At 45.4% G+C, this 57,671-nt stretch carries 55 protein-coding genes (2 of these 55 only partly in view); 27 read left to right on the top strand and 28 right to left on the bottom strand.

Annotated features, from left to right (window positions below; all coding sequences use genetic code 11):
- On the bottom strand, positions 1–446 hold the 5' portion of the coding sequence (locus QUE61_RS03020; RefSeq protein WP_286307535.1) for a recombinase family protein. 211 nt of this gene lie to the left of the window's left edge; 446 of the gene's 657 nt are visible here — the first part of the coding sequence; it begins with the start codon at positions 444–446; its stop codon lies off the left edge, out of view.
- Between the two features lie 205 nt (positions 447–651).
- Here QUE61_RS03020 and QUE61_RS03015 point away from each other — a divergent pair, with 205 nt between their 5' ends.
- The 4 genes from QUE61_RS03015 to QUE61_RS03000 are packed head-to-tail and all read left to right on the top strand — an operon-like array spanning position 652 to position 8,355.
- The gene (locus QUE61_RS03015; protein ID WP_286307534.1) at positions 652–2,283 is read left to right on the top strand and encodes an RNA-binding domain-containing protein; all 1,632 of its coding nucleotides are present in this window, start codon (positions 652–654) and stop codon (positions 2,281–2,283) included.
- On the top strand, positions 2,280–4,019 hold the full coding sequence (locus QUE61_RS03010) for a type I restriction-modification system subunit M (RefSeq protein ID WP_286307533.1): 1,740 nt from the start codon (positions 2,280–2,282) through the stop codon (positions 4,017–4,019). Before QUE61_RS03015 ends, QUE61_RS03010 begins: the two co-directional genes overlap by 4 nt.
- The gene (locus tag QUE61_RS03005; RefSeq protein WP_286307532.1) at positions 4,016–5,314 is read left to right on the top strand and encodes a restriction endonuclease subunit S; all 1,299 of its coding nucleotides are present in this window, start codon (positions 4,016–4,018) and stop codon (positions 5,312–5,314) included. Before QUE61_RS03010 ends, QUE61_RS03005 begins: the two co-directional genes overlap by 4 nt.
- On the top strand, positions 5,311–8,355 hold the full coding sequence (locus QUE61_RS03000) for a type I restriction endonuclease subunit R (protein WP_286307531.1): 3,045 nt from the start codon (positions 5,311–5,313) through the stop codon (positions 8,353–8,355). The genes QUE61_RS03005 and QUE61_RS03000 overlap by 4 nt, the downstream gene beginning before the upstream one ends.
- A gap of 58 nt (positions 8,356–8,413) precedes the next feature.
- Here QUE61_RS03000 and QUE61_RS02995 read toward each other — a convergent pair whose 3' ends face one another.
- Positions 8,414–9,133 carry a hypothetical protein gene (locus QUE61_RS02995; protein WP_286307530.1) on the bottom strand — a complete coding sequence of 240 codons (720 nt, stop codon included), beginning with the start codon at positions 9,131–9,133 and terminating at the stop codon, positions 8,414–8,416.
- A gap of 276 nt (positions 9,134–9,409) precedes the next feature.
- Between QUE61_RS02995 and QUE61_RS02990 the strand changes: the two genes are divergently transcribed.
- A complete protein-coding gene (locus QUE61_RS02990) occupies positions 9,410–9,739 on the top strand; it encodes a hypothetical protein (RefSeq protein WP_286307529.1) in 330 nt (109 codons plus the stop codon).
- 10 nt (positions 9,740–9,749) lie between these two features.
- Positions 9,750–10,358, top strand: a complete 609-nt coding sequence (locus QUE61_RS02985) for a hypothetical protein (protein ID WP_286307528.1) — start codon at positions 9,750–9,752, stop codon at positions 10,356–10,358.
- 559 nt (positions 10,359–10,917) lie between these two features.
- Here the strand turns inward: QUE61_RS02985 and QUE61_RS02980 are convergent.
- Positions 10,918–11,466: a hypothetical protein gene (locus tag QUE61_RS02980; protein WP_286307526.1), complete on the bottom strand. Its 549-nt coding sequence runs from the start codon at positions 11,464–11,466 to the stop codon at positions 10,918–10,920.
- 282 nt (positions 11,467–11,748) lie between these two features.
- On the opposite strand from QUE61_RS02980, the gene QUE61_RS02975 reads away from it, so the two are divergent.
- A complete protein-coding gene (locus tag QUE61_RS02975) occupies positions 11,749–11,934 on the top strand; it encodes a hypothetical protein (protein ID WP_286307523.1) in 186 nt (61 codons plus the stop codon).
- Between the two features lie 30 nt (positions 11,935–11,964).
- Here QUE61_RS02975 and QUE61_RS02970 read toward each other — a convergent pair whose 3' ends face one another.
- Positions 11,965–12,222 carry a hypothetical protein gene (locus tag QUE61_RS02970; protein WP_286307522.1) on the bottom strand — a complete coding sequence of 86 codons (258 nt, stop codon included), beginning with the start codon at positions 12,220–12,222 and terminating at the stop codon, positions 11,965–11,967.
- 99 nt (positions 12,223–12,321) lie between these two features.
- Here QUE61_RS02970 and QUE61_RS02965 point away from each other — a divergent pair, with 99 nt between their 5' ends.
- From QUE61_RS02965 to QUE61_RS02955, 3 genes are read left to right on the top strand one after another with little or no spacing between them, the layout of a single operon-like run.
- A complete protein-coding gene (locus QUE61_RS02965) occupies positions 12,322–12,651 on the top strand; it encodes a hypothetical protein (RefSeq protein ID WP_286307520.1) in 330 nt (109 codons plus the stop codon).
- 3 nt (positions 12,652–12,654) lie between these two features.
- Positions 12,655–12,864: a hypothetical protein gene (locus tag QUE61_RS02960; protein WP_286307518.1), complete on the top strand. Its 210-nt coding sequence runs from the start codon at positions 12,655–12,657 to the stop codon at positions 12,862–12,864.
- Positions 12,851–13,516, top strand: coding sequence for a hypothetical protein (locus QUE61_RS02955; RefSeq protein ID WP_286307516.1), 666 nt, complete (start codon positions 12,851–12,853; stop codon positions 13,514–13,516). The genes QUE61_RS02960 and QUE61_RS02955 overlap by 14 nt, the downstream gene beginning before the upstream one ends.
- Before the next feature lie 35 nt (positions 13,517–13,551).
- Here the strand turns inward: QUE61_RS02955 and QUE61_RS02950 are convergent, their stop codons facing one another.
- The gene (locus QUE61_RS02950) at positions 13,552–14,895 is read right to left on the bottom strand and encodes a hypothetical protein (RefSeq protein WP_286307515.1); all 1,344 of its coding nucleotides are present in this window, start codon (positions 14,893–14,895) and stop codon (positions 13,552–13,554) included.
- 211 nt (positions 14,896–15,106) lie between these two features.
- Between QUE61_RS02950 and QUE61_RS02945 the strand changes: the two genes are divergently transcribed.
- A complete protein-coding gene (locus QUE61_RS02945) occupies positions 15,107–16,519 on the top strand; it encodes a carbohydrate porin (protein ID WP_286307513.1) in 1,413 nt (470 codons plus the stop codon).
- A gap of 233 nt (positions 16,520–16,752) precedes the next feature.
- Here the strand turns inward: QUE61_RS02945 and QUE61_RS02940 are convergent, their stop codons facing one another.
- The 4 genes from QUE61_RS02940 to QUE61_RS02925 are packed head-to-tail and all read right to left on the bottom strand — an operon-like array spanning position 16,753 to position 21,965.
- A complete protein-coding gene (locus tag QUE61_RS02940; protein ID WP_286307511.1) occupies positions 16,753–19,203 on the bottom strand; it encodes a DNA internalization-related competence protein ComEC/Rec2 in 2,451 nt (816 codons plus the stop codon).
- A 1-nt stretch (position 19,204) separates the two neighbouring features.
- Positions 19,205–20,017, bottom strand: a complete 813-nt coding sequence (locus QUE61_RS02935; protein WP_286307509.1) for a TatD family hydrolase — start codon at positions 20,015–20,017, stop codon at positions 19,205–19,207.
- A gap of 6 nt (positions 20,018–20,023) precedes the next feature.
- Positions 20,024–20,710: an ABC transporter ATP-binding protein gene (locus QUE61_RS02930; RefSeq protein WP_286307507.1), complete on the bottom strand. Its 687-nt coding sequence runs from the start codon at positions 20,708–20,710 to the stop codon at positions 20,024–20,026.
- On the bottom strand, positions 20,703–21,965 hold the full coding sequence (locus tag QUE61_RS02925; protein WP_286307505.1) for a lipoprotein-releasing ABC transporter permease subunit: 1,263 nt from the start codon (positions 21,963–21,965) through the stop codon (positions 20,703–20,705). The genes QUE61_RS02930 and QUE61_RS02925 overlap by 8 nt, the downstream gene beginning before the upstream one ends.
- Positions 21,966–22,033: 68 nt before the next feature.
- On the opposite strand from QUE61_RS02925, the gene QUE61_RS02920 reads away from it, so the two are divergent.
- The 4 genes from QUE61_RS02920 (at position 22,034) to lysS (ending at position 27,357) form a co-directional block, all read left to right on the top strand.
- Positions 22,034–22,936: a hypothetical protein gene (locus tag QUE61_RS02920; protein WP_286307501.1), complete on the top strand. Its 903-nt coding sequence runs from the start codon at positions 22,034–22,036 to the stop codon at positions 22,934–22,936.
- A complete protein-coding gene (gene recJ / locus QUE61_RS02915; RefSeq protein WP_286307499.1) occupies positions 22,933–24,675 on the top strand; it encodes a single-stranded-DNA-specific exonuclease RecJ in 1,743 nt (580 codons plus the stop codon). Before QUE61_RS02920 ends, recJ begins: the two co-directional genes overlap by 4 nt.
- Before the next feature lie 23 nt (positions 24,676–24,698).
- Positions 24,699–25,803, top strand: a protein-coding gene (gene prfB / locus QUE61_RS02910; protein ID WP_286307498.1) for a peptide chain release factor 2 whose coding sequence is annotated in 2 segments (ribosomal slippage) — positions 24,699–24,770 and positions 24,772–25,803 — 1,104 coding nt in all. Because the reading frame shifts where the segments join, the coding sequence is not laid out codon by codon here.
- Positions 25,804–25,812: 9 nt separating this feature from the next.
- Positions 25,813–27,357, top strand: a complete 1,545-nt coding sequence (lysS, locus tag QUE61_RS02905) for a lysine--tRNA ligase (protein WP_286307496.1) — start codon at positions 25,813–25,815, stop codon at positions 27,355–27,357.
- Positions 27,358–27,359: 2 nt separating this feature from the next.
- On the opposite strand, the gene QUE61_RS02900 is transcribed toward lysS, so the two are convergent.
- The 9 genes from QUE61_RS02900 to uvrB form a co-directional block, all read right to left on the bottom strand.
- Positions 27,360–27,707 carry an HNH endonuclease gene (locus tag QUE61_RS02900; protein WP_286307494.1) on the bottom strand — a complete coding sequence of 116 codons (348 nt, stop codon included), beginning with the start codon at positions 27,705–27,707 and terminating at the stop codon, positions 27,360–27,362.
- Positions 27,708–27,718: 11 nt separating this feature from the next.
- Complete coding sequence (fdx, locus tag QUE61_RS02895) at positions 27,719–28,057, bottom strand: ISC system 2Fe-2S type ferredoxin (protein ID WP_108508053.1); 339 nt, start codon at positions 28,055–28,057, stop codon at positions 27,719–27,721.
- Positions 28,058–28,074: 17 nt separating this feature from the next.
- Positions 28,075–29,937 (bottom strand): Fe-S protein assembly chaperone HscA, encoded by a 1,863-nt coding sequence (gene hscA / locus QUE61_RS02890; RefSeq protein ID WP_286307491.1) that lies wholly within the window; start codon positions 29,935–29,937, stop codon positions 28,075–28,077.
- A gap of 11 nt (positions 29,938–29,948) precedes the next feature.
- Positions 29,949–30,485, bottom strand: a complete 537-nt coding sequence (hscB, locus tag QUE61_RS02885) for a Fe-S protein assembly co-chaperone HscB (RefSeq protein ID WP_286307489.1) — start codon at positions 30,483–30,485, stop codon at positions 29,949–29,951.
- A complete protein-coding gene (gene iscA / locus QUE61_RS02880) occupies positions 30,451–30,774 on the bottom strand; it encodes an iron-sulfur cluster assembly protein IscA (RefSeq protein ID WP_286225825.1) in 324 nt (107 codons plus the stop codon). The genes hscB and iscA overlap by 35 nt, the downstream gene beginning before the upstream one ends.
- A gap of 8 nt (positions 30,775–30,782) precedes the next feature.
- The gene (gene iscU, locus QUE61_RS02875) at positions 30,783–31,169 is read right to left on the bottom strand and encodes a Fe-S cluster assembly scaffold IscU (RefSeq protein WP_215371770.1); all 387 of its coding nucleotides are present in this window, start codon (positions 31,167–31,169) and stop codon (positions 30,783–30,785) included.
- A gap of 33 nt (positions 31,170–31,202) precedes the next feature.
- Positions 31,203–32,462 (bottom strand): IscS subfamily cysteine desulfurase, encoded by a 1,260-nt coding sequence (locus tag QUE61_RS02870; RefSeq protein WP_286307487.1) that lies wholly within the window; start codon positions 32,460–32,462, stop codon positions 31,203–31,205.
- A gap of 2 nt (positions 32,463–32,464) precedes the next feature.
- Positions 32,465–33,034: a Fe-S cluster assembly transcriptional regulator IscR gene (iscR, locus tag QUE61_RS02865; RefSeq protein ID WP_286307485.1), complete on the bottom strand. Its 570-nt coding sequence runs from the start codon at positions 33,032–33,034 to the stop codon at positions 32,465–32,467.
- 149 nt (positions 33,035–33,183) lie between these two features.
- Positions 33,184–35,346: an excinuclease ABC subunit UvrB gene (gene uvrB / locus QUE61_RS02860; protein ID WP_286307483.1), complete on the bottom strand. Its 2,163-nt coding sequence runs from the start codon at positions 35,344–35,346 to the stop codon at positions 33,184–33,186.
- 133 nt (positions 35,347–35,479) lie between these two features.
- On the opposite strand from uvrB, the gene QUE61_RS02855 reads away from it, so the two are divergent.
- From QUE61_RS02855 to QUE61_RS02830, 6 genes are read left to right on the top strand one after another with little or no spacing between them, the layout of a single operon-like run.
- On the top strand, positions 35,480–36,685 hold the full coding sequence (locus QUE61_RS02855; protein ID WP_286307482.1) for an amino acid aminotransferase: 1,206 nt from the start codon (positions 35,480–35,482) through the stop codon (positions 36,683–36,685).
- A gap of 28 nt (positions 36,686–36,713) precedes the next feature.
- On the top strand, positions 36,714–37,985 hold the full coding sequence (locus QUE61_RS02850) for a polyhydroxyalkanoate depolymerase (RefSeq protein ID WP_286307480.1): 1,272 nt from the start codon (positions 36,714–36,716) through the stop codon (positions 37,983–37,985).
- A gap of 21 nt (positions 37,986–38,006) precedes the next feature.
- On the top strand, positions 38,007–38,687 hold the full coding sequence (rsxB, locus tag QUE61_RS02845) for an electron transport complex subunit RsxB (protein WP_286307479.1): 681 nt from the start codon (positions 38,007–38,009) through the stop codon (positions 38,685–38,687).
- Complete coding sequence (nth, locus tag QUE61_RS02840) at positions 38,684–39,352, top strand: endonuclease III (RefSeq protein ID WP_286307476.1); 669 nt, start codon at positions 38,684–38,686, stop codon at positions 39,350–39,352. Before rsxB ends, nth begins: the two co-directional genes overlap by 4 nt.
- A complete protein-coding gene (locus tag QUE61_RS02835) occupies positions 39,333–39,755 on the top strand; it encodes a DUF1841 family protein (RefSeq protein WP_286308255.1) in 423 nt (140 codons plus the stop codon). The genes nth and QUE61_RS02835 overlap by 20 nt, the downstream gene beginning before the upstream one ends.
- An 8-nt stretch (positions 39,756–39,763) precedes the next feature.
- On the top strand, positions 39,764–40,474 hold the full coding sequence (locus QUE61_RS02830; protein ID WP_286307474.1) for a class I SAM-dependent methyltransferase: 711 nt from the start codon (positions 39,764–39,766) through the stop codon (positions 40,472–40,474).
- Here QUE61_RS02830 and QUE61_RS02825 read toward each other — a convergent pair.
- Both QUE61_RS02825 and aceA read right to left on the bottom strand, forming a co-directional pair.
- Positions 40,466–40,894 (bottom strand): HIT family protein, encoded by a 429-nt coding sequence (locus tag QUE61_RS02825; RefSeq protein WP_286307473.1) that lies wholly within the window; start codon positions 40,892–40,894, stop codon positions 40,466–40,468. The genes QUE61_RS02830 and QUE61_RS02825 overlap by 9 nt on opposite strands.
- Before the next feature lie 99 nt (positions 40,895–40,993).
- Positions 40,994–42,292, bottom strand: coding sequence for an isocitrate lyase (gene aceA / locus QUE61_RS02820; protein ID WP_108508039.1), 1,299 nt, complete (start codon positions 42,290–42,292; stop codon positions 40,994–40,996).
- A 329-nt stretch (positions 42,293–42,621) separates the two neighbouring features.
- Here aceA and QUE61_RS02815 point away from each other — a divergent pair, with 329 nt between their 5' ends.
- Complete coding sequence (locus QUE61_RS02815; RefSeq protein WP_286307472.1) at positions 42,622–43,464, top strand: hypothetical protein; 843 nt, start codon at positions 42,622–42,624, stop codon at positions 43,462–43,464.
- Here the strand turns inward: QUE61_RS02815 and QUE61_RS02810 are convergent.
- Together QUE61_RS02810 and clpB are read right to left on the bottom strand one after the other, a co-directional pair.
- Positions 43,457–44,704, bottom strand: coding sequence for an MFS transporter (locus tag QUE61_RS02810; protein ID WP_286307470.1), 1,248 nt, complete (start codon positions 44,702–44,704; stop codon positions 43,457–43,459). The genes QUE61_RS02815 and QUE61_RS02810 overlap by 8 nt on opposite strands.
- 40 nt (positions 44,705–44,744) lie before the next feature.
- Positions 44,745–47,348: an ATP-dependent chaperone ClpB gene (gene clpB / locus QUE61_RS02805; RefSeq protein ID WP_286307468.1), complete on the bottom strand. Its 2,604-nt coding sequence runs from the start codon at positions 47,346–47,348 to the stop codon at positions 44,745–44,747.
- A gap of 94 nt (positions 47,349–47,442) precedes the next feature.
- On the opposite strand from clpB, the gene QUE61_RS02800 reads away from it, so the two are divergent.
- Positions 47,443–47,691, top strand: a complete 249-nt coding sequence (locus tag QUE61_RS02800; RefSeq protein ID WP_286307463.1) for a GIY-YIG nuclease family protein — start codon at positions 47,443–47,445, stop codon at positions 47,689–47,691.
- Here the strand turns inward: QUE61_RS02800 and moaE are convergent.
- Genes moaE through QUE61_RS02770 form a run of 6 tightly spaced genes read right to left on the bottom strand, consistent with a single transcriptional unit; the run spans position 47,688 to position 53,701 of the window.
- Positions 47,688–48,143 (bottom strand): molybdopterin synthase catalytic subunit MoaE, encoded by a 456-nt coding sequence (gene moaE, locus QUE61_RS02795; RefSeq protein ID WP_286307461.1) that lies wholly within the window; start codon positions 48,141–48,143, stop codon positions 47,688–47,690. The genes QUE61_RS02800 and moaE overlap by 4 nt on opposite strands.
- Before the next feature lies 1 nt (position 48,144).
- Complete coding sequence (moaD, locus tag QUE61_RS02790) at positions 48,145–48,402, bottom strand: molybdopterin converting factor subunit 1 (protein ID WP_286307459.1); 258 nt, start codon at positions 48,400–48,402, stop codon at positions 48,145–48,147.
- A 9-nt stretch (positions 48,403–48,411) separates the two neighbouring features.
- Positions 48,412–49,674, bottom strand: a complete 1,263-nt coding sequence (locus QUE61_RS02785; protein WP_286307457.1) for a molybdopterin molybdotransferase MoeA — start codon at positions 49,672–49,674, stop codon at positions 48,412–48,414.
- 2 nt (positions 49,675–49,676) lie between these two features.
- Complete coding sequence (gene thrC / locus QUE61_RS02780; protein WP_286307455.1) at positions 49,677–51,119, bottom strand: threonine synthase; 1,443 nt, start codon at positions 51,117–51,119, stop codon at positions 49,677–49,679.
- A 15-nt stretch (positions 51,120–51,134) separates the two neighbouring features.
- The gene (locus QUE61_RS02775) at positions 51,135–52,445 is read right to left on the bottom strand and encodes a homoserine dehydrogenase (protein WP_286308253.1); all 1,311 of its coding nucleotides are present in this window, start codon (positions 52,443–52,445) and stop codon (positions 51,135–51,137) included.
- On the bottom strand, positions 52,445–53,701 hold the full coding sequence (locus QUE61_RS02770; RefSeq protein ID WP_286307453.1) for a pyridoxal phosphate-dependent aminotransferase: 1,257 nt from the start codon (positions 53,699–53,701) through the stop codon (positions 52,445–52,447). Before QUE61_RS02770 ends, QUE61_RS02775 begins: the two co-directional genes overlap by 1 nt.
- A gap of 84 nt (positions 53,702–53,785) precedes the next feature.
- On the opposite strand from QUE61_RS02770, the gene QUE61_RS02765 reads away from it, so the two are divergent.
- The 4 genes in view from QUE61_RS02765 to QUE61_RS02750 are tightly spaced (at most 28 nt apart) and all read left to right on the top strand, a layout consistent with a single transcriptional unit that may run on beyond the window.
- On the top strand, positions 53,786–54,163 hold the full coding sequence (locus QUE61_RS02765; protein ID WP_286307452.1) for an Mth938-like domain-containing protein: 378 nt from the start codon (positions 53,786–53,788) through the stop codon (positions 54,161–54,163).
- A 4-nt stretch (positions 54,164–54,167) separates the two neighbouring features.
- Positions 54,168–55,862, top strand: a complete 1,695-nt coding sequence (locus tag QUE61_RS02760; protein ID WP_286307450.1) for a glycosyltransferase family 39 protein — start codon at positions 54,168–54,170, stop codon at positions 55,860–55,862.
- 4 nt (positions 55,863–55,866) lie between these two features.
- Positions 55,867–57,024, top strand: a complete 1,158-nt coding sequence (locus tag QUE61_RS02755) for a DegT/DnrJ/EryC1/StrS family aminotransferase (protein WP_286307448.1) — start codon at positions 55,867–55,869, stop codon at positions 57,022–57,024.
- A 28-nt stretch (positions 57,025–57,052) separates the two neighbouring features.
- Positions 57,053–57,671 carry the 5' portion of a glycosyltransferase gene (locus tag QUE61_RS02750; protein WP_286307446.1) on the top strand. It continues 344 nt past the right edge of the window, so only the first 619 of its 963 coding nucleotides appear in the window; it begins with the start codon at positions 57,053–57,055; its stop codon lies off the right edge, out of view.

Raw genomic sequence — 57,671 nt, 5'->3', positions numbered from 1 at the left:
TTTTGAACCTGTTTCACCTCTCGGATTCGAGTTGCGATACGCTCACGCTCAAACGTCGCAAACGCACTCAGGATAGTAAAAATTACTGACCCAATTCCATCGTTAGTAACATCTCCACCAAGATCGATAAAGTGAACCGATACTCCACGCTCTTTTAAGTCGTGGAGGGTATTTAAAGCGTTTCTAGTATTTCTAAAGGCTCGGTCCAACTTCGAAAAGATAAGAATGTCGCCACCAGAGAGTCGTTCGATGAGCCTTGAACCCTCTGGACGCTTTTCAAACTCCATACTTCCGCTCACCCCACGCTCTGTTATGAAGTTTTCAGGAGGAATTTCATACCCTTTAAGGCTGGAATAGGAGGTAATCTGCTTTAACTGGGTCTCTAGACTCTCCCCTTCATTCGCCTGCTGAAGGGTGCTCACCCTCACATAACCAAAAATCGCCATAAAAAACCTCCTAAGTCCATGATTTATATGATAATTTTACCTTTAAACTGAATTAAGGTAAAGAAAATCAAGGACTTAACTTGTTTTTTGGAAGGTTCGCTATTGGGCGGTTTTTACGCCCGTTCGACTCGCTGTAGCAAGTTTTACAAACTTAATAACTATATTATTTACTATGAGCCAAATGAAACTATCAAGGTAAATAAAAATGATCGAAATAAATGAAGAAAAAAAAGTGATCATCAACACTTTCATAAATTCGCTTATCGAGAACTTAAAAGCCAAAAACGTCCTAATATTGAATCACTCACAATTTAATATTTTTAATTCAATAGTATGTGAAAAGAAAAAAGTATTGAATTATTCGGAAAGCATCAACGTTTCAGAAAAATGGGATTTAATACTCGCCGATTTACCAATAGGTATGAAGGTCGAGTTTGATGGTAAGTCAAGCTCATATATTACAAAAACAATACTAGAAAGTATTAACTTGCTAAATGAGAGTGGACTAATGTTTTCAATTGGTGAAAACATATTAATTCAAAATACCAAAAGAGGAATAAGATCATTATTAAATAATCAAGCTGAGCTTTTGGCGATTATTGATTCACCGGAAGGCTTATTTAAGCCCTACACAAACCTAAGAATTCCATTTTTTTTAGTCAAAAAAGGTTTAATCGCACAAGAAATTATTTGTGAATTAAAAGACCAGGATCAAGCAGATCATTTAGCAAAAAAAATAGTAAACGAGAGTTTGGGAAATAACTTAGAAGAAGGTATTTTTATCAAACCCGGTGAGTTTCAAGGATTTTCAAGATGGAAAATACACCAACACATTCAAGCATTGGAAACTGAATATAAGCAATTTGGTACAAAAAAATTGAGTGATCTATTTAGATCTATAAATTCAGTTAAACCAAAATCAAATTTTGATAATTTATCCAACAGTTTGTACATACATAAGGTTGGAACTAAGCCTGTAACGTCTAACATTGAAAATCTTAGCTCTAACCACAGTAACTTTTACCAATGTGTATGTAATCATGAACTCGTTGATGCGAAATATTTAGAGTCATTTTTTTGCTCAAGACTAGGAAAACTAATTTTAAATTCATTAAATTCGGGGTCTTTCATTCCGAACATTACGCTTCAGAATTTAAATGATGCTGAAGTTTCTATACCACCGCTGAAAGAGCAGTTAGAAATTATCAATTCAATTTCAAAATTAAAAAAAGTTAAAGATGTAATTAGTCAATTTGAAGATGATTTAGCTGTAAACCCCATTAGCTCAGATACTACTTTGAAACAGATTGACATCATGTTGGAAGTAGTGGGCGGTCTAGCTGATTCCGATAAGGTTATGTCTCTTATTCGTAGCGGCGAATCCAAGCAAACGGAATTTAAAGAGACGCTTACCCTCGATGTAAAAAAACAATCAAGAGAAAAATATATTGAACTTTCGGTGGTCAAAACAATAGCCGCATTTATGAATAGTTCTGGGGGAACACTTGTCATTGGTGTAAACGATTCTGGTGAAATTAGTGGAGTTGACTATGAAGTCGCAAAGTTTTACAAAACACATGATGACTATCTACTAAAATTTCGGAATTTAATAAAAGAACGAATTGGTGGTCAAGTCTACGACTTTATAGACTACAGATTAATTAAAATCTTTAATAAGCATGTTCTTCTAGTTGAATGTAAAGAATCGCCTATTCCAATTTATGTCGACGATAACGACTTCTATGTTCGTACAAACCCCGCAACAGATAAGTTAGATGGTCCCAAGATGGTGACATACATAACAAATCATTTCAGCAAGAAGTCACAAAGCCTATGAGCAACGCATCCAATCTATCATCATTCATCTGGTCTGTAGCTGATCTTCTAAGAGGAAGCTATAGACAGTCAGACTATGGAAAAGTCATTCTTCCCTTTACCGTTCTCAGACGTCTAGACTGTATTCTCAAACCAACTAAAGATAAGGTTCTTGAAGAATTTAAAAAAAGGACTGCTGAAGGCGTAGACCCAACGCCCTTCTTAACCAGAATTGCTAAACAAAGTTTTTATAACTCATCCCCATTAGATCTTAATAAGGCTCTTGCGCAGCCTACGCAAATAAAGGCTAACCTCTTAAGCTATATCAATGGATTCTCAAGCAATGTTGGCGATATTTTTGAAAAGTATGAATTCGATGACCAGATTGATAAGTTAGCAAATGCTGATCTCTTGTTTCTCGTAGCTAAAAAATTCTCAGAAATCGATCTTCACCCCAATCAAGTTAGCAACGCTGATATGGGTCTTATATTCGAGGAGTTAATTCGAAAGTTTGCTGAACTCTCAAATGAGACAGCTGGTGAGCACTTTACGCCAAGAGAAGTTATTCGATTGATGGTGGACTTATTGTTTCATGGAGATAGCGAAGCATTATCAAAACCTGGAGTAATAAGAACACTTTATGACCCAACAGCTGGTACAGGTGGAATGTTGTCTATTGCTGAAGAATACTTAACTGGACCCAATGGTTTAAATCCTGACGCAACCCTAATTGTCAGCGGACAAGAATTAAATCCAGAGTCATACGCCATCTGTAAAGGCGACATGCTAATAAAAGGTCAGGATATAAGCAATATTAAATTTGGAGATACATTAAAAAATGATGGTCATGCGGGAGTAAAGTTTGACTATGGACTTTCTAACCCTCCTTTTGGTGTTGAGTGGAAGAAAGCAGAAAAGGAAGTCAAGGATGAGTATGAACGCTTAGGTTTCGCTGGGCGCTTTGGTCCAGGTCTTCCACGCATCTCAGATGGAAGTTTGCTCTTCTTGCTTCACTTAATCAGTAAGATGCGAGAGCCTGAAAAAGGCGGTGGGCGTATCGCAATCGTTTTAAATGGATCTCCGTTGTTCACTGGCGGAGCTGGCTCAGGAGAAAGTGAAATTCGCAAGTGGGTTATTGAGCAAGACCTACTAGAGACGATAATTGGATTACCTACTGACATGTTTTACAACACGGGTATATCAACCTACATCTGGGTATTGTCAAATCACAAAGCTAAAGAACGAAAAGGAAAAATTCAGCTTATCAACGCTAGTGAATTTTTCCAAAAAATGCGTAAAAGTCTTGGCTCGAAACGTAAAGAATTAGGAGAGACTGACATTGAGCGAATCATCAAACTCTATGGAGAGTTTGATGAAAATGAAAACTCTAAGATTTTTGATGCGCAAGATTTCGGATATACAACAATTACAGTAGAACGACCTTTGTTAGATGAAGAAGGAAAAATTGTAATATCAACTAAGGGAAAGACAAAAGGAAATCCGCAAGCAGATAGCAACTTGCGAGATACAGAAAACGTTCCACTGAAAGAAAATATCGAAGAATATTTCAAGCGGGAGGTGCTACCCCATGCGCCAGACGCATGGATAGATAAGGAGAAAACTAAAGTGGGGTATGAAATACCTTTTACTCGACACTTTTATGTTTATAAGCCACCTAGAGCGTTATCTGAAATTGATACAGAATTGAAAAAAACAACTGACAAAATCGTGGAAATGATTCGAGGGCTATCAGCATGACCTTTCCTCGGTATCCTGAGTATAAAAATAGTGGTGTTGAGTGGGTTGGTGAAGTTCCGGTCCATTGGAATGTTGAACGTTTAAAAGTGTCTATAAAAACATGTAGAAATGGTATATGGGGAAACGATGCGAATGGAAATGAGTATGACATCCCATGCGTAAGAGTGGCGGACTTTAATCGTATCCGACTGGAAGTTCAGCAAGAAGTACCTACTATTCGAAACGTAACTGAAAAAGAACAGCTCAGCAGAACTTTATCAAAAGGTAATCTTTTAATAGAAAAATCTGGTGGTGGAGAGAATCAACCTGTCGGATGTGTAGTTCTTTATAAAAGTACTCATAAAGCAGTTTGCTCAAATTTTATAGCAAAGATTGAACTTGCGCCTAATATGGATCCGTCATTTTGGAGATTTGTCCATTCAGCAGCTTACTCAATAAGGCTAACGATAGGCTCCATAAATCAAACATCAGGAATACAAAACCTAGATCAAGACAGATACTTTAATGAAAGATCTGCTTATCCTCCTTTTAATGAACAAATCGCAATAGCCAAGTTTCTTGAAATTGAAACCGAAAAAATCACCATCCTTGTCGCCGAACAAGAAAAACTGATTGAACTTCTAAAAGAAAAGCATCGAGTCTTCATAACAAATGCTGTGACTAAAGGGCTTGATCGAACTGTAGAAATGAAAGAATCGGGTATCGATTGGATAGGGCTTATCCCCAAGCATTGGACTGTTCGAAAATTAAAATTTTTAGCAGAAATTCGAACAGGTGACAAAGATTCTGAAAATTCTGTTGAGGATGGAGATTATCCTTTTTTTGTTAGATCGCAAACGATTGAAAGAATTAACTCATATACATACGACTGCGAAGCAATTTTAACTGCGGGAGATGGGGCTGGAGTTGGAAAAGTATTCCACTACGTTAATGGACCGTTTGATTTTCATCAGCGTGTTTATATGTTGAATAATTTTAAAGAAGTCACCGGTAAGTATCTTTTTCATTTCTTTAAAGAAAACTTTATTAAAGTTGCTCTTGAGGGTGGCGCAAAATCTACAGTTGACTCCCTAAGACGCCCCATGCTTACGAATTTTTCAATCAGTTTTCCTGATATTGAAGAGCAAAAAAATATCGTGACTGTAATTGAAGAAAAAGCTGCCGAATTTGATCAATTAATTTTACAGGCTAGTAATGCTATTCAACTATTACAAGAACGTCGATCAGCTTTAATTTCAGCCGCAGTCACGGGTCAGATAGATGTTCGTAACTATCAGCCTAAGGAAATCGCATGATTCATAACGAATATGAATTTGAAAATGACGTCTGCGACTTTTTAAAGTCACAAGGATGGCTCTATTCCAAAAGCGATGAAGGCTATGACCCCGAGCGCGCTTTATTTCCTGAGGATTTAAAAGGCTTTATTGAGGATACACAGCCCAAATCTTGGGAGCGGCTAAAGAGCTTTCATAATGGCGCATCCACAAATACCCTTCTTGATCGTTTGGTTAAGGTTCTAGATACCGAGGGAACGCTTCACGCATTACGAAAGGGATTTAAAGCAACTGGGGCTGGGTCTACCGGATTTGAGCTCGTTCAGTTTGCGCCATCGCATGGCTTCAATGAAGAGATTAAAGAACGCTACGCCAAGAATAGATTGCGCGTTATACGCCAAGTTCACTATTCAACTAGCAACCGCAATTCAATCGACTTGGTTCTCTTTGTTAACGGCGTTCCGGTAGCAACCATCGAGCTCAAGACTGACTTTACGCAAGGTATTGACGACGCTAAAAACCAATATAAGACTGACCGTAATCCACGTGACCCTGAGACAAAGAAAGAAGAACCTCTCCTTCAATTCAAACGGGGTGCGTTAGTTCACTTTGCTGTTTCTACATCAGAAGTTTGGATGACTACCAAGTTAAATGGTATGAGCACCTTTTTTCTACCTTTTAATAAGGGCTATGAAGGTGGAAAAGGAAATCCACCTAATCCAAATGGATATCAAACAGCTTATCTTTGGGAAGAGATCTTTCAAAAAGACCGTTGGTTAAAAATTCTAGAGAGCTTTATTCAGTTGGAGGTTAAAACAACTACTGATAAATCGGGCGCAAAGAAAACTTCTGAAACTCTAATATTCCCAAGGTATCACCAGCTTGACGCAGTCACAAAGTTGATCAATGCGGTGAAGACCGAAGGGGCTGGTAAGAATTACTTGTTTCAACATTCGGCTGGCTCAGGTAAGTCTAATACGATTGGATGGAGCGCTCATCAACTATCAACCCTACATGATACTAACGATATGAAGGTATTTGATACGGTTATTGTTATTACCGACCGCACCGTTTTAGACGAGCAATTAAAGGATACGATTAGTCAGTTTTCATCAACAGCAGGTGTTGTAGTCTCTATTGACTCAGACCGCGGCTCTAAATCAGGACAGTTGGTTGAAGCTTTAACACATGGCGCAATGATTGTGATTGTGACTCTTCAAACCTTCCCTTTCATCCTCAAGGAAATTCGGGAAACCACAACACTTAAGAATAGAAACTTCGCTGTCATAGCTGACGAAGCTCATTCATCCCAAACAGGCTCATCCGCCAGCCAGCTACGAAAAGTTCTTGGCGGTGAACAACAAGTTCTTGAAGAAGATGAATCTTCTGAGGATTTTTTAATAAGGGAATCAGAGGCGCGCACTTTACCGACGAACATTAGCTTTATCGCATTTACCGCAACCCCAAAAGGAAAAACCTTGGAGCTATTTGGGCGTAAGGATGAATACGGACTTCCTCAGCCCTTTCACCTCTACACCATGAAACAAGCGATTCAAGAAGGATTCATCCTAGATGTTCTTCAGAACTTCACCCCCTACCGTGTTGCGTATAAATTAGCCCATGGCGGTAAGGACTGGGATGATAAAGACGTCGATAAATCCGAAGCCGCTAAAACGATTGCGCGCTGGGTAAGGCTTCACCCTCATAACATTTCACAAAAAGTCTCCATTATTGTTGAACATTTTCGCGCCAACGTCATGTGGCGCCTAGACGGTCAAGCAAAAGCTATGGTTGTAACCGATTCTCGTCAAGCAGCGGTTCGCTACAAAATTGAGATGGAAAAATATATTAAGTCCGAGGGCTACGACAAGGAAATGTCAATCCTTGTCGCCTTCTCAGGTGACGTGGAAGATCCCGATTACGGCGCGGAAACCTTCACTGAAAGCAATATGAATAAACAATTAAAAGGTGGTGGAATTCGGGAAGGCTTTGCGAACGAGGAAAATAAAATCCTGATCGTAGCCAATAAGTTTCAAACTGGATTTGATCAACCTCTCCTTGTCGCAATGTACGTTGATAAGCGAATTGATGGAATTACAGCGGTTCAAACCCTCTCACGCCTAAACCGTACGTACCCAGGAAAAGATATCACCTATGTTCTTGATTTTGTAAATGACGTTGAAACCATTCGCCTCTCTTTCGAACCTTATTACGAGCATTCGCAATTATTAGCAACTACGAATCCTGACATTGTTTATGACTTATCCACTAAGCTCGATCAGCAACATATTTACTCTGAGCAAGATATTCATAACTTCATTGAGGCGTATCGCAGACGAGATGCGCGCCAAAAAGATATTCAAGCAGCCTTAAGCTCCCCGGTGTCACGCTTTAATGGTCTTTTCATAGAGGCTGAAGTAAAAGAAGATAAAGAACAGATCGACCGCCTGACCATGTTTGAAAAGGATCTAGGTAGCTTCTGTCGACTTTATGAATTCTTGTCCCAGATTGTTAACTACGCCGATACAGACCTTGAGGCGAGATACTTGTTCTATCGCCATCTTGCGCCGCTCATTAGACCTGAAAACCGTAAGTTACCTTTAGATCTGGCTGGGCTAGAGATGACCCACTATAAGATTAAGAGCGGTCAAGCAGTTTCTATTAAGTTAGGCTCTCCGGACGAGGGGGAAACAGGACTCAAGGGTGTAACGAGTGCGGGAACTGGTAAAGCTAAAGATCCGGAATTAGTAAAGCTGGAAGAGCTATTAAATAAACTAAATGATCTGTTCCCTGATATAAGCGAGACTGATCGAATTAATCTTTTTAACAACGCACACAATAAGATGATGGAGAATGAAGAGCTTCAAAAACAAGCAAAAGCAAACGATGAATCTCAGTTCATTCAGTCTCCAAAGTTTGAAGAAGAAATGCTTGATTGCTTAATATCCTCCATGGATAGTCACCGGGCTATGACCACTAAGTTATTGAACGACGAAAAACTACGTCAGCGCTTTAAGGAATTGCTTGCTAAAAAGGTTTTTAGTGAAATGAGAAGTTTTTAATCAACCTTTGAAGTTATTAACTCATTTAGCTGATTAAATTTCAATAAAAGCTAGCCACTTAAGGAAACTTTCCTAAAGTAGTGTTTTGTATCGATACTTCTGCTCTCCTTAGATATCGACTCACCGTAGCAGCCAGCACATTCTTCTTATCGGCTATTTCGCTCTCTGTATCCCCTGCTTTAATTTTATTTCCCATTTGTAGCTTCGGAATTGCGTTCCCAATCTCCCAGAGTTTCATCTTGGGGTTAGCTTTTTTAAAATCATAGACCTCTAAGGCTTGCTTTATAGCTGGGATATTGGGCTGACCTTTTACTTGATATCGAGCCTTACTTCGTTTTGCTAACTGGTGACCCCTTTTTCCTTTGTGTCGTTCATCGAGTAGCTCCTTGAAGCGTCTTAGGATTAGCTTCTTCGGAAGATATAACGGTATAGAGATTGTGAATGCTTCGGCTGGGTCAATCGCACTTTGACCCTTTTCCATAACTCGTATTGAATATTCGGCTTGCGGATCGGCGAAAAGGTTTACGCCACGTCCATCCTTTGTCCACCAATTCTTAAAACTATCGCCCCGAACATCACCAAAATCTTTATAAAGATTGGCTAGGTTTCCCTTCCCTCCAGATTCACAACACTTCAAATAATCCGTATTTCGCCTCAAGTACTCCCACCACCAGTAGTAAACCGTCCCCTCCCAAGAAGATTTGGACTTAGGCTTCCCCTTTGTTCCAAAAGTTGGATGTTTGTATTGGAAGTGGCGAGGGTATCGATGTTGTTCCATTTTGAAAGATTTCCATCAACTTTTATTAACACTTTAAATATAGCATCTTTAAATAGAAATAGTGCTTATATACGTTTTCGGAAAATACTTATATATGGGAAAACATTTTTTATTAACTTATCTGAATTAGATTTTCATTAACACTTTAAATATAACACTTTTAACTAAAAATAGGATTTAAAGGGCTAAAGCACGAAAATAGAAGTATGGATAGAGCAATATTTAAATGACTTTTCCATGATTTATTTAATTAACTTAACAAAAGGAGTATTAACAATGAAAACCAAAAAAAGTGAATTACAAGTAGCAATTGATTTGGAGTTGAAAGAATTTAGAAAACTATTATTAAAAGAAATTGAACCCGCCAGAAAAGCCTATGAAAAAGAAAAGAAGCGGTATGAATTAGTAATGAAGAATTTAATTACCAAAAAAATTTCTAATCAAAAAAACTTTAAGAAAGATTTTGATTCTGCTTTTCAAGAACTTCGAGAAATTTATAGAAATGAGCGTCCTTCTGATTTTGTTAATGATTTTCGAACTTTAGAGTACATGATTGAAAGTCATGAATCTTTTCTTGAAAACTTTGACGATTTCCAGGAAGTTTAAGGATTATCAAATGAATACTCAGGAAAAATTGATGCGCATTAAATTATTGAAAACGCATCTTGAGAATGGGGGGTCAGTAGTACGACCCACTCTTCGTAGAGTGATCGGAGTTTCTGGCTTAAATGAGTTTAATAAAGCTTGGAGAGATGAAAAGCTCAGCCACAAGAATCGTCCTGAAGAAATTCTGGAGTATTCAAAACGCTTAAAAAAGGGACTTCAACTCTATTCTCGAGCTGAAAATTCATCTTTTAAACCGAATCACTACAAAAGTAAAAAGCTTATGGAGCATGCTGAGTCAGTGCTTGAAAATGCGCTGGAATATCTGCGGGATATGTGCGGGGTGACCCAGTCCTTACGTATCTATATTGACCGAGATCCGTGGGGTTCAATTGAACTGTGTCCTGAAGGTGTTCCACGTCCAATATGGTCAACCAGCGCGTATAAACAGCCTTGTTTCAACTTAAAGAACTCTAAACAAGTAATTGCTTTAGAAATTCTTGAAAAGTACCAAAACAGGCTAAAAAAGCGATTAGGTGTGACCGAAGAAATAGCCCTTCCAACGACGATAAAAAATCGTAAAAAACTTGCTTTAACTGATTTTTCTGACTTTAAGTTTTAAGAGAATCTAACATCATGTTCAAAAGCCACCCTTAGGGTGGCTTTTTTTACTTTCATGTTTTAGTAAATTTTTTAAAATTTCGTATTGTAAAAAAGGTCAAAAATAACGTAAAACTAACGTTTTGCGCGACTAAATAGTTAGGTGGAAATTACTATGGTCGTGAACGACCCACCAACCACCTCCTCGGGACGGCTGGCGCTGGTGGCTGATTATGAGATTTAAAAGACTTTTTCAAAGTCATGATGAGAGCTCTATACGACGATAACTCTCAAGTTTTTTGGTGTCGCTTTGCTAGGCTACAAAAGACTACCGTTGGTACGTAAGACAGGACACAAAGGGAGAAAGGCTAACCACCCCTACCATTCATGGTGATCCTTAGCAAAGTGTAGATGGGGAGTGCTATGCGCAAAACATGAACAACTTACCTCGGATAGGTAAGTTGTATCTAAAAAATGCTGTCGCAATAAAGATCTACTTAAATTCAGACATCAATCCTCAACTCAAGACCTACGAGCGCAGCGAGTCACGAGCGTTAGCGAGTGTCTAGAATTAATTAAAGTCATAAAAGATCTATTCGCTCTCCATCCGACTTAAATACATATAAAGATACATCCTCTGGGGTACTTTCTTGAAACTGAAGATCTTCATCGCCGTAAGTTATATTCAATACCCGTTTTTTAGATCCATTAGGAAGGTCCTGTTCCTCTATTCCAAGCTGTAGATTACTCAGATCAATGTCGACGTCTAAGGAGTGAATGAACTTTCCGTTAGAAAACCATTCTTCATAAATTAGATAATGCGAGTTCGGCTCAAGAATGAATTTCGACTTTTTAAGAGCGACTGGATGGTTATCTAAGACTGATTTCAGCTCTAACGAGAACTCTTGATTACCAACAAATACTCGAAGTTCAGAAGCCCGACGTCTCACTAAGAACCCACTAATCACAGCTCCGCCAGATAACTCCTCTTCAAACTCTTCTAGACCTGTCCAGAAGTCTTCTTCGCGATCTCTGGCTTTTACTAAGCGTTCAATATTTCCATCCGAAACAGTCAAAATGCTTAACGCATATAAATCACCCTCTATTGAAATTATTCTTTGTTTATTCATGGTTCCTCCCTCACCTATTTATTACGTTACTTAAAACAAACGTAAAAAATTACCTAAATAGAAAAACGACTAAAAAAGGAGTGTTGCGTTATGAAGAGTGTCGCCCGTAATCAAATCCTAGGAGTTCGATCGACTAAGGACTTTATTTCCAAGTTCGATGAGTTATGTGATCGCCTTGGGTATAACCGATCTGAAGTCATTCGATATTGTTTAAAAAGGTTCCTAAACGAGAACTGGAATAGCTCCGAGAATTTTCAAAGAGCTAGAAAGGAGATGTTTTAAATGCTAAGTTTCAAAGAATGGCTAACCCACCACAAAATCAACCCAATCAAAAGAAAGAAGAAAAAGAATGAGTTCCCATTTGATCAAGGAGCTGGAGAGATCTGGTCTGTCGATAAGCAAGGAGAAGCTACTCGAGCTCATCAAAAAGTCCAATCAAGCAACGTTCATGTGTTCCCAGAAGCTTAATAACAAAGAGATCATTGTTTCGATTCATTGCTAATTAGTATTAACGTAGTTATGAATAAACGCTTTACGAGGGTGAATGGAGTAGACGACCATTCCCACCTGAAATTCATTGATATGGACTGATTTAAACATCGCCTTGTCCATATCCTTCATGCGAGGTAGTCCGATAATCCTTGCGCTATCAATGACAGCCTGAACAATGGGTGTCGGTGAAATGTTCCAAGCAGAACTAGTTGGATGAACCTGAAGCGGTACTACGAGGCTCGTAAAGATAGTACTCAATAACATTGAATTCTCCCTTATATTGAATAGAGCCAGTATCGTGAGTCTCTAGCTCACTATTTGAGCTAGTCAACCCCTATAGTGACTAAAACACAAGGAGGTTCTATGCGTAAAACACTTATTCACTTCGGCTTAGGTTTGGGTTTTGTTGTGGGTTTTTTACTCTGTAATATCGCCCTAGCTCAAGCCGTTTATAACTTCAACAACTCCCCCAATAATTGGACGAATAGCCCCAACAACTGGGATAACAGCCCGAATAACTTCAATAATTCTCCCAATAACTTCAACAACTCACCGAATAACTTCAGCGCAACCAATGGAGTCTATGACAACCGTGGTAACCGTATTGGGTATGAAGTTCAAGCTCCCAGTGGCGTGATCAACTACTTCGATAACAGCGGGAATCGGATTGGTTACAAACCGACTGGTAAATAAGCCATGAGTAATGTTGAAATCTTAGGTCGACCGAAATACCGTCCGATCAAGAGTATCTTTCATGAAGATCCTGCGAAGTTCTATGCGGCGGCTCAATCCGAACTTATTAAAGGAAAGCTGAGAAACTTTACTGATTTAGAAGATCTGGTTTACGATCGTACTGAGTATGTTGTTGAAAATATGACAGAAGAGAACTGGATTGGAAAAACCTAAGCGTGTGTTCAAGAAGAACTACCTCGTTGTAGTTATGGATATGTACAACTATGGCGAGTCTTACGACCATAGCGACTATTACACGGCTGAAGAAGCACTCTGTGTTGTGAAAGAAATCATCCTCAGCTCCTTTAAAAAGCGGGGAAAAGAGGGTTACGATGAATGGATGATGTTTGGTGAGGACGCCTATATTGCTCCGATTAATGGCGCTCCTGATATTCCAAAATTCGACTCCCAGAAATTCGTCAAAGAAATCTGCGGTTATCCAATTTACGACTATGACTTTACTGATTTAAATGATGAAAAGATCAAACACCCCGACTTTCCTGACTATCAACCTACCGATGGGGATTTGGTAGTTATTCGGATGTTTAAGAGAAAAAACAAAATGAAACGCCTTCGCGCGTTGCTCGACCCGGAAGTGAAGCATCTTGAATTCATAGACGTTGAAGGGGTCGCCGTTACGCTTACTAAGAACGGTGAAAGCTCCAAATTATCAAGAATTTGCTTAGCGTGGAATCGTGATGGTGGAAGAGCATTTCCGCCAGACTCCGCAAGGCGAAACGGCGCACCAATTAATTATGAAAAGTTCTTAAAGATGTTTGAAGATGACCTTGGTACGGAAACTCAAAAAAGTTGGCTTAAGGATTAGCCCAGAAGAGTTATTACCTTTCTCTTACTGATGTATTAGGGCTCACCCACTTTCACCTTACGCACATTGGGTCGATCCACAAAGCTATGAAGCTGCTTTCGACCCTGATCAGTCGTAAGGTGCGCTCCGTAGAACTGCTCGATGACGCCTTGCGAGGTTCTAGCGTTCTTCGCCAGTAATAGCGTATCGACGTTCCCGAACATTAAACGGTACATGATTGACGTATGACGCAGACTATAGAGCTGAAGGTTTTTCCCTGTCTTTGTTTCGAGCTGCGACTCTTCAATCACCTTACGAAATAACCTCCCCCACGTTCCCATCATGGTTGTACGGTTCTTGTAGTTTGGGAAAAATACATAATCATCAGGATCCAGATACGGTGAGCCCTCGAGTTCTGCGAGAGCCTTGGTGCGTTTATCTTTCCCATACTTGTCTTTTCCAGTAATCGCTTGCGCAGCTTCGAGTTTCGCTTTGTGATCGGCTTTTCTAAATTGAACTAACTCATCATAGATCTCGACTGAACTGGGCATAGCTTGAACTTCATACGCCGTTGTCTTTGTCGCTGGATGACGTAACGCTAACCAAGACACATCATCACCGTGTTCATCTTTTCCGTTTTTCTTGGTGATGTGTTTGTGCTTGAGTACCTTAATATCGGTTGGGCGTAAGAAGGAATTGACCATGAACTTATTGAGTAAGCGCATCTCTTCAGTGATCGGAACACCCCTCACCTTCACGCCTTCTTTCGCCAGTCGATCGCACACCTTGTTAAGACTCGTGTATTCGCCTTTGGTGAAGTAATCCCGCTTTTCTTTCGTCTTTAGGCGACCTGTGATCTTTGGAAACTGAGGAATGACCTTTAAGACGCCTTCTTGAACGGCGTACTTGAAGATCTTGCTCATGAGGGAGAGGTAGTGTTTCTTGGTAGCGGGAGCGAGATCCTTTTTATTTAACTCCTCCATCATCTCGACCAGATCACCATACTCAATTTCATCGATGTTCTTGACCCCGAAATGCGGGATTAAGAACCCCTCCACTTTTCCCTTGTCGTTGAGATAAAGGCTCTTTTTCGCAGTTGTCTTTTCATGGACGACTAAGGCGTTGGCTAAAACAGCGAAGGAGCGACTTTTGACCTTGGATCGGGGGTTGGCTCGAACGTTAATTAAAGCGTCCTGATAGGTCTGCTTAGCAAAGGCGTAGGCGTCCCGTTTATTCCCCTTTTTGGCGTCGATTCCAGTCGACCGAACCGTATAGCGACCATTCACGAAACACCGAGTCCACCAATACGGCGAACATTCCACCCGAAAGATCCGAACATGGCTGGGTGCGCTCGGTACCGATTCAAAGCTGTCAGGGATGGGTTTACTTTTAGAACTCACGGTAGTTAGATGGTAGCGTAATCCTTGACTCTAGCCCAGTCTTTTGTTGGACTTTTTTCGGTAAAACCTTCGGGTATTTTAGCTCTATTTTGACGTACCTCGGCTCATCACCATCCACCAAACAACACACTACCGCAGACAAAAGTACAAACAAATACATGAAACCGTAATGAAAACATCATAATGTGGCGGATTATCAAATAAACGATTTATGCGTCTTTTAGTAATAGCTCTCCTGTTGTTTACCTGTCTACCTGTTTTTGCTCAAAGGGTTGAGAGTTATCGTCCCGAGCCAGCAACGTACGAAGCACCAAAAGAAACAGCGGGACAAAAACTAATACCCACGGAGTATGAAATCTTTGGATTTCCAGTCAACGTACACGGTCAAACAACCTACATCAACCAACGCTATCCAAACTTTAATGCGCAATATAGCGGTCCGAATAGCCTAAAAAGTAATCACTCGCTAAGTTATACATGGTCTGGAACGCTATTTTTAGGCGCCAGAATAGCTCCAAACACTGATGTTTACTTCAACCCGGAGGTGATCTCAGGCGTACCATTTTCAGGCTTGGTGGGTTTGGGTGGGTTGAGTAACGGTGAAGCAAATAAAGCCACAGGGTCACAAGCGAAGTTTTATTCCGCTCGGGCTTTTTTACGATCAACCTTTAATCAAGATGGTGAAAAAATTTACCTTGAAGATGAGGCGAATCAAATTGCGCAAACGGTAAGTACTAATCGTGTTGTTATAACTGCTGGTCAATTTTCTGCTTTGGATATTTTTGACGATAGTCGATACGCTAAAGATCCGAGAACGCAGTTTATGAACTGGGGTAATTTAACTTATCTTGCTTATGACTACGCTGCGGATAGTAGAGGCTACGGTTGGGGTTTAGCTGGGGAATGGTATTTGGAAAACTGGGTTTTACGTGCGTCACGAATGACGACACCGAGAGATCCAAATGGTTTACCGATCGACTGGAACATCATGAAGCACTACGGCGATCAAATTGAAGTAGAGCGCGGACATTCAATTAGCAATTTACCTGGGAAAGTTAGCGTCTTAGCGTATCGTAACAAAATGGTACTGGCTCGCTTTGCTGATGCGACAAATTACGTTATTCAAAATAACGCTCAAGGTACTCAAGCTATTAACAATGTTCGTACTAATGAACAATTTAAGACAGGTTTTGGTCTTAATGCTGAACAAGCGATTACCAATGATGCTGGTGTTTATATGCGTATATTTAAATCCGACGGACAAACGGAGACAATGGCGTTTGCTGAGGCTGATAATTCCATCTCTATTGGTGCTGGAATTAATGGTAATTCGTGGTCTAGACCAGCGGATACCCTCGGAATATCTTTAATGCGTAATGGATTATCAAACGCTCGTCAACAATATCTAAAGGCTGGTGGGGTGTCATTTTTCATCGGCGACTACGCAGGACCAGGACAAACAATTACCTATAAACCTGAGCAAATAGCTGAGATTTACTATAACGCCACAGTTATCAAAAGGGTCTTGGCTGGCGTGAACTTACAGCACATTCAAAATCCAGCATATAACGCTGCTCGTGGACCCGTAAATATTCTCTCCTTCAGAATTCATGCGGAATATTAACCGTCATTTTGGCTAAAAAAATGGGTATTGGACAGCTTCTTAGTTTGATGGTAAGTTTGATGGTATTTAGACTACCGACCTGTAAGCCAATATTTAAAAGGAGTTTATACCTATGTCATTCGGGATTTACGCACTCATAACCCGAAGGTCATAGGTTCAAATCCTATCCCCGCAACCAGTCTCTCAAGTTTTTCCAATCAAAATATCTATTTTTAGGTATTCATTCTTGTTGACTATTCGTGATGCCACAATCGCTTTTGCTTGGGTCTTAGGAACTCAACGGTAAGGTCGTCAGTAGTGGTGCGCCAATGCTGTGCGCCAGTATGCGTGGTTTCAAGAAACGGAATTTGATTGTCTCGATACCGTTCCTTCACAACGCTATGTGGATGACCATACCGATTTCGGTATCCGTGCTGAGAAAACGCCGCGGTTGGCTGGATGGCATCTAGCCATATCTGTGATGATGATGTTTTGCTACCGTGATGTGGGACCATGACCACCACCCTCTTGGGCTTTTGGTAACCCACATCCTCTAGACGCCGAGCGTGCTCATGCTCTCCTCGTTTTTCAATGTCGCCTGTTAACCAAAAACTTGTGTGGGAATTGCGGATCTCCAGCACACAACTATTTTCATTAGGCTTTCCTCGGTGCGTATCTGCTTTAAAGCTTACTTCCTCAGACGGATGCCAGACTTTAAAGTCCACACCATCCCATTGCCATTCTTGACCAAACTGACATGGCAGTGCTGGTATGGATGATTGTTTGAGGTCATTCATTAATGGATGATGTTCTGGCATCGTACCCAAAAATGATTGGATCTTTAGGCTCTTCATTAGTGTGCTGGCGCCAGCAATGTGATCTAAGTCTTTATGGCTAATGACTAATCGATCTAGTCGATCAATCCCCTCTCCACGAAAGTACGGTAGCAATAACCGCTCCCCAGCATTGTCATTTTTTCCGGAAAGTGGGCCAGCATCATATAAGAGCCGATGCGATTTTGTCTCAATGAGGACTGCGGTGCCCTGCCCAATATCAAATACATAGGCCCTAAATTGACCATGATTGATCGTGTGGGCCGCTTGCCAAAATAATGGGGCGCAAAGTGCAAGTCCCACAATCCGACTCATCAGATGACTTGCCATCGGACCCGGACGAATATGCCAATAGATCCCCACAGTCGATAAAGCTATAGCCCATAGGGTCGGTTGGTGGGACCAATGGACTGCCCAATCAAATTTTGCTAGCCAATTCAGGTATTTTGCGGTCCACTCCATTGCTCCATGCGCAAGCTGGAGAAGGATTGGTGCAAACCATTCGGGAAGAATCGCGCCAGCAATCGCTAAGGGGGTCACAATAAAACTAATCACCGGGATTGCTATTGCATTGGCGAATGGCGACACGATGGATACCTGGTAAAACCAATATAAAGTGCACGGTATCAACGCAATGGTCACAATCCATTGCAAGCGGCAAGATTCAAAAAAGGCTTGTTTGAGTTGTTCGAGTCGACTGCGTTCCCACTCACTCCCATTCGGGATACCAATGAGACTTGATGAGGAGCCCATGCCATACAAAATAATGGCTACCGCGCCAAACGACAACCAGAATCCTGGGGTGTAAGGAGCCATAGGATCAATTACCAGAACCAAAAAGAGGGCAATCCACCAAATATCAAAGGCGCGTGGGATTCGGGAAGTCCAGAGCGCAAAAGCCACGATCCCAACCATGTAGAGTGTTCGTTGAGCTGGTATTTGAAATCCAGCTAACCAGGCGTATAAAAACGCAGTCAACAACCCAGTGGCAGCTGCAACTTTTTGAACAGGAATGATGAGCGGCCATTCACGACGACGCCATATCCAAGCCCCCAGCATCGCACCTAATCCAGAAAGCATCGTGACATGTAAACCCGATATCGAAATTAAATGCCCGACACCAGTAGCATTAAATACCCGCCAATCGGATTGCGCGATGGCATTTTGATCGCCAATCACCAAGGCAATTAATACCCCAACATAAGGTGCAGAGGGCTCTAGAGCCGCTTTGATCTTATTGCGAAGTCGCCAACGTTGATACTCGACGGCTGTTTTTAATGAAATCCATTGAGATTCTTGAATTCGCTTACCTGACCTAACCGAGCCATGCGCTCCAAAGCCTTGATGAAACATCCATCGTTCAAAATCAAAGCCATGCTCATTCATTAAGGTGTGCGGTCTTTTAAGTTTGACAACAAATTGCCACTCTTCACCCGGAGCAATCTCTGGAATCAAACGATTTTTTTGCCACACCCCACTCCAACTTAAGTAGATTTTTCTTGGCAAGGACTCAGATTGAACATCATTCCAGTCAACTACCTCAAAGGCAAAGCGCTGATGTTGATGATCACCACTAGGTAGTTGATCGACATATCCCCGAATCGTTAACTCCTGATCTTCAAGAAAAATTGGTAAGGGCGATGCAAGTCTCTCCTTTGCATAATGAAAGTGATAGCCCCATCCCAATAATGCCAAGGCCAGTGAAACTGCGAGGGGCGAGAGAATGCGATTACGATTAAGTAAATAATAGCTAATGATCAGCAAAAAGATTCCGGAAAGAACGCTTACTTCCAGGCCATGATTCGGCAATTTGGGTAAAAAGAGAAAAGCTGTCCCTCCGGCAATCCATGCCGTAATTGCGATGCGTAGCACGTTATTGGTTCAGAAGTTGGCCCCAACGCGGTAGGGCCTGACTCATATTGTGAATGACAGCTTCTGAAAGAGAGTTTGGCTGCACGCCACGGATTTCTGCCAAGACATGGGCAATACGAGGTAAAAATGCTGGCTCATTGCGTCGCTCTTGTTCAGAGCGCAACCATGCCGGTGGAATATCTGGCGAATCGGTCTCGGTCACAATAGCATCGATCGGTAGCTCTTGAATGAGCCTACGAATTTGTAGAGCTCGCTCATAGGTCGCAGCACCCCCAAACCCCAATTTAAATCCCAGCTCAATAAATTGGTGGGCCTGCTGAAAACTGCCATTAAATGCATGGGCAATGCCGCCACTTAAATTTCGTTGGCGAAGAGCCTTCAAAATCATATCTTGCGAACGACGGACATGCAAAATCACCGGAAGTTGATGGTGTTGGGCTAGGTCCAGTTGCGCATGAAAAAAGAATGCTTGTCGATGTGGATCCAACTCTGCCACAAAATAATCTAGACCAATTTCACCAATACCCACAAAGTGAGGATCATTTTTAGCATTGACTACTGCAGTCTCTAAGGTTTTTAGATCACGTTCGCTAGCACGATCGGTATACAGGGGATGAATGCCTAGGGTGTAGACCAAATATGGAATCTCATGCTTGAACCGATGGGTAAGTTCTCGAACGCTCTCAAAATCCTGAGCTCGAACCGCAGGTAATAAGAGGCCTACTACGCCAGCGCATTTTGCACGCTCTACGATACTCCCGATATCACTCAAAAATTCTGGGGCATCGAGGTGGCAATGGGTATCAAGCCACATCGATCACTATTCCCTAAATGGCTCGAGTACACCGCGGGTCAAACGCAAAATACGATCACACCGTTTGGCCCGAACGGGATCATGGGTCACAATCAAAAATCCGGTGCCCTGCTCTTTGGCAATATCGAGCATTAAATCGAATACCCGATCAGCAGTCTCAGTATCCAAGTTACCGGTTGGCTCGTCGGCCAATACACAATCCGGTTTTCCAACCAAAGCACGCGCCACGGCAACCCGTTGACGCTCACCTCCCGATAACTCCGCCGGGGTATGATGCAGACGCTTTCCTAAGCTAACTGCATCCAATAGGATCCTTGCTGGCGCTTCTGCCTCTTCCTGACTCAAACCTCTAATGCGCAAAGGTAAGGCCACATTCTCAAGTGCTGTTAATTCGTCAAGCAGATGATGAAACTGATATACAAAGCCTAGATGTTGATTGCGAATTCGATCAAGCTCCTTCGGGCTCATCCGATTGAGTAATTGACCGGCCAATTCCACCTCACCAGCACTGGCTGTATCCAATCCCCCCAAAAGGTGAAGTAAGGTGCTCTTACCAGATCCCGATGATCCGACAATGGCCACCTTCTCGGCTGGGCTTAACTCCAAGTCAACCGATTTAAGCACCTCTACTGCATTCACACCTGTTCCATAGGTTTTAGCAAGCTGAGACGCTTTTAGTACTGGCTTACTCATAACGCAGCGCCTCAGCTGGTTTGACCTGTGCCGCCCTACGGCTTGGGTAAATCGTTGCAAGAATCGATAGAACAAACGCCATGATTCCTACCTTTAGCACGTCATCGAGACGTACATCCGATGGTAACTGACTAATGAAATAAATATCTCTGGGCAAGAACTGTACTCGGAAGAGGGTTTCGATAAACGGTACGATCACATCAATATTAAGAGCAATGAGTAATCCAAACGCCACCCCAAGCAGTGAGCCCAATAGGCCGATTGCCAAACCTTGCACTAAAAATATGCGTTGTACCAGTCCAGCACTCGCTCCCATAGTTCGCAAAATTGCAATGTCTGCCTGCTTATCCGTCACCGACATGACTAGAGTGGAAACTAAGTTGAATGCCGCTACCGCAATAATTAAGGTCAAGATAATGAACATCATTTTTTTCTCGGTTTGAACTGCAGCAAACCAATTGCGATTTGAGCGTGACCAATCACTGACCCAAAGCGCTTGCGGTACGACTTGCGCTAAGCGCACCGCAATTTCAGGGGCCTTTTGCATGTCATCGACCTTGACGCGCAAACCAGTCGGGTCGGTCATTCGCAATAAAGCAGCAGCATCTTTCCAGTGCATTACCGCCAAAGTACTATCGTATTCATAATGGCCGCTATCCACCATACCAACAACCTGAAGAGCCCTCATTCGCGGCATCATTCCTGCAGGAGTTAGGTCACCTTCTGGAACTAATAGGTTTACACGATCACCAACTCGTACACCAAGCGTGCCTGCCAGCTGCGTTCCAAGCACAACCCCAAATTGCCCGGGCTTCAGATCGCTGATTGAGCCCACGATTAATTGCTTGGGTAGATCGGACACTCGACCCTCTAAGGCTGGATCAACACCCCGCAGAACAACCCCACGCATCGATTCAGCTCGAGAGAGAAGACCCTGCGAGCTCACCATTGGGGCAACCCCTAGAACATGAGCTTGCTTTGCGAGTGTCTCGGCGATTGGCTCCCAATCCGATAAGCCATTGGGTGAGGTAATTTCAATATGGGAGAGAACGGAAAGCATGCGGTCTCGCACCTCCTTCTGAAATCCATTCATGACTGAGAGCACCACAATTAGGGCTGCAACCCCTAGTGCGATCCCAGCCATGGAGATTCCAGAAATGAAGGATAGAAACCCATCGCGCTGACCAACCGCCTTCCTACGCCGCGAGCGCGTGTACTTTAGGCCAATCTCCAGTTCAATCGGAATCTTCCACATCTTCACAGTTTAAGCAATTAGCACCACCTACTGAGCAAGTTGAGTAATTGCCACCTAAAATTAGGGTCATGAGTCGACAAATTAGCATTCTTCTATCCGGCGAGGATCAGCTCAACCACGACATTGCGTATGCACCCAAAGCCTTGCCGCATGAACGCTATTTGATTGGCGACTCCTTTGCTCTTGGCAGCGCCCTTCATGCAAACCCAAATGATCAAATTCAACTGTGCATTGAACCGGTTCATTTGCATGCGACACGCGATCATCTTGTTCTGCTTCCATTATCAGAGTTATCGATACCCACTAATGAAATCATGATCTTGATGGAAGAGGCAAATACCATTCTGAATGAAGAAGGAATTATTCCAATCTCGCGTGGTCCAAATGCTTGGATTTATGCTGCAAACGATTATGAATCACTCTACACCCACAGTGTGGCACAGGCTACAGGACGTAATATCGATTGGTGGCTTCCCAAAGACACTGTTGTGTCAGGTTTAGCTAAACGTTGGCGCCGGATTCAGAACGAAATCCAAATGCACTGGCATATTCACCCCATTAATGAAGCGCGGGAGGCGCAAGGATTAGCCCGAATTAATTCAGTATGGGTCTATGGGATTGGTAAAACAACCGATATTGCTTACTCGCCTGAATTAATGAATGCAACTCAAATGATTAGCGATCATCCCTGGATGATATCGATTGCTGCACAGCGCGGCATCCCTCTTTTGAGCTCAGAGTCTATTCAATGGGAACAACAAGCAAGCAATACCTTTGTGTGGGTAGACGATATTCATAAGCAATGGCCAGGCCTAATGCAAGCGATGCTCGAACACGATCTAGAAATCACGCTAATTGATTTTCCGCAAGGCATCCGCAAACGCACACTTCGAGCCAAAGACTATCAGGGCCCCGCATGGAAGTTTTGGCATAAAAATCAGCCACCGACCTGGGAAGAGTTACAGGCATGAGTGTTTTTAGCCAACGTACCTACCCAAATGAAGTTACTGCAAGCTTAGAAGGGCATGGCATAGACCCTCTCTTTGCCCGCTTATACGCTGCTCGAGGTATTCAGGAGTACTCCGACTTAAGTCTTGAGGCAAAGCATTTACTACCGCCCTCTTCACTGAAGGAGTGTGAGACAGCGGCCAGATTATTGGCCGATGCGATTGCCTCAAAACGATCGATGGTGATCGTCGCTGATTACGACTGTGATGGCGCAACCGCCTGTGCCGTTGGAATGCGAGGGTTACGTATGCTGGGGGCTTCAGAGGAGCAATTGGGCTACTTGGTTCCAAATCGCTTCACGATGGGGTATGGACTAACCCCAGAGGTAGTTGATATGGCGCTTGAATTCAATCCAAGACCATCGCTCTTAATTACGGTTGATAACGGGATTGCTAGCCATCAAGGAATTGACTATGCCAAGATACACGGCATCGATGTTCTGGTCACTGATCATCACCTACCCAGCGATCAGCTACCAAACGCTCTTGCAATCGTCAATCCCAATCAGCCGGAGTGTGCGTTTTCAAGCAAGGCACTCGCAGGTGTTGGGGTGATGTTTTACATTTTGATTGCCTTACGAGCCCTATTACGCGAACGTGGTGTATTTACTGTCGAGACCCAGCCAAAACTCGAGCAGCTCTTTAGCTTAGTAGCGCTTGGCACAGTGGCAGACGTTGCCCAACTCGATCGCAATAACCGCATCCTGGTCTCACAAGGTCTCAGAAAAATACGTCAGGGTCTCGCGCCAGCGGGATTACTCGCCTTATTTGAGGTGGCTGGACGAGATCCCAGAGCTGCCAGCCCCTTTGATCTAGGATTTGCCATTGGGCCTCGCCTAAATGCTGCTGGTCGCTTAGCCGATATGAGCTTAGGAATTCAATTACTGCTATGTGACGATCAGGTTCGCGCAACATCGCTTGCACAGGAACTTGATCGCATTAATCGAGAGCGGCGCGTGATCGAGTCCGGTATGCAAGAATCCGCGCTTGCGAGCCTTGCTAATTTATCCGTTAATGAACAACCAGCACTCTGCTTATGGCATCCTGATTGGCATCAGGGTGTAGTGGGCATTGTTGCCTCGCGACTAAAGGAACGCTTTAATCGCCCAACGATTGTTTTTGCACCTGCCGATGATGATTCTGGTACTCGATTGCTACGCGGTTCTGGTCGATCGATTCAGGGCTTTCATCTGCGTGATGCCCTTGACTTAGTGTCCAAAAAATACCCTGGGCTCATTTTGAAGTTTGGCGGTCATGCTATGGCTGCAGGCCTCACCATTCACCAGTCCGACTTTGATGACTTTGATAATTACTTTCGAGAAATCAGCTCAAGCCTACTCGATGATGAGATTTTGCAACGGCGCTGTATCCATGATGGCTCTTTGGGTCCAGACCAATTCACCGTTGAGGTCGCTGACCGGTTAATGCAAGAGATCTGGGGACAAGGTTTTCCGCAACCCCTCTTTTATGGTGAATTTGAGATACTCCAGCAGTCGCTGATGAAGGATAAGCACTTACGTCTTTTGCTGCGCCCGATGGTGAAGGGCGAAAGCGTTGCCCCCGTCGCTTCAGCAGTTTGGTTTAATCGCACTCAAACACTACCGCAACTTGCATTTTTGGCATTTCGTCTAGTGAGTGATCGTTTTCGTGAAGAGGCTCGGATTCAGCTAATCATTGAAGCCATTGATGATCCACTCCAATAGACGCTTAGCCGTATAATTTGCACATGGAAGCCGAACAACTCAATCAAATTACCAACGCCTTTAAAGATCTCCTTGCTCGCGAGCAAGCCCTTCGGGGGTATCTTTGACTTTGATGCCAAATCAAACCGCCTAATTGAAGTCAATCGTATTTTGGAGGATCCCAAAATTTGGGACGATCCAAAACAAGCCCAAGCCTTTGGGAAAGAAAAAAAGTTACTTGAAGGCATAGTGAGCACCCTAACTGATTTGCAGCAAAACATTATTAGCAGCATGGAGCTAATGGATCTTGCTCGCGCCGAGAATGACTTAGATACTCTGCTATCCCTTGAGGCTGATGCTGCCTCGTATGAAAAGATTATTGCTGACCTCGAATTTAGGCGGATGTTTCATAATGAAATGGATCCTTGCAATTGCTTTATTGATATTCAGGCGGGGGCTGGCGGTACCGAAGCTTGCGATTGGGCCAGTATGCTATATCGCCAATACCTCAAATACTGCGAGCGCAAAGGCTATAAAACAGAGATTTTGGAAGAGTCCGATGGTGACGTTGCCGGTATTAAAAGCGCCACGATTAAGGTTGATGGGGAATATGCGTATGGTCACCTTCGCTCCGAAACGGGTGTGCACCGCTTAGTCCGTAAATCACCATTCGACTCCTCGGGTGGTCGCCATACCTCATTTGCCAGTATTTATGTCTATCCCGAAATTGATGACTCGATCGAGATTGAGGTCAATCCCGCTGATATTCGAACCGACACGTATCGCGCATCGGGCGCTGGTGGTCAACACATTAACAAAACTGACTCTGCAGTTCGCCTCACTCATATTCCAACGGGTATTGTGGTGCAGTGTCAAAACGACCGCAGCCAGCATCGCAACCGGGCTGAGGCAATGAGCATGCTCAAATCACGTCTTTACGAGCATGAGATGCGTAAACGCCGTGCCGAGCAAGACAAGTTAGAGGCCAGCAAAACCGATGTTGGCTGGGGGCATCAAATCCGCTCTTACGTACTTGATCAAAGTCGCATTAAAGATTTACGAACCAATGTTGAGATCTCGAATACCCAGAAAGTCTTGGATGGTGATCTTGACGCATTTATTGAGGCCAGCCTTAAACAGGGCGTGTAAGATTCTGCTATGAGTAATTTAGACCAACAAGACCCATCAATTCCAGCACAGGATGAAAATCACATCATTGCCGAGCGACGTGAGAAGTTAGCAAAGCTACGCCAAGCAGGAGTTGCATACCCCAATGATTTTGTACCAACTCACCTGGCAGCTGACCTTCATCAGCATTACGACTCATTTAATAAAGAAGAATTAGCCGGCAAACGTGTTCATGTCAAAGTTGCCGGCCGGATGGTACTCAAGCGCGTCATGGGCAAGGCTAGTTTTGCGACCATTCAAGATCGTAGTGGACAAATTCAGTTTTATATCAGCGATGATGTCACTGGCAGTGATGTTCATGCGGCCTTTAAGCATTGGGATTTAGGCGACATCATTGCTGCCGAAGGCTATTTATTTAAAACCAATAAGGGCGAGTTATCGATTGAGTGTTCGACACTAAGACTTTTAAGTAAGTCCTTACGCCCACTACCCGATAAATTTCACGGGCTTGCCGATCAAGAATTAAAGTATCGGCAACGCTATGTGGATCTGATTGTGAATCCGGATAGTCGAAATACGTTCTTGGCACGCAGCAAGGTGATCACTTCACTACGTCGTCACATGACCGAAGCACAGTTCATGGAAGTCGAGACACCCATGCTCCATCCGATTCCGGGTGGTGCCGCAGCGAAACCATTTATTACTCACCACAATGCACTCGATATGCAAATGTTTTTGCGTATCGCTCCGGAGTTGTATCTAAAGCGCCTGATCGTAGGCGGCTTTGAACGCGTTTTTGAGATTAATCGTAATTTCCGTAACGAAGGTGTAAGCCCCCGCCATAACCCCGAGTTCACCATGATGGAGTTTTATGCGGCCTATACGGATTATCGGTGGCTGATGGATTTCACGGAGAATCTGATTCGCAGTGTAGCCATCGATGCCCAGGGGACTGCGACCCTCACCCACCAAGGCCGCCCACTGGATCTTGCCAAACCCTTTGACCGTCTGACCATTACCGAGGCGATCTTAAAGTACAGCCCACTTTCGAAAAAATCCTATACCGCTACTCAGCTAGAGGATCCTGAATTTATTCGTGGTGAGCTTAAGAAAGGTGGTGAAGACCTCAATGCTCCGTCACTAAAAAATGCTGGCTTAGGAGCCCTACAGCTTGCCTTATTTGAACTGGTAGCTGAAGAGCACCTTTGGGATCCGACGTACATTATTGACTACCCCATCGAAGTGAGTCCGTTGGCGCGCGAGTCTGACACTCGCAAAGGAGTAACCGAGCGTTTTGAGCTTTTTATTACAGGCCGTGAAATTGCAAATGGTTTCTCGGAACTCAATGATGCCGAGGATCAAGCCGAGCGTTTTCGAAAACAAGTGGCGCAAAAGGATGCCGGCGACGAGGAGGCCATGTATTTTGACCACGACTTCATTCGGGCGCTTGAGTACGGTATGCCCCCTACCGGAGGCTGCGGGATTGGCATTGATCGATTAGTGATGTTACTGACCGACGTACCCAATATTCGTGATGTGATCCTGTTTCCTCATTTACGTCGGGAAGACGAATAAACCTAATGCTCTTTTAAGCGAGAGCTTTTAGCAACTCGCTCATAAAAGCCATCTGGCTTATTTTTCACCCACTCAATGAAGCGTTGCATCTGCGGATGTTGGCGAATCGCTTCTGCCGAGTTCAAACGTCTTGCTAATTCGGTCTCGGTAAATAAAGCGTGGATCTGACGATGGCAGATCCGATGCAAATACTGTGTTTCCCTGCCACCCTTAGAGCGTGGAATCAGATGATGCGCATCCATTTGTGCAGAAGGAATCTCGCGCTCACAAATCGGACAAATAATCGGATTAGGGGTGACTGATGGCGCTTCGATTGAATCAATTTGCTTTTGGCGAATTCGACCCAACATAGATTTGAGAACTAATGATTTTCTTTAGCATGATTGATTGAATACTTGGGGATTTCAATCACTAAATCTGTTTTAGCAACAATGGCTTGACACGACAGACGGGACTGAGGCGACAGACCCCAGGCGCGATCGAGCATATCCTCTTCATTTTCATCAGGCTCATTAAGACTTGCAAAGCCCTCGCGCACAATGACATGACATGTGGTGCAAGCGCACACCATATCGCACGCATGTTCAATTTCAATATCATTAGCAAGCAAGGTCTCACAAATACTAGTCCCTGGCTCAGCTTCAATCACTGCACCATCGGGGCAATACTCAGAGTGTGGCAACACAACAATTTGGGTCATTACATTTATCTCGATAGTTAAATTTCAGCAACATTTTTTCCAGTCAATGCACGCTGAATACTCGCATTCATGCGCTTTTCAGCAAACGGATCGGTGGTCTTCGCAGCTTTTTCAATCGCTTTACGCAACACATCACTGCTTGTTTCCGATTCTAAAAGTGCCTGCAACTGAGCCATTTCCTTACGAATCAGGGCTCGCTCGACATCGGTTAATAGATCACCATCCTCCTGCAGTGCTGCAGTTACTGCCTCTAATAAGCGCCTTGCCTCCACCTGCTCCTCACGTAATGCGCGAGCGCGCATATCATCCCCAGCGGCCTGGAATCCATCTTGCAGCATGCGAGCAATCTCTGAATCACTGAGTCCATAGGAGGGTTTGATTTCAATGGATGCTTGAACCCCAGAACTTTGCTCGATCGCATGTACCGATAAAAGTCCATCTGCGTCGACCTGGAACGTAACACGAATCCGCGCAGCACCAGCAGCCATTGGAGGAATGCCCTTGAGCTCAAATCGCCCTAGGGATCGGCAAGCATCGACGACCTCGCGCTCCCCCTGCACAATGTGGAGAGATAGGCCGGTCTGACCATCTTTAAAAGTCGTGAAATCTTGCGCCCTAGCGACGGGAATGGGCGTATTGCGCGGAATAATTTTTTCTACGAGTCCACCCATGGTTTCCAAACCAAGGGATAGCGGGATAACATCAAGCAATAACCACTCATTATTCTTGCTTTGATTGCCTGCTAGAAGATCGGCCTGCATCGCCGCACCAAGGGCAACCACCTGATCGGGGTCAAGGTTATTTAAGGGCTGGGTCTTAAAAAATGCCCCAACCGCTACTTGGACTTGCGGCATACGCGTAGCACCGCCAACCATCACGACACCCTTCACGTCACCCACTTGGAGTTGAGCGTCACGCAGTGCTTTACGAACTGAAACCATGGTCTTATCCACCAATGGCTTTGTAAGCGATCCGAACGTATCGCGAGTCAGAATTAGGGAAATGGACTGTCCGTTCATGAGCGTGAGCTCAATAGAGGTCTCGGTCACATTACTTAACTCTTCTTTGGCGCGCTTGGCTGCGCTCAGTAGCGCCCGCTGATCCTTAGGCTCAAGGTTTATCAGCTTAGCTTCTTCAATAACCCAGTCATACACTGATCGATCAAAGTCATCACCACCCAAGGCAGAATCTCCACCGGTGGATAAAACTTCAAACACGCCCTTACTCATTCGTAGAATCGAAATATCAAAGGTTCCGCCGCCAAGATCATAGACGGCATAAATACCTTCTGAGGCATTATCTAGGCCATACGCAATCGCAGCTGCTGTAGGTTCGTTTAATAGCCGCAGGACATGGAGTCCGGCAAGCTTAGCAGCGTCTTTCGTGGCCTGACGTTGGGCATCATCAAAGTAAGCAGGCACTGTGATGACTGCGCCGACGATTTCATCTTGTACGGAATCTTCGGCTAACTGTCGTAATCGCGCCAAGATCTCTGCGCTCACCTCCACCGGGCTTTTATCCCCTGCAGCAGTTCGTAACTTAACCATGCCCGGCTCATCGATGAACGTGTAGGGGAAATCGTGACTCGAAAAATCGTTTAACCCGCGTCCCATGAAACGCTTTACCGAGACAATCGTATTTTTTGGATCCTCAATCACGTGAGTCAAAGCCTCAAATCCACCCTGCGTTCTGCCATTTGGCAAATACCGAATTACCGAGGGAAATAGAGCCTGACCAGCAGCATCCGTTAAGACTTTTGGTAAGGCATCACGAACGACCGCAACCAAGGAGTTCGTCGTTCCTAAATCGATTCCAATGGCCACCTTGCGCTCATGGGGCGCCAATGCCATTCCAGGTTCAGCAATTTGTAGTAGAGCCATATTTGTTTGTCTTAGACCAGTTGCGCGATTGCATCATCGAGCTCAGTAGCAAATTTGTTGATAAACAGTAAGCCACGCAAGATATCGACCGCTTTGGAATAAGAGGACTGCTCAAATGCATTGGTAAGCTGCCGTAATGAATCGCTACGAGAGGCTTCAACCTCAGTTGCAAGTTGCTCCAGAGCCTCCAAATCATCGGCATGGTCATCCAAAGCTTCGCGCCACTCCATTTGCTTCATGAGAAACTGGGCTGGCATTGCAGTATTAGTCTCGAGATCAGCTTCAACGCCCTGGAGCTGGCAGAGGTAGAGGCCGCGCGCGATGGGGTCTTTGAGGGTTCGATACGCGCCATTGGCATAAGTCGCCATTTGCATCGCCAAGCGTTGCTCGGCATCAGATCCCGAGGCGTGACGATCGGGGTGTACTTCTTTTTGAATTGCTAAATAGGCTTGGTCCAAAGCCGACGTATCAAATACGAATCGGGGGGTAAGGCCAAAAAAAGTGAAGTAGTTGTCAGACGCGGAAAGATTCGCCACAACCACACTCATCTTTCACATTGGGATTCTGAAACTTAAATCCTTCATTTAAGCCCTCGCGGACAAAATCAAGCTCGGTGCCGTCGATATAGGTCAGGCTCTTTGGATCAACAAAAATCTTGATGCCATGAGATTCAAATACTTGATCTTCTGGAGCGGCCTCATCAACATATTCCAATTGATAGGCAAGGCCTGAGCAGCCAGTGGTACGCACGCCCAAACGCAAACCACAGCCTTTACCGCGTTTTTGCAAACTACGGTTGACGTGGTTAGCGGCCTTTTCAGTCAGGGTAATGGGCATAGTAGTTTTTATTTAACAGGATGCTTGTCTTTGTAATCTTTTACTGCTGCCTTGATGGCATCTTCAGCTAAGATCGAACAATGAATTTTCACGGGTGGCAACGACAACTCTTGAGCAATTTGGGAATTCTTAATCTCCAAGGCTTGATCAAGCGTTTTACCTTTTACCCATTCGGTCACCAATGAGGAGGATGCAATCGCAGAACCGCAACCATAGGTCTTGAATTTCGCATCCTCAATGACACCATGATCATTCACGCGAATTTGCAATTTCATCACGTCGCCACATGCGGGCGCACCAACCATTCCGGTGCCAACCTGCTCATCACCCTTGGCAAAGGAGCCAACGTTTCGGGGATTTTCATAATGATCAATTACTTTATCGCTATATGCCATTTCAATTTACCTCGTTTAGAACAACCAACATCACTAATGAGCAGCCCATTGAATCGTATTGAGATCAATGCCGTCTTTGTACATTTCCCATAAGGGAGAAAGTTCCCGCAATTTTGCAATCTTGTCTTTGACCAAAGCAATCGTGAAGTCAACTTCTTCTTCAGTGGTAAAGCGACCAATCGTAAAACGAATCGAGCTATGGGCAAGCTCATCGTTACGCCCCAAGGCACGTAACACATAAGAAGGCTCTAGAGATGCTGAGGTGCATGCAGATCCAGAAGAGATTGCAATGTCTTTTAATGCCATCAGCATCGATTCACCTTCAACATAGTTAAAACTGATATTGAGGTTATGGGCAACACGTTGGTCCATATCGCCATTGACATAAACCTCTTCAATGTCTTTTAGACCAGCTAACAAACGATCACGCAATTTGCGAATCCGCGCGGCTTCATCAGTCATCTCAATCCGAGCAATCCGGAATGCCTCACCCATGCCAACAATTTGGTGAACAGGTAAAGTTCCCGAACGCATTCCGCGCTCGTGACCACCGCCATGAATCTGCGCTTCAATTCGCACTCGGGGCTTGCGTCGCACATATAGAGCACCAATCCCTTTGGGGCCATAGGTCTTATGTGCTGAGAAACTCATCAGATCGACTTTGAGCTTTTCTAAGTCAATCTCAACCTTGCCGGTTGCTTGCGCAGCATCCACATGAAAAATAACTCCGCGCGAGCGGCACAATTCGCCAAGTCGTGGAATGTCTTGAATCACTCCAATTTCGTTATTGACATACATCACCGATGCCAAGATGGTGTCTGGACGCATAGCGGCTTCAAACTGAGCAAAATCAATTAGGCCGTTTTCCATGACGTCGAGGTAAGTAACGTCATATCCCTCGCGCTCGAGCTCGCGGCAGGTGTCAAGCGTCGCTTTGTGCTCGGTCTTTACCGTAATGATGTGCTTGCCTTTTTCTTTATAAAAATGAGCTGCACCCTTGAGGGCCAAGTTAATGCTCTCGGTCGCACCACTCGTCCATACGATCTCACGGGGATCAGCATGAACTAATTTAGCCACCTCAACCCGCGCCTCTTCGACGGCTTCTTCAGCCGCCCATCCAAATGCGTGGCTACGGGAGGCCGCATTACCAAACTGCTCCCGCAAATATGGCAGCATTTTGTCAACCACGCGCTGATCAATCGGCGTCGTGGCCGAGTAATCCATATAGACCGGGAAATGCTTCGGGCTATAAATCGAAACGGGTTGCAATGCTGCCTTTAGTGGAGCGTTCATACTTAACCTTGTCTTGCTAAATTGAATACTGAATTAATTAAGGGCCGCTTAGGAGCCTCTTCTTTTTTAGCAACTGCAGTAACTGCGGGCTTTTTCAACTTCGCAGGCTCAACACGCACTTTTTTCTCGCGCATATCAGCAATCACCACTCCGCGGCTTTCTTGCTGCTTCACCAAATCGCGTAAGGTAACTGAATCTAAATATTCAACCATCTTGGCGTTCAAATTGGTCCATAAATCATGGGTCATACAGCGACTATGAGTGTCTTCCTCGCTATGGCAATTTCCCTTGCCACCGCACTGGGTTGCATCTAAAGGCTCATCTACAGCCACAATAATGTCGGCCACACTGACCTCCTCGGCTTTACGAGCTAAGGTATAGCCTCCGCCTGGACCGCGTGTGCTTTCAACAATGTTGAAGCGACGCAATTTTCCAAAGAGTTGCTCCAAATACGACAGAGAAATCTTCTGGCGCTGACTAATTCCAGCAAGGGTTACGGGGCCATGCGCTTCACGCAGGGCTAAATCAATCATCGCGGTTACAGCAAAACGACCTTTAGTAGTAAGTCTCATAAATCACCTTGGTTGTGGGTTGATATGGACAGCCATTGCCAGAGGGGTAATACCTGACAATTCTGGTCAAGTATAACATATTCCCGAGTATTTTTATCAGGAATAAGCCATAGGGGTCATGTGGGGATATGAAAGGGTAAGCGCTTGATTTATATTGAATCTTTTGCCAGCGCACCGAATGCCAACTCTTTAATTTTAGCAATCTGGTCTCGAGTCGCGGCAGCCTTCTCAAACTCGAGATTTTTAGCCTCAGCCATCATTTGCTTCTCAAGGCGGCTAATCTCATTTGCCAACTCACGCTCACTCATCATCTCGTATTGCGCCTTACGCTGAGCAACTTGCAACTCTACGCGCTTTTCTTGAACATCGTAGACGCCATCAATAATGTCTTTAATCCGTTTTTGTACCCCTTTCGGCTTAATACCATGCTTCAAGTTAAACGCAATTTGCTTATTTCTGCGACGCTCAGTTTCCCCCATCGCTCTTTTCATCGAGTCCGTTATTTTGTCGGCATACAAAATCGCTTTGCCATGAACATTTCGCGCCGCTCTTCCAATGGTCTGAATCAAACTCCGCTCTGCTCGTAAAAATCCCTCTTTATCCGCATCCAAGATTGCGACAAGCGATACCTCGGGGATATCAAGACCCTCGCGCAATAAATTGATACCTACTAATACATCGAAAACACCTAAACGTAAATCACGAATAATTTCGACACGCTCGACCGTATCAATATCCGAGTGAACATAGCGTACTTTGACGCCGTTATCAGCCAAATATTCTGTTAATTGCTCGGCCATGCGCTTAGTAAGCACTGTGACTAACACACGCTCACCCGCTTTCACACGCTCATGAATTTGACCCAGTAAATCATCCACCTGAGAGCTGGCAGGTAGAACCTCAATTTCAGGATCGACCAGACCTGTGGGACGCACGACTTGCTCAACGACTTGGCCCGTTTTTTGATTTTCATAATCGGCTGGGGTTGCTGAGACAAAAATTGCTTGACGCATCTTGGTCTCAAATTCTGGAAATTTCAGTGGGCGATTATCCATTGCTGATGGCAAACGAAAGCCGTACTCCACCAAGGTGTGCTTGCGAGAGCGGTCCCCGTTGTACATCCCATTGAGCTGCCCAATCAAAACATGGCTCTCATCCAAGAACATCAGTGCGTCATCAGGCAGATAATCGACTAAAGTCGGTGGCGCTTCACCCGGTTTCGCACCTGATAAATGACGTGAATAGTTTTCAATCCCTTTGCAAAACCCAAGTTCCGCGAGCATCTCAAGGTCAAATCGGGTACGCTGCTCTAAACGCTGCGCCTCGACTAATTTATTGCCTTTGACAAACTCATCTAAGCGTTCCCGTAACTCGGCTTTAATGGTTTCAATGGCTTTTAAAACCGTTTCTCTTGGGGTCACATAATGCGAACTTGGATAGACCGTAAAACGGGGTAATTTCTGCTTAATCTTTCCGGTTAAGGGGTCAAAGAAATGGAGTGATTCAACCTGGTCATCAAATAGCTCAACCCGAATCGCCAGCTCGTTATGCTCTGCTGGGAAAATATCGATCGTATCGCCGCGGACCCGAAAAATGCCTCGCTGAAAGTCCATTTCATTGCGCTCATACTGCATTGAAATGAGTCGCGTCACAATATCCCGTTGACTTAATTTATCACCAGGACGTAAGGTCAAGACCATGCTGTGATAATCGCCTGGATTACCAATGCCATAAATGGCCGATACGGTAGCCACGATCACCACATCTCGACGTTCTAATAAACTTTTCGTAGCGGATAAACGCATCTGCTCAATATGCTCATTAATCGATGAGTCTTTTTCGATAAATAAGTCGCGCTGAGGAACGTAGGCTTCGGGCTGATAGTAGTCGTAATAACTCACAAAATATTCAACCGCATTTCTGGGGAAAAATTCCCGAAACTCAGAGTACAACTGTGCTGCAAGTGTTTTATTGGGTGCAAAGATAATCGCCGGTCGCCCCATCCTCGCAATGACATTGGCCATCGTGAACGTTTTGCCCGAACCCGTAACCCCCAACAGAGTTTGAAATAACAATCCATCCTCGAGTCCTTCGCACAACTGATCAATCGCAGCCGGTTGATCACCGGCCGGAGGAAATGGTTGATAGAGTTGATATGGTGAATTGGGAAAAGAAACAAACTTCGACTCATCGAGAGTCGCTGCCTGCTCAATCTTTAGAGCAATATCCTCTGCAACTCCAGTCGAATCGGTAAAAACGACTGTATCTAGATTCTTTTTTTTGCTGGTTGATTTTGGGGTGAGCTTTGGCATCTCGGCTATCATTTACGGCTAGGGATGAACTATCTAGCAATTTATAAATAATTTTCAATTTTGCCGTTTTTATTCCATTTACACCAACCGCCTCTAAGGGCCTGATTTACAACAACTAATCGATATTTCCACCATGAATCTGTTTTCTTCCGTCCAGCTTGCTCCCAAAGATCCAATTTTTGGCCTGACCGAGGCTTATAACGCCGACCAAAGACCAAACAAAGTTAATTTAGGGGTGGGGGTTTACTACACCGATGAAGGCAAAGTTCCACTATTACGCGCTGTCCTTGAGGCCGAGAAAGAAGTCGTTGCCAAAGAAGCGCCGCGCGCCTACATTCCGATTGAAGGACCCAATCCCTACAACTCAGCAGTCCAGAACTTACTTTTTGGCAAAGACTCGGCATTGATTCAGGCTGGGCGAGTGGTCACTGCAGAGTGCCTTGGTGGCACCGGGGCCCTCCGCGTCGGTGGAGATTTTGTAAAACGTCTTGAACCTACTGCAAAAGCAGCAATTAGCTCCCCAAGCTGGGAAAACCATCGCGGTATTTTTGAGGCTGCCGGATACGACGTTTTGGAATACACCTACTTTGACCCAAAAACACGGGGCGTAGACTTTGATGGCATGGTGAAGTCGCTCGAGTCTTTTCCTGCGAAAACCCTAGTCATCCTGCACGCGTGCTGCCACAATCCAACGGGGGCAGATCTCACCAAAGATCAATGGCAAACCATTATTTCGATTTGCCAACAAAAACAGCTAATTCCATTTCTTGATATTGCCTACCAAGGTTTTGCAGACGGCATTGAGGAAGATGGCGCTGCTGTGCGCATGTTTGCTGATTCAGGAATGTCGTTCTTTGTATCAAGCTCTTTCTCCAAATCCTTCTCTTTATATGGTGAGCGCGTTGGCGCCCTGTCTATCGTGACACAAAGCAAAGAGGAATCCACCCGCGTACTTTCTCAACTCAAACGTGTGATTCGAACCAATTACTCAAACCCGCCAACCCATGGTGCTGCGATTGTGGCGACGGTTCTCAACTCTCCTAAACTGCGTCAAATGTGGGAGGATGAGCTAGCCCAGATGCGCGATCGAATTAAATCCATGCGCCAGGGTTTAAAAGGGAAGCTGGCAGCAGCTGGTGTATCGCAAGACTTTTCATTTATTGAGGCGCAGCGGGGAATGTTCTCCTACTCAGGGTTGACTTCTGACCAAGTCGCCAAACTGCAAGAACAGGATGGCATTTATGCCCTATCCACAGGACGAATTTGTGTTGCCGCCCTAAATACCAAAAATATAGATCGGGTCGCTCAGGCCATTGCCCGGGTTCTCATGTCAAAATAGAATCTTTGCGGGTTCTGGAGAGTATTCGATGCTTTATCAAATCTACGATTTCCAAAAAGCATTATTGCAACCCTTAACGGAGTGGGCAAAAACGACCGCTGAGACTTTTGTCAATCCCGCGAACCCACTCTCTTTGGTGCCAGGTGCTGAGCGTCTAGCAGCGAGTTATGAACTGTTACACCGTCTTGGCAAAGACTATAAAAAACCCGAATTTGGAATTCGCTGTGTCAAAGCACACGGCAAAGAGGTTGTTGTCCAAGAACTGACTGCTCTAGCCAAGCCCTTTTGTAATTTGGTGCGCTTTAAGCGTTTTTCAGATGATGTTGAAGTCATCTCGAAGATGAAGCAAGACCCGATCGTTTTAATTGTTGCCCCGCTCTCGGGTCATCACTCGACCTTATTGCGTGATACCGTCCGCACCATGTTACAAGATCATAAGGTCTACATTACTGATTGGATCGATGCCCGGATGGTTCCAAATGATCAGGGTGTCTTTAGTTTAGATGATTACGTTCAATACATTGAAGATTTCATTCGCCACATTGGCGCTGAAAACTTGCATGTGATATCGGTGTGCCAACCAACCGTACCAGTACTGGGTGCCGTCTCTCTGATGGCTTCGCGTGGTGAAAACACGCCCCGCTCTCTGGTCATGATGGGCGGCCCAATTGACGCCCGTAAATCACCAACCGCGGTGAACTCTCTGGCGATGAGTAAATCGATTGAGTGGTTTGAGGCGAATACGATTCACAATGTACCTCCACCCCACCCCGGAGTCGGACGACGAGTTTATCCGGGGTTCTTGCAGCACATGGGTTTTATTGCTATGAACCCAAGTAATCATCTTCAATCCCACTGGGATTATTTTCAAAACTTGGTTCGGGGCGACGAACAAGATGCACAAGCCCATATCCGCTTTTATGATGAATACAACGCAGTGCTAGATATGGATGCCCACTATTATTTAGATACTATTCGTACCGTCTTCAAAGACTATGCGCTACCCAATGGGACTTGGATGATTCGTAGTGAGCTCGTTAAGCCGCAAGATATTCAAAGATCTGCCTTGCTCACGATTGAGGGCGAGATGGATGATATTTCGGGGAGCGGTCAAACGCGTGCGGCCCATAAATTATGTAAGGGAATCGAGGAGTCGAGGAAAGAGCATTACGAAGTGAGCGGTGCTGGACATTACGGTATTTTTTCTGGAAGTCGCTGGCGTAATAAGGTCTATCCTCGTATCCAACAATTTATTCGCGCTCACCACTCATCGAACCCCAGCAATCAAGACGCGAATTAAATTGCATCGGATTTAAAGTCCATGCCCTCACCCAAGCTGGCCGACCTACTCGAAGACGCACTTCCGCAAACACAGTGTACTAAGTGCGGCTATCCCGATTGCCGCGGTTACGCAGAGGCGCTCGCTGAGGGCGAGAAACCTAATCGCTGCCCCCCGGGCGGTGTACAAGGAATCATTCGTCTTAGCCAAATCCTGAATTACCGATTAAATGAAGAAACTCGCACGATTGATCCAGAGTGCGGAGTTGAACGGCCACGTCCAGTCGCTTGGATTGATCCGCAAGCCTGCATTGGCTGCACGCTGTGTATCCAGGCATGCCCGGTCGATGCGATCGTTGGCGCGTCAAAACAAATGCATACCGTTCTTCCTGAGTGGTGTACCGGCTGTGATTTATGCGTTGCCCCCTGCCCAGTGGATTGCATTCACATGCTGAATGTAACGGGTAAGCAGACCGGCTGGAATGCCTGGTCACCCGCCCAAGCCGATCTTGCGAGAGCTCGCTATGAGTCGCATTTAAATCGATTGGAACGTGAGGAGCATGACCAACAGGAGCGATTGGCCACTAAAGCCAAAGCGAAATTGGCCGCATTGGATCAGAATCAAGCCACAAGCCAAGCGCAACTCGATGAAATCGAACGAAAACGAGCGATTATTGCTGCAGCGATTGCGCGAGTCAAGCAATCGGGCTCATCAACATCATGAATCTGGAGCAGCGCATTGCCTTTTTTGAGCAATTGAAGGCAAATAATCCCAAGCCGACTACCGAACTCGAATACAGCTCACCGTTCGAACTATTAACTGCGGTCTTACTATCTGCGCAAGCAACCGATGTGTCGGTGAATAAGGGAACTCGCCAGTTGTTCGCAGTCGCCAATACTCCCAAAGCCATCCTGGCGCTTGGTGAAGAAGGGGTGCGTCCTTACATTCAACATATTGGACTGTATCGAACAAAAGGCAAACATTTGCAGGAGACCTGCCAAATCTTACTTGAGCGCCATGGCGGTGAAGTGCCCAGAAACCGATCTGACCTTGAGGCACTTCCTGGCGTTGGACGCAAAACTGCCAATGTCATCCTCAATACGGCATTTGGCGAACCAACAATTGCAGTGGATACCCATATTTTCCGAGTATCGAATCGCACAGGTCTTGCCCCTGGTAACAATGTCCTTGAAGTTGAAAACAAACTCATGAAACGCATCCCCAAGGACTACCTCATGGATGCCCATCATTGGCTGATTTTGCATGGCCGCTATGTATGCAAAGCTCGCAATCCGGAATGTGCGCAGTGCATCGTCGAGCCTTTATGCTCCTATCGATATAAAACCAATCAAGGAAAAATACGTGGCACTGTTCAACCCAAGTCGTGATGAGGTTCGACAATTTTTTTGCGGAGCGTGGCAAAAACAGTTAACCGGGGGTGTATTAACGCCCCTTGAGATGATGGCCTGCTCATGGATCAAGCTTCACCCTGAGTATCACGCTATTTTGACAAGCAACGAAGTGCTCTCTCATGAATTCACGCCCGAACAAGGGCAAACCAACCCTTTTTTGCATTTATCCATGCACCTATCGATTAGTGAGCAAATTTCAATTGATCAGCCCCCAGGAATTAAATTAGTCGCTGAGCAACTTAGTCGTAAATTAGATTCAGAGCATGAAGCCCAGCATCAAATCATGGAATGCTTAGGGCGTGCGCTTTGGGAATCGCAGCGTAACGGTCAAGCTTTAGATGCGGTAGCATACATTGATTCCATCCGAAAATTAATCTAGCTTACGCAATGAATCAGGCAGCCGAATCCGACCCAATTACTTTATTTCGTTCCAATTGGGCAACCTATCAAAAACTACTTGAGCATAACTACATGTTTCATCACGAATTAGTTCATGCAAGTCAACAGCTAATTCAATCAATTGATCAACCACTGTCTCTAGTAGATCTTGGTTGTGGAGACGCCTCGCTCAGTCAAGCACTTTTTAAGAATAATCAAATCTCACGCTACATAGCATGCGATCTATCCCAACCAGCACTGCAGCTTGCTAAAGCTAATTTGGCGCCCTGGTCCTCGCAATTGGAATTAAATTGCTTGGATATGCTCGAGCAACTTGGGCAAATACCAGGCAGAACACTTGATCTGGTATTTTCAAGTTATGCCATTCATCATTTGACCGATCAATCCAAATTGGCTCTTTTTAAAGAATGCTTTCGGGTCTTAAAACACTCAGGGTCGTTTGTGTTGATCGATGTGATGCGTAATGATGGGCAAAGTCGAAATAATTATCTCGATCAATATTTATTCATGGTTGAAAAGGACTGGGTGGCGATCAACTCCATCGAGCGCACCCGTATTGCTGAGCATGTGCGAGGCAATGACTTTCCTTTGAGTCCCTCTGAATATCAATCGCTTGCTCGCCAAGCAGGCTTTCATCAGGAAGCTTTACTGGATGCCCACGGTTTTCATCAAGCCCGGGCCTATCAACGCTTAAGCTAAGTCGGCAATACCGGATCGGATCGCCTCGGGTATCCCCTTAGCAAGCTCACGTCGCGACTTCAGCACAGTGTCAGCCGTATCGCGTTGTCTTGGCGACCAAATTGAATCTGGAAAGTATGGGTCATCGGCAAAACGGGGAATCACATGCCAATGAAGATGCGGGACTTGATTACCCAATGATGCTAAGTTTATTTTTTGGGGCCGCATGACGCGGCGGACGGCAAACTCAACTACATCGACTAAGGCTAGCAAGATTTCACGCTCAACTCGAGATAACTCACTCATCTCAGCAACATGTCGATTCCAAATCACTCGACAAAAGCCAGGCAAATTGGGATCATCAACCAGAACAACGCGCGCATCATCGCCGCGCCACACTAGATGTCCGCCCTCGTCTTGGCAAAGAATGCAATGATTCATAGTTACTACTGTAAAACAGAAAGGCGCCTAAGTCACCCTTTTGGGATGCTTCAGGCGCCTGCCATAACTGCATTAGCCGCCGATTAGGCGGATAAATGATTAATGAAATTGCTCTTCTTCGGTCGATCCAGTCAAGGCAGTTACCGATGATTTACCCCCTTGAATCACGGTCGTAACGTCATCGAAGTAGCCAGTACCAACCTCTTGCTGATGGGAAACAAAGGTATAGCCCCGATCGCGCGCTGCAAACTCTGGCTCTTGAACCTTCTCAACATAGGCTGTCATACCGCGCTTGACGTAGTCTTGTGAAAGGTCATACATGTTGTACCACATCGAGTGGATACCGGCCAAGGTGATGAACTGGTACTTATAACCCATCGCACCTAACTCGCGCTGGAACTTAGCAATCGTTGCATCGTCTAAGTTCTTCTTCCAGTTAAAGGACGGCGAGCAGTTGTAGGCCAACATTTTTCCGGGGAACTTCTCACGAATGGCTTCAGCAAACTTCTTCGCAAAATCCAAATCCGGAGTACCAGTCTCACACCAGACCATATCGGCATATTCTGCATACGCCAAACCACGAGAAATCGCCTGTCCTAGACCTTTGCGAGTTTTATAGAAACCTTCAGGGGTTCTCTCGCCTGTTAAGAACGGTTTATCGTTTTCATCGTAATCCGAGGTTAATAGGTCAGCAGCCTCAGCATCAGTTCTCGCCAAAATTATGGTTGGCACACCCATGACATCAGCAGCTAAGCGAGCAGCAATTAATTTTTGCACAGACTCTTGAGTCGGCAATAGTACCTTGCCACCTAAATGTCCGCATTTTTTAACGGATGACAATTGATCTTCAAAGTGCACGCCGGCTGCGCCATTTTTAATTAATGCCTTACTTAATTCGTAAGCATTCAGAACCCCACCAAAGCCTGCTTCAGCATCGGCAACGATTGGTGCAAAGTAATCGATGTAGCCAGGATCGCCTGGATTGATTCCTTTAGACCACTGAATTTGGTCTGCGCGCTCAAAGGTATTATTAATCCGCTCAACCACCTTAGGTACTGAATCCACTGGATAGAGGGATTGATCAGGATACATTGCTGCATAGGTATTGTTATCAGCAGCTACTTGCCAGCCTGACAAATAGATTGCTTTAACGCCTGCCTTCACTTGCTGCATGGCTTGACCACCGGTCAATGCCCCCAAGCAATTTACATAGGCTTCGTTATTCACTAAATTCCATAATTTCTCGGCACCCTGTTTCGCCAAGGTGTACTCCGGGCGAACAGAACCACGAAGACGAACGACATCTTCTGCGGTGTAGCCACGCTTTACCCCTTGCCAACGTGGATTGGTATCCCAATCTTTCTGAATAATTGCTGCTTCTGCTTTACGAGTCACCATATTGCTCTCCTTCATTCACGATAAAAATAGATATCGACGAGGGCCTGATAAGCCAAAACTCTTATGTCTTATACAAGAGTTTAGAAAGTAACTTATCAATAATGGCAAAAATGACTTTGATTCAACAAATAAATTAAATCAATTTATTCAATTACTTATAGGTAAATTTTTATCATACGAAACGTTGAATTAGAAAATGAAATTTTTAGGGTTCCAACTTAAGTTCTATTTTTTATCATATGAAAGATTGATTTCATAATACGAAAATAATAAACCACCCCTTATTGCGTATTAAGATCCTTCTATCAATTCACTTCGCAAGAAACACAATGTTCCGTGCCCTATTGATTGCTCTACTTTTACTCTCAAACACGAGTAACGCACAACAGCTGCCTAATGCATCAGACGGTTTACAAGAAGAACTAATCACAGTTGACCTGGATAAGGATGCAAAACAAACCGGATTATTTTCAATTAAAAGCGGTTCTAAAAATCACCCGAGATTGGCTGTATTGATACCGGGCTATCCCTCCGTCTTTAGGCCAGTTGTTGAAAATGGAGTAATGATCAGCACAAAACTCAGTGGAAATTTTTTAATTCGATCAAGACGTCATCTTGCTGATGAATCAATCGCAATTCTCACTATTGATTGCCAATCTGAAAGTGGTGATGTCTGTTCAAGTAGCTATCAGGCAAGTAATGAGCGTCAAGCACATGTCCAAAAATTAATAAATGAGGTTAAAAAAAGGTATCCAACCATTCAAGAGGTGTGGCTAGTTGGCACTAGTATGGGAACCATATCATCATCTTTTATGCCAACATATGCTCCAAGAGCATACACTGGCGCAATTCATACGGCAGCGATTACGGAACCTTATGCGAGAAATTCGTATCGCGAATTAATTAATTTTGACTATAAAAAATCAGGGGCTCCTCAATTCTTTATTCATCATAAAGATGATCCTTGCTATTTAACAACATGGTCTGGCGCAAAATCCATTAGTGATAAGTATGGGGTTCCTTTAATTACTGTTTTTGGAGGTAGTAATTTTCAAGGTAATCCCTGTAATGCATTTACTGAACATGGTTTTAGAGGCAAAGAATTGGAAGTAATGCAGACTATTCGCGAAATTATTCTGACCGGAACTTCAAAAAACAGTGAAATTAAATAGACTGAGCTTGTCGAGTTGGAGTTTTGCTGGCAACTTTGAATGCCGTAAAAATAATCAAGCATTGAATAAAGGCAACACCTAAGAAAAGCCAATTGGGTCTACCAGCATCGAGCAAAATACCAAAGGCGAGGGGACCGACTGAGGCACCAAGATCGATGCCTGAGTAGACAATGCCATAGACTCGACCAGAGGCGCCTTGCGGCGTTGCTGACCGAATCATTAAATCGCGTGATGGTGCAGCGATACCTAAGCCAATACCAATCACAACAAACAAACTTGGAATCAAGGCGGCCGACACCAACTCTGCACCAATAATTACCGACATGAGTGCACTAACAAATAAACAGATCACGACCGTGCGTTCTGGCGCAGCAAAACGACTTGCCAAATAGCCACCCAACAGCATACCGCCTGCAGTACCAAGGGCTAACAGAGTTAGAAAAAAGTTTCCGGAGGCAACCGAGATTTCATAGGTCTTAAACAAGGCACTAGGGGCAAACGATTGAATACCCGACATGGCCACCATGCTAAAGAAGAAGAAAAGCCAGCATAACCAAACAGCAGGCAACTTTAAGAAATCAAAGGTTCCCAAGGGGGTATGGCTTGGGTCATCCTTACGCGCATTTGCTAAATTGCTAGCTTGACGCTCTTTTGCATCATCGGTTAACAAGTCACGGTTAAACCAAAGTAATATCAGAACCGATATCGCCAAGATGGCTGCTGCCATCATCGCTGTGCGCCAGTTTGCAAGCTCCGCGATAGCCACCATAAAAACTGGGGCTAGAGCCCAGCCTAGATAACCGGTGACCCCATGGAAGGAATACGCATAGGGCAGTCGTTTTGGTGAAATCTTATGGTTAATGAGTGTGTAATCAACTGGATGAAAAACACCGTTACCACACCCCATCAAAATCGCACCGATCATTAATCCTAAATAGCTTGAACTCACAGCATAGGTCACTGCCGATAAGGCCAATAATCCAATCCCAGCGAATAAGACTGGGCGCGCGCCTTTATGATCGACTAGAAAACCAGAAGATGCTTGCACGATGCATGAGACCACAAAAAACACGGTCATCAACAAACCAAGCTCGGCATATGACAAGCCGAATTCAATCTTGAGCCAAGGAAATAGTGGGGGAAGAACTAAATGGTAAAAATGAGATGTACCGTGCGCGAGGCTAATCAAGCCAATCGTACGATTATCACTGGAGTAAAAACTGCCTTGGGCAAGCGACATGGCACTAGTTTAGCGCCAGTCGCCCAATCCTCCAAAATGCTTAATGCACGAGACGCGAAAAGCTGAAATCGCCTTTTTTATCCACATCCACCGGAATCACATCCTGTGGGCCAAATTTACCCTCCAAAATCATCTTCGACACCGGATTTTCAATGTGTTGCTGAATCGCTCGCTTGAGTGGTCTAGCTCCAAAAACGGGGTCAAAACCAACCTCGGCTAATTTATTCAACGCTGCATCACTAATATCCAACTGCATATCAAGACGCGCTAAGCGCTCGGAGAGGTTTTGCAAGAGGATTTTTGCAATTGAGGCAATGTTCTTTTGATCAAGTCCATGGAATACCACAATCTCATCGACCCGGTTTAAGAACTCAGGACGGAAGTGATTCTTAAGTTCGCCAAAAACTGCTTCTTTCACCTCGGCTTGATTTTTGCCTGTCATGGACTGGATCAAATGGGAACCAATGTTACTGGTCATCACAATCACGGTATTTTTAAAATCAACCGTACGACCCTGACCGTCGGTTAAGCGTCCATCATCTAATACCTGCAGCAAAACATTAAACACATCAGGATGCGCTTTTTCGATCTCATCAAACAAAATCACACTATAAGGTTTGCGACGCACCTGCTCGGTAAGATAACCACCCTCCTCATAGCCAACATATCCAGGAGGTGCGCCAATTAAGCGAGCGACACTGTGTTTTTCCATGAACTCACTCATATCAATACGGATGAGTCGGTCATCACTATCAAACAAAAACTCAGCCAATGCTTTGCAAAGCTCCGTTTTGCCAACACCAGTAGGCCCTAAGAACATAAATGAGCCATAGGGTTTATTTTCTTCAGAAAGACCGGCACGCGAGCGACGAATCGCATCCGAGACCGCCCGGATGGCTTCATCTTGCCCCACTACGCGTTCGTGCAAATGCTCTTCCATCTTTAAGAGCTTGTCACGCTCACCTTGCATCATTTTGGAAACAGGGATACCAGTGGCGCGCGAGACCACCTCAGCAATCTCTTCGGCACCAACTTGCGTACGAAGTAATTTTGGCCGGCTAGTATCGTTTTGCTCTGCTTTTGCTTCAGCAGCGGCCGCTGACTTCAGCTTTTGCTCGAGCTCAGGCAATTTACCGTATTGAAGTTCAGCTACCTTCTCGAGCTTACCCTCACGCTGCAGCTTTGTAATTTCTGCTTTAACGCGTTCAATCTCTTCCTTCACGGAAGCAGCACCCAAAGCTGCACCCTTTTCTGCCTTCCAAATTTCTTCAAGGTCGGCATACTCAGCACCCAAACGGGTGATTTCCTCTTCAATGAGGTCTAGGCGTTTCTTAGAAGCATCGTCCTTCTCTTTCTTGACCGCTTCACGCTCAATCTTTAGCTGGATCAGACGACGATCCAATTTATCCATCACCTCAGGCTTTGAATCAATTTCCATTTTGATGCGAGAGCCTGCTTCATCGATTAAATCAATCGCCTTATCGGGTAAAAACCGGTCAGTAATATAGCGGTGAGAAAGCTCAGCCGCGGCCACAATCGCTGGATCGGTAATCTCAATGCCGTGATGCAGTTCATATTTCTCTTGTAAGCCACGCAGAATTGCAATCGTTGCCTCAACACTTGGCTCATCAACCATCACTTTTTGGAAGCGACGCTCTAGAGCGGCATCTTTTTCAATGTATTTACGATACTCATCCAGCGTGGTGGCACCAATACAGTGGAGCTCACCCCGCGCCAGTGCGGGCTTTAACATATTGCCCGCATCCATCGCTCCATCGGCCTTGCCGGCCCCAACCATCGTGTGGATTTCATCAATAAACATAATGGTGCGGCCTTCGTCTTTTGCCACATCATTAAGAACGGCTTTTAAGCGTTCTTCAAACTCGCCACGATACTTGGCACCCGCTAGCAATAGAGCCATATCCAAGACCAGGACGCGCTTGTCTTTTAAGGTTTCAGGTACCTCACCATTCACAATACGCTGCGCAAGACCTTCAACGATGGCGGTCTTACCGACCCCCGGCTCACCAATTAAGACTGGGTTGTTTTTGCTACGCCGCTGAAGTATCTGAATCGCGCGACGGATCTCGTCATCCCGCCCGATCACCGGATCGAGCTTGCCAAGTCTAGCGCGCTCGGTTAGATCAAGGGTGTATTTCTTTAGAGCCTCGCGCTGCCCTTCAGCATCGGCTGAACTCACCGACTCCCCACCACGAACTAAGTCAATTGCGGCCTCCAAGGCCTTGCGGCTCAGACCATTCTCACGAGCTGCTTTGCCAAGCTCACCTTTATCGTCTGCCAAAACCAATAGGAATAACTCACCCGCAATATATTGATCGCCGCGCTTACTTGCTTCTTTTTCAGTTTGATTGAGCCAGCTTAATAAAGTTCGGCCAATCTGAACATCACCTCCGGTACCCTGCACCTGAGGCAATTTGGCAATCATTGCCTCGGCCGCTTTTTCAAGGCCGGCAACATTAGTACCAGCGCGGGTTAGTAAGCTACGCGCCCCTCCATCTTGCTGGCGCAGCATAGCAAGGAGCAAATGCTCGGGCTCAATGAACTGGTTATCGTTACTTAGGGCAAGACTTTGTGCATCCCCTAATGCTTCTTGGAATTTAGTGGTTAATTTATCTATCCGCATGATTTAAATGAATTTATTTACTAATTAATAAGTCTACTTAGAATATGGGGGTAAAACCCCATTATTCAAGTTTTTTATTTCAATGCAACGTGCGATGGCTTGGTACCTTTACTTACTCGAATGCGCCGATGGTAGCTACTACGCAGGCATTACCAATAGACTTGAGGAGCGGATCGTCGCGCATAACCAAGGGGTTGGTGCACGCTATACGCGCGGACGAGGGCCGGTGAAGTTGCTAGAAGTAAAGACCTATCCTGACCGCTCGGGCGCATCTAAAGCAGAAAGTGCTGTTAAGCGTCTGCCGCGCTCACAAAAAAGAACATTCTTTGGTAGTCAGTCCTAGTTTTTAGTCCAGCGGGCCAAAGCCTCATCGTCTGAAATGCGAGCATCAACCCAGCGCGCACCATTTGGGGTGTCTTCTTTCTTCCAAAATGGTGCCTGCGTCTTTAGGTAGTCCATGATGAACTCGCATGCGGCAAAGGCCTCTCCGCGATGAGCGCTGGTGACGGCCACCAGCACAATCTGATCGAGCGGTTGCAAGGGGCCGACCCGATGAATAATTAGTGCTTGATGAAGATCCCAGCGACCCTTGGCCTGATCAATAATTGACTGTAAGGCTACTTCAGTCATTCCCGGATAATGCTCCAAAGTCATTTGCCGTACAGCAGTACCCTCATTTAAATCTCGAACCGTGCCAACAAAAATAGCGACTGCGCCAACGGTACCGTCACCACTGCGTAAATTGGCGATTTCAGTCGTTAGATCAAAATCCTGCTCTTGAATACGAACTGGCATCTTAGCCTCCTGTTACTGGAGGAAAGAAAGCAATCTCAGCACCCTCTAATAGAGTGGTGTCCGCACCGACCATTTGCTGATTGAGGGCGCAGCGCAACACTCGGTCTATAGACAATACATCGGACCATGGCGCACCTCGCATCGTTAAGAAAGCGCGAAGATCTGCAATAGTTTTGACCGAGTCGGGAATCACAATCTCTTCTTGCGACACACCTAAGCCCTCCCGAATCGAGGCAAAAAAACGTAGATGCAGTTTCATGGCGATGGATTAGTAAAGTAGTCCGCTAAAGGGGATATACCGAACCATATCACCCTTTTTAAATCCCTGTCCCGCAGGGCAATCAATCAAGCCATCCCCCCAAGCTGCGCTCGTCAGGACACCCGAGCTCTGATTGGGAAACAGGTCAAGGCCACCTTCTGCGTTCATTTTGACTCGCAAAAACTCATTACGACGATCTGGCTTTAACCAATCAAAATCCGCTCTCACCTGAAAAGATGGTGGCGTTAAATCGGATCGCCCTTGAAGTTTTAAGATAAATGGGCGAACAAATAGAATGAAGGTCACAAAGCTTGATACTGGATTGCCCGGAAGGCCAATAAACCATGCTTCGTGATTTGCCTGATTTTGTTTGCGAACCGCCCCAAATGCCAGTGGTTTACCTGGCTTAATGCCAATCTGCCACAAATCCAATCGACCTTCCGCATGAACGGCTGGCTTAATGTGATCCTCTTCCCCGACCGACACCCCACCCGACGTAATAATCAGATCATGATCTTCGCTGGCAGTCCGTAAGGCTTGCCGGGTTGACTCCAATCGATCGGGAACAATCCCGTAATCTGTCCCAACGCATCCCATGCTCCGAATGAGACCCAATAAGGTATCCCGGTTCGAGTTATAAATACCGCCGGGCTTTAAAGGTTCGCCGGGTAAGGACAGTTCGTCGCCCGTAAAAAAAGCTGCCACCTTCACCTTACGCTTGACAGGTAGCAGTGCATAACCAGCAGAGGCAGCAACGCCCAGGTGTTGAGGTCTCAAAACGGTACCAGCCGATAAAGCGACTTTTCCGACACTCAAATCCTCGCCGCGTCGACGAATCCACTGCCCTGCATTAGGGATGGTGTTAATTTGCACCAAATCCGATTGAGCCTGAGGTACACAATCTTCTTGCATCACAACCGCATCTGCCCCTGGTGGTATCGGCGCACCAGTGAAGATCCTAGCAATCGTCTTGGGCTTGAGCGGCTCACCGACCGATCCTGCCGGAATACGTTGATCCACTTTTAAGATCACGCCTGGCTCCGAAATATCCTGAGTAGCTAGCGCGTAACCATCCATCGACGTGTTATCCAAGGGGGGCACATCAACTGTACTCACAATATCCTTAGCAAGCACCCGCCCGAGCGCTTCTTGGGTTGGCACTAACTCTTGGGCCTCAACGGGCACAGGGTTCTTCAGTAGATGCGACAAAGCGTCGGCTGCACTCAGCAGCGGTGGTTTATTACTAGAGACTGGGGATGGGCTGATAGCCATGATCAATGAACGTGATCTTGGATAAAGATTTTTACCGTCGAGGTGCTAGCCGGCACATTCGTCACACGCTGTGGCTTATTTTTAATATCCTGAAATGCGGCTGGGCAATCTGCCGGACGACCCAATGCCTCTTGAATCGTCTCTTCAAACTTAATTGGTAAGGCGGTCTCAAGCACCAACATCGGAATCCCTTCTTGCAAATGCTCGCGCGCCACTTTAATTCCATCGGCAGTATGGGTATCAATCATGACTCCGTAGCGCTGATCAATATCGCAAATCGTCTCTAGACGATTTTGATGGGTACTTCGACCAGAGACAAATCCAAATAAAGAGATGGTTTTAAATGCCGGATCATTCGATAAATCAAATCCACCCTCCGTCTCGACTTGTTTAAATAATTGAGCGGTGCGCTTACCATCTCGACCAAGTAGATCAAAAATAAAACGCTCAAAATTGCTGGCCTTAGAAATATCCATCGACGGGCTTGAGGTATGCAAAGTCTCTGCTGATTTTCGTGCTCGGTAAACACCTGTTTTAAAGAACTCGTCCAACACGTCGTTTTCATTGGTTGCAACTACTAATTGCGCAATCGGTAAACCCATCATCCGGGCAATATGTCCTGCGCAAACGTTTCCGAAATTACCAGATGGCACCGCATAGGAGATTTTTTCCTCACTCGACGCAGTTGCTAACAAGTAGCCCTGAAAGTAATACACCACCTGCGCTAAAACACGTCCCCAATTAATTGAGTTCACTGTCCCAATTCGATATTTGGCTTTGAACTCCAAATCATTACTAACCGCTTTAACGATATCCTGGCAATCATCAAACACCCCATCAACGGCCAGATTAAAAATATTAGGATCTTGCAAGGAATACATTTGTGCCGACTGGAACGGGCTCATCTTGCCACGCGGCGACAGCATAAATACTTTAATACCCTCTTTGCCTCGCATGGCGTACTCAGCAGCACTTCCAGTATCGCCAGAAGTAGCCCCCAAAATATTGAGATCTTGCTTGGCACGCTTTAATGCGTACTCAAAGAGATTGCCCAATAACTGCATGGCCATGTCTTTAAAGGCAAGGGTTGGGCCATTCGATAAACTCAAGAGCCCTAACTGTGCTCCCTGCTCCTGACCCAACCAATGCACCGGGGTAATGTCACTTGCTGCGTCAGTGGGACGACCATTGCAATAGACCTGCGGAGTGTAGGTCTTGTGAAGCAAGACTTTTAAGTCATCAGCGGGAATATCGTCGCAATACAACCGAATAATTTCAAATGCTAAGTCAGGGTAAGACAGACCCCTCCAAGAATCCAACTGCGCTTTGGTTACTTGGGGATAGTGAGTTGGTAAATATAAACCCCCATCAGGTGCCAAGCCCCCTAATAAGATTCCCTGAAAAGTTTGTTCTGGGCTTGCGCCTCGAGTGGATTGATAACGCATATGTAAAAACTGGGTCTAGGAAAGATTTTCAAGACGAATTTTCACAATTTCACCGATCACTGTTTTGAGATCTTGCATCTCCAGCAAAGCGGCGGTCATATTCTTTTCTTTGGTCTCATGGGTCAAGATCACGAGGTCGGTCTGACTCTCCCCTTCCGCGGCCTCTTTTTGTAACAGTGCATCGATGGATACGCCATGCGCAGCCAAGATCCGTGTGATATCGGCTAAAACGCCAGCTTGATCAGCAACTGCTAAGCGCAAGTAATAACTCGTCGTTACTTCTGCGATCGGCAGGATTGGGGTATTTTGCAGAGCATCAGGCTGAAACGCCAAATGGGGTACCCGATTTTCAGGATCGGCCGTTTGTAAACGCGTGACATCAACTAAATCGGCAATCACGGCTGAAGCGGTTGGCTCCGAACCAGCGCCTTTGCCGTAATAGAGAGTGGTGCCTACGGCATCACCAAAAACTTGTACTGCATTCATCGCGCCTTCAACATTAGCCAACAAACGCTTCGCGGGGACCAGAGTCGGGTGAACGCGTAACTCAATTCCACTCGGGGTTTTCTTGGTAATCCCTAAAAGCTTAATGCGATAGCCCAATTGCTCAGCATACCGAATGTCGATAGCGGATAGCTTGGTAATTCCTTCAACATGTGCTTGCGAAAATTGCATCGGCACCCCAAAGGCGATGGCACTCATGATGGTTGCTTTATGGGCTGCATCAATTCCTTCAATATCGAAGGTTGGATCCGCCTCAGCGTAGCCCAAGCGTTGCGCCTCTTTTAATACCGTATTAAAGTCCAAACCCTTGTCGCGCATTTCTGACAAGATGAAGTTAGTGGTGCCATTAATGATCCCAGCAATCCATTCGATCCGATTGGCACTCAAGCCCTCACGCAACGCCTTAATGATGGGGATCCCGCCAGCGACAGCAGCCTCAAATGCCACCATCACTCCTTTGGCATGCGCCGCTTTAAAGATTTCATTGCCATGCACAGCAATCAATGCTTTGTTGGCAGTCACCACATGTTTTCCGTGTGCAATTGCCTCAAGAACCAAGTCCTTAGCAATGCCATAGCCGCCAATCAGCTCGACCACAATATCAATCTCGGGGTTCTGAATCACCTTTCGTGCGTCATTAACCACCTCGGCATGGCCCTGCACAAGCTCTTGAGCCCGCTGGGTATTTAAATCTGCCACCGTATGAATCCGAATGCCGCGACCTGCGCGCCGCTGAATCTCTTCTTGATTACGAGCGAGAACGGTAAAGACTCCGCTGCCAACGGTACCAATGCCAAGAAGTCCAACTTGAATAGGTTTCATCATGCTTTTACTGTGGTTGCGGCGACCGAATTGGTTGCGTGTTTCGTGCGATAACGCTCAAGAAAGTGAGCGATCCGCTTGATGGCCTCACGCAAGGTATCTTCATGGGGCAAGAAGGTAATCCGGAAATGATCTGGTTTGGGCCAATTAAAACCCGTGCCCTGCACCAGAAGAACTTTTTCCTCTTTGAGGAGATCGGCAATAAATTGTTGATCGTCTTTAATCGGATACATCTGCGGATCGAGCTTCGGAAACAGATATAAAGCTGCCTTCGGTTTAGCGACACTAACCCCAGGAATCTCACTCATGAGCTTATAGGCCAAGTCACGTTGACGAGTTAAACGACCATCCTTGGCAACCAAATCATTAATACTTTGGTAGCCGCCTAATGCCGTTTGAATCGCATATTGCCCTGGAACATTGGCGCAAAGCCGCATCGAGGACAGCATATTTAAACCCTCAATGTAATCGGCAACCATCGCCTTATCGCCAGAAACAACCATCCAGCCAGAGCGGTAACCACAGGAGCGGTAGTTCTTTGACAAACCATTGAAGGTAATGGTGACCACGTCGGTCGATAACGATGCCAACGAAATATGCTTCGCACCATCAAAGAGCATCTTGTCGTAGATCTCATCGACAAACAGAATCAAATTATGCTGACGTGCAACCGCAATGATTTCCAGCAATACCTCTTTGGAATACAAAGCACCCGTTGGATTATTGGGATTAATCACCACGATGGCCTTGGTGCGCGGCGTAATCTTGGAGCGAATATCGTTTAAGTCGGGTTGCCAATCCTTCGACTCATCACACAAATAATGATGCGGAGTCCCACCTGATAATGAGACGGCCGCAGTCCATAGCGGGTAATCGGGTGCTGGTACCAACACCTCATCGCCATTGTTCAAGAGTGCATTCATCGCCAGAACAATTAGTTCAGATGCCCCATTGCCGGTGTAAATATCATCTAAGGTAACGCCCTCGATACCCTTTTCTTGGCAGTACTGCATGATGGCTTTGCGGGCTGCAAAAATCCCTTTGGAATCCGAATAAGCAGACGCATTTCCCAGATTGCGAATCATGTCGAGCTGGATTTCTTCCGGGGGATCAAAGCCGAACACACCGACATTACCAATATTGAGCTTGATGATCTTGTGCCCCTCCTCCTCCATGCGTTGTGCAAGCTCTAGGACAGGGCCACGAATGTCGTAGCAGACGTTGTTTAGTTTGTCGGACTTTTGTATGGGTTTCACAATCGGATCTTCTACAGGGTTAAGCCATTGAAATTTAGGGATAATTTGCTAGCTATAATCCCTCAATTATGACAGAGCCTCAGCGTGAAGTTACATTCTGACCCACAATCTAGCCAAAATACGATTACCGGCTACGGAATTGGCTTTATTGAGGTCAATAAAACCCCGTATTCGCACGCCCTGATCGTTCAGCCAGATAACGTAGTGATAGCGTGGCCAGTTGAAGAAAGCCGCGAGCTCACGGAAGATCATTTCTCGATGATTGGCGCCCTGCAACCCGAGTTGGTGATTGTGGGCACCGGTAAGAGACAGGTGTTTCTGAACCCCCAAATTCTGCAACCGCTGATTAAGGCCAAAATTGGTTTTGAAATGATGGATTCCCAAGCAGCATGCCGAACCTACAACATTTTGATGGGCGAGGGGCGCAAAGTGCTTGCCGCCATCATCCTGGAGAAAAATTAGTTAGATGCTTGCTGAGCGCCAACTCACACCGCTCAATGCAGTTGCATTGTTGATTGTCTTCGTCCTTGCGAGCTTCTTATGGTTTGCCACCCTGGATTATCGGCATCTAATTCCGACGGACGAAGGTCGCTACGCGCAAATGGCCCGCGAGATGATGGTGAGCGGGGATTACATCACACCCCGTTATAACGACTATAAATATTTTGAGAAGCCGCCATTGCATATTTGGGCCTCGGCGATAACGTTTCAACTTTTTGGACTAGGGGAATGGCAAGCACGCTTTTGGAGCGGGCTGACTGGTTATCTCACCATTTTGTTGGTTGGATTTACTGCGGCCAAATTATTTGGGCGGGTTACCGGATATTTAGCGGTACTCATTTTGTTATCGAGTCCCATGTGGGTCGTAGGCGGGCATTTCAATGCGCTCGATATGGGCCTATCGGCTTTTCTAAATTTAGCTCTGTGCTCACTTCTACTGGCTCAACATGCCTATGAACAGCATCGCCCACAATCGGGTCGCTATTGGATGTGGGTCTGCTGGTTGGCAATGGGTCTTGCCACCCTATCAAAAGGACTGATCGGCATTGTGATTCCAGGAATGGTGCTATTTGCCTATATCGTGACGCGCTTTGACTGGAAAATTCTGGCTCGCTTGCATATTGTTAGCGGACTCGTAATTTTTTTAATCGTCACTGCTCCCTGGTTTATTGCTGTATCGATTCAAAATCCAGAGTTTGCTCACTTCTTTTTTATTTACGAACATTTCGAGCGCTTTACAGCAACAGCTCATGGGCGCACGGCACCAGCTTATTTTTTCCTGCCATTAGTGGCAATTGGCTTTTTGCCGTGGATGCCCCAGTTCTTTACGTCTGCATGGCAAACTCTCAGGAAGTACCGGATGGGTTCATTCTCGGCGCCATGGATGCTTTGGGCATGGTTTGCAGTCATCCTGATTTTCTTTAGCATCTCCCGCTCAAAATTACCAGGCTACATCATGCCGGTTTTTCCAGCCTTAGCCATTTTGGCGGCTAAGTCAATCGCCGATTACTTAGAGTCGCATGCGCATCTTTCCACTGGGTGGCGATTGCAAACCTTATTTTTTGCATTACTCGCGATCACCGGTTTCTTCTTTTTGTCCGAAGTCGGACGCAATGGTCAGCCCGATGAAGTGGATGCATATCAGGCTTACACCCTCTGGATTATCATCGCCCTGTCCTGCTTATTGGCATTTAGTTTGGCAGCAAGCCTCCTTGCGAAGCGCAATGCGCTACTTAGTATTGCCCTATTTGCTTTTGGCTTTTTCTTAACCGCCACCATTGCTGGAACGGGGCATGAAACTCTAGGTCGCGCAGTGTCTGGGTATGACCTAGCACAAAAGGTTAAATCACAAATCCCAAGCGATGCCAAAATTTATTCGGTTCGTTTGTTGGATCACACTGTTCCGTTTTATCTTGAACGCAATACCATTATGGTCGAGTTTACCGATGAACTAACCTTTGGAGCCAAGCAAGAACCTGAGAAATGGGTACCAACTCTTTCGGACTTCATCTCAACCTGGAATCAAGATCCCAACGCCTTTGCACTCATGAGCCCAGGCCAGTATGAGGAACTCAAAGCCCGCGGGCTTCCCATGGAGGAATTAGGTCGCGATAGTCGACGTGTTATGGTTCGACATCCACAAGAGCCTTTGCGACAATAGGCAGATGGAGCAAATGAGTCAGCCATTCATCCCCTTTACGAAGCCGACGATAGATGAAGCCACTATTACAGCGGTGGCAGACGTTTTGCGCTCTGGCTGGATTACGTCCGGCCCAAAGGTTTTAGAGTTTGAAGCTGCCTTGAGTGACTATTTAGGGGGCGCGACTGTTCGTTGCTTTGCGAACGGCACAGCCACCATGAAAATCGCCCTTCAAGTTGCTGGGATTGGTGCAGGCGACGAGGTGATCACGACTCCAATTTCATGGGTAGCAACCTCCAATGTGATCTTAGCTGTAGGCGCAAAGCCTGTTTTTGTTGATATTGATCCAAAGACCCGTAATTTAGATCTTAATCAAGTCCGCTCTGCCATTAACGCCAAGACCAAAGCCATCATGCCGGTATATTTGGCTGGCTTGCCTCTTGATATTGATGCCCTGTATACGATTGCAGAGAATCATCAATTACGTGTGATCGAGGACGCTGCTCAAGCGCTCGGATCTTCTTGGAAGGGATTGCGCATTGGTGCTAAAGGCCGGCATGATTTAGTGAGTTTTAGTTTCCAGGCGAATAAAAATTTGACGACTATTGAAGGTGGTTGTCTAGTCTTCAATACCGATCGCTTTGGCGGAGATCAAGTGAGTCTCGCTGAAAAACTACGTCTGCAAGGATTGGTGCGTCATGGGGCGGATGGCATGGAAGTCGATGTTTTAGGTGGCAAGGACAACTTAACGGATGTCAATGCCGTTATTGGCCTTCATCAATTAAAGCAATTGGATCGTTTTCAAGCCCAACGTGTCGCCCTCGCACGTCATTATTTTGATCGCTTCGAACAATCAGGTTTGAGCAAGATAGGTTTAGGCCTACCGGTCGCCGATTTTGTAAATAGTAATTGGCATATGTTCCAGGTCGTATTGCCCTTAGAGCGCTTAGGTCAATCACGCAGCCAAATCATGCTTGCCTTAAAAGAACGTGGCATTGGTACTGGGGTGCATTACCCAATCATTACCGGCTTTGCACTATATCGCGAGCGCGGATACTCTGTGCAAGCAACTCCGGTTGCCAATGCGATTGGTCAATCCATCTTAACTCTGCCGCTTTTTCCCACCATGACCAATGCCGACGTTGATCGTGTGGTCAAGGCACTACAAGAGGTTTTAGCGTAAACGCCTCTAGATCAGGCAAAATGGTGTCATGAACAGCTTTGCTCATCCACGCTTAAGTGTCGTGATCCCGGTTTATAACGAGGAAGAGGGGTTACAGGGTCTATTTGATCGCCTATACCCTGCGCTTGACCAGGTTGCGAGTCAGTATTCGCTGAGCTATGAACTCGTGTTTATCAACGATGGCAGTAAAGATCGGTCTGCTGCCATGCTCGCCATGCAGTATGAAAAGCGGCCTGATGTAACACGCGTGGTTTTATTTGCAAATAACTTTGGCCAACACATGGCAATCATGGCCGGTTTTGAATATGCGCGTGGTGAATACGTCATTACCTTAGATGCGGATCTACAAAATCCTCCCGAAGAGATTGGGAAAATTGTGCGTCAGCTCGAGGAAGGTCATGACTATGTTGGCACGATTCGAGAAAACCGCCAAGACTCCTGGTTCCGAAAGACGGCCTCGCGCGCCATGAATCGATTACGCGATAAGCTCACTCGCATCACCATGACCGATCAAGGCTGCATGATGCGTGGCTACCATCGTCGCATCATTGATTTAGTGCGGCAGTGTGAGGAGGCAAATACCTTCATTCCAGCACTAGCGTACACCTTTGCTAACAATCCAATTGAAATTACTGTCAAACATGAGG

It is taken from the genome of Polynucleobacter sp. HIN5 (genome assembly GCF_030297555.1).
In the GTDB taxonomy this organism is placed as follows: Bacteria; Pseudomonadota; Gammaproteobacteria; order Burkholderiales; family Burkholderiaceae; genus Polynucleobacter.
This window is presented reverse-complemented; position numbering and strand designations above follow the sequence as displayed.

Bases quoted from the DNA above. Each gene is read 5' to 3' on its own strand.
- hscB (WP_286307489.1), bottom strand. From the start codon at position 30,485: ATGAGTGTGGTTGTGGCGAATCTTTCCGCGTCTGACAACTACTTCACT.
- QUE61_RS02785 (WP_286307457.1), bottom strand. From the start codon at position 49,674: ATGGCTATCAGCCCATCCCCAGTCTCTAGTAATAAACCACCGCTGCTG.
- thrC (WP_286307455.1), bottom strand. From the start codon at position 51,119: ATGCGTTATCAATCCACTCGAGGCGCAAGCCCAGAACAAACTTTTCAG.
- QUE61_RS02855 (WP_286307482.1), top strand. From the start codon at position 35,480: ATGAATCTGTTTTCTTCCGTCCAGCTTGCTCCCAAAGATCCAATTTTT.
- iscA (WP_286225825.1), bottom strand. From the start codon at position 30,774: ATGCCCATTACCCTGACTGAAAAGGCCGCTAACCACGTCAACCGTAGT.
- QUE61_RS02825 (WP_286307473.1), bottom strand. From the start codon at position 40,894: ATGAATCATTGCATTCTTTGCCAAGACGAGGGCGGACATCTAGTGTGG.
- moaE (WP_286307461.1), bottom strand. From the start codon at position 48,143: ATGCCAGTTCGTATTCAAGAGCAGGATTTTGATCTAACGACTGAAATC.
- QUE61_RS02975 (WP_286307523.1), top strand. From the start codon at position 11,749: ATGCTAAGTTTCAAAGAATGGCTAACCCACCACAAAATCAACCCAATC.
- moaD (WP_286307459.1), bottom strand. From the start codon at position 48,402: ATGAAACTGCATCTACGTTTTTTTGCCTCGATTCGGGAGGGCTTAGGT.
- hscA (WP_286307491.1), bottom strand. From the start codon at position 29,937: ATGGCTCTACTACAAATTGCTGAACCTGGAATGGCATTGGCGCCCCAT.
- QUE61_RS02850 (WP_286307480.1), top strand. From the start codon at position 36,714: ATGCTTTATCAAATCTACGATTTCCAAAAAGCATTATTGCAACCCTTA.
- QUE61_RS02810 (WP_286307470.1), bottom strand. From the start codon at position 44,704: ATGTCGCTTGCCCAAGGCAGTTTTTACTCCAGTGATAATCGTACGATT.
- QUE61_RS02960 (WP_286307518.1), top strand. From the start codon at position 12,655: ATGAGTAATGTTGAAATCTTAGGTCGACCGAAATACCGTCCGATCAAG.
- QUE61_RS02755 (WP_286307448.1), top strand. From the start codon at position 55,867: ATGGAGCAAATGAGTCAGCCATTCATCCCCTTTACGAAGCCGACGATA.
- QUE61_RS02935 (WP_286307509.1), bottom strand. From the start codon at position 20,017: ATGTGGCTTGATACCCATTGCCACCTCGATGCCCCAGAATTTTTGAGT.
- recJ (WP_286307499.1), top strand. From the start codon at position 22,933: ATGAGTGTTTTTAGCCAACGTACCTACCCAAATGAAGTTACTGCAAGC.
- QUE61_RS03015 (WP_286307534.1), top strand. From the start codon at position 652: ATGATCGAAATAAATGAAGAAAAAAAAGTGATCATCAACACTTTCATA.
- rsxB (WP_286307479.1), top strand. From the start codon at position 38,007: ATGCCCTCACCCAAGCTGGCCGACCTACTCGAAGACGCACTTCCGCAA.
- QUE61_RS02830 (WP_286307474.1), top strand. From the start codon at position 39,764: ATGAATCAGGCAGCCGAATCCGACCCAATTACTTTATTTCGTTCCAAT.
- QUE61_RS02760 (WP_286307450.1), top strand. From the start codon at position 54,168: ATGCTTGCTGAGCGCCAACTCACACCGCTCAATGCAGTTGCATTGTTG.
- QUE61_RS02970 (WP_286307522.1), bottom strand. From the start codon at position 12,222: ATGTTATTGAGTACTATCTTTACGAGCCTCGTAGTACCGCTTCAGGTT.
- QUE61_RS02800 (WP_286307463.1), top strand. From the start codon at position 47,443: ATGGCTTGGTACCTTTACTTACTCGAATGCGCCGATGGTAGCTACTAC.
- QUE61_RS02995 (WP_286307530.1), bottom strand. From the start codon at position 9,133: ATGGAACAACATCGATACCCTCGCCACTTCCAATACAAACATCCAACT.
- QUE61_RS02815 (WP_286307472.1), top strand. From the start codon at position 42,622: ATGTTCCGTGCCCTATTGATTGCTCTACTTTTACTCTCAAACACGAGT.
- QUE61_RS03005 (WP_286307532.1), top strand. From the start codon at position 4,016: ATGACCTTTCCTCGGTATCCTGAGTATAAAAATAGTGGTGTTGAGTGG.
- QUE61_RS02990 (WP_286307529.1), top strand. From the start codon at position 9,410: ATGAAAACCAAAAAAAGTGAATTACAAGTAGCAATTGATTTGGAGTTG.
- QUE61_RS02930 (WP_286307507.1), bottom strand. From the start codon at position 20,710: ATGAGTAAGCCAGTACTAAAAGCGTCTCAGCTTGCTAAAACCTATGGA.
- lysS (WP_286307496.1), top strand. From the start codon at position 25,813: ATGAGTAATTTAGACCAACAAGACCCATCAATTCCAGCACAGGATGAA.
- QUE61_RS02920 (WP_286307501.1), top strand. From the start codon at position 22,034: ATGAGTCGACAAATTAGCATTCTTCTATCCGGCGAGGATCAGCTCAAC.
- fdx (WP_108508053.1), bottom strand. From the start codon at position 28,057: ATGACCCAAATTGTTGTGTTGCCACACTCTGAGTATTGCCCCGATGGT.
- QUE61_RS02985 (WP_286307528.1), top strand. From the start codon at position 9,750: ATGAATACTCAGGAAAAATTGATGCGCATTAAATTATTGAAAACGCAT.
- QUE61_RS03000 (WP_286307531.1), top strand. From the start codon at position 5,311: ATGATTCATAACGAATATGAATTTGAAAATGACGTCTGCGACTTTTTA.
- QUE61_RS02925 (WP_286307505.1), bottom strand. From the start codon at position 21,965: ATGTGGAAGATTCCGATTGAACTGGAGATTGGCCTAAAGTACACGCGC.
- iscU (WP_215371770.1), bottom strand. From the start codon at position 31,169: ATGGCATATAGCGATAAAGTAATTGATCATTATGAAAATCCCCGAAAC.
- QUE61_RS02980 (WP_286307526.1), bottom strand. From the start codon at position 11,466: ATGAATAAACAAAGAATAATTTCAATAGAGGGTGATTTATATGCGTTA.
- QUE61_RS02965 (WP_286307520.1), top strand. From the start codon at position 12,322: ATGCGTAAAACACTTATTCACTTCGGCTTAGGTTTGGGTTTTGTTGTG.
- nth (WP_286307476.1), top strand. From the start codon at position 38,684: ATGAATCTGGAGCAGCGCATTGCCTTTTTTGAGCAATTGAAGGCAAAT.
- QUE61_RS02945 (WP_286307513.1), top strand. From the start codon at position 15,107: ATGCGTCTTTTAGTAATAGCTCTCCTGTTGTTTACCTGTCTACCTGTT.
- uvrB (WP_286307483.1), bottom strand. From the start codon at position 35,346: ATGCCAAAGCTCACCCCAAAATCAACCAGCAAAAAAAAGAATCTAGAT.
- aceA (WP_108508039.1), bottom strand. From the start codon at position 42,292: ATGGTGACTCGTAAAGCAGAAGCAGCAATTATTCAGAAAGATTGGGAT.
- iscR (WP_286307485.1), bottom strand. From the start codon at position 33,034: ATGAGACTTACTACTAAAGGTCGTTTTGCTGTAACCGCGATGATTGAT.
- QUE61_RS03010 (WP_286307533.1), top strand. From the start codon at position 2,280: ATGAGCAACGCATCCAATCTATCATCATTCATCTGGTCTGTAGCTGAT.
- QUE61_RS02900 (WP_286307494.1), bottom strand. From the start codon at position 27,707: ATGTTGGGTCGAATTCGCCAAAAGCAAATTGATTCAATCGAAGCGCCA.
- clpB (WP_286307468.1), bottom strand. From the start codon at position 47,348: ATGCGGATAGATAAATTAACCACTAAATTCCAAGAAGCATTAGGGGAT.
- QUE61_RS02775 (WP_286308253.1), bottom strand. From the start codon at position 52,445: ATGAAACCTATTCAAGTTGGACTTCTTGGCATTGGTACCGTTGGCAGC.
- QUE61_RS02870 (WP_286307487.1), bottom strand. From the start codon at position 32,462: ATGAACGCTCCACTAAAGGCAGCATTGCAACCCGTTTCGATTTATAGC.